Here is a 57,671-nt window from a genome sequence, read left to right on the forward strand (position 1 = left end):
GTCACGCACCGGCGAGCTGTCCTGGACGTACTGGCATAGTGACTTCAGTTGCTCAACGGTGGCGTTCGGGCTCGAGACGCGCGCCAGCGCACGGATCGCCGTGAAGCCCGGCCGCGGGCCTGCGAGCCCCAGGAACTTCCCGACATCGAGGTCCCCTTCAACCTGCATCTGCAATGAGGCGATCTCGATGCCCTGGGCCGACGCATTCGCGACATAGCCGACCGCGTAGCAAAAGCCCAGAGCCTGCAGGAGAAGCTCGACAGCATTGGGGCCCGCATTGTTTCCCAGGAGCACGGGAGGCTCATCCCCCTCCAGCGTAAAGCTCTGGCTCCGGCCGGTGTCGTGAACACCGGCGTGGGTGAATCCGTGGATCTGCCCGACGTTGTGCGTGCCTTCGCTCCAGGTGCTGGTGGCACTGAAGATGAAGCTGCCCTGTACGGGATCTGATTCGATCGCCTTGATCGTCTCCAGCAGACGGTCGACGTCGATGCCGTTGCGGACGGTAGCTGTGGTACCCATTGCACTGCGCCTCTTTCCGGTAGTACCGGGCATTCATCCCAGATAGGTCGCTCAAGCAAATGCTTGAATACTTGAATAGCACACCCGGACCCTGTATCTTGTCAAGTACCTACTTGAATTCAATCGCAGCGAGGGGAAAGCATATGGGTGACAGGGCAGCAAAGGACGCATTGTTCGACGCACTCGCCTCCGTGGCCAAGGTGCTGGGCAGCGGCCGCCGGGCCGAGATCGTGGACGTTCTCGCCCAGGGCGAACGCGCTGTGGACGAGATCGCGGAGGAGATCGGGCAAAGCGTCGCCAACACTTCGCAGCACCTCCAGCACCTGCTGCGGTCCGGGCTGGTGCTTTCGCGCCGGGACGGCACCCGGATCTACTACCGCCTCAGCGGGCCCGGGGTGGCCCAGCTCTGGGCGGCCGTCCGCCTTGTGGCTTCGGATCATGTGGCAAAGCTCAACGAGCTCGCGGCCGCGTACCTCGGAGACCGGTCGGCGCTGAGCACCCTGACCCGGACCGAGCTGAGGGACCGGATGGCCGGAGGCGACATCGTCGTGCTCGACGTCCGGCCCGAGCCTGAATTCCGGTCCGGGCATATCGCGGGCGCGGTCTCGGTCCCGGTGAAGGAGCTGGCGGAGCGGCTGCGGGAGCTTCCGGATGGCCACACCGTCGCCGCCTACTGCCGTGGCCCGTACTGCGTGTTCGCCGACGACGCCGTGAGGACGTTGCGCCGGCACGGCATCCCCGCCGTCAGGCTCGAGGACGGGTATCCCGAGTGGGAAGCGGCGGGCCTGCCGGTGGCGACACCTGCGTCAAGCACGCCTGCGGGCAAGTGATGACGTTCAGAATTCAACGGCCCGGACTGGCCTTATCCCGGAGGAGTGCCTGCACATGGCGAAGCTGGATCTGATCCCGGTTATTGATGAGGGGCTGGGCAACTCCACCTACCTTCTCGACCTAGGCGGGGGCCGGGCCTTGGCGGTGGATCCGGAGCGTGACCTGCGCGAGGTCCGTGCCGAGGCACAGCGGCTGGGCCTGCGCATCATTTATGCGGCCGAAACGCACTTGCATGCCGACTTCATTTCAGGCGTGCGGGAACTCGCCGAGACCGAAGGCGCCACGGTGCTGGCCCCCGAAGTCGGACCCCGCGGATTCGCCCTCACGGGCCTGCAGGACGGTGATGAAGTTGATCTGGGCGGGCTGTCGCTGAGGGCGCTGGCCACCCCCGGGCACTCTCCGGAGCACCTTTCCTACCTGCTCATTGACAGCGGCCAGACCGCGGGCGTTTTCACGGGCGGGTCCCTGATGGTCGGCACCGCCGGCCGCACAGACCTGCTGGGTCCGGACATGACGCTGCCGTTGGCCCGGGCCCAGTTCCACTCGCTCCAGCGCCTGATGGAACTGCCGGATGAGACGCCGGTGTGGCCCACCCACGGCGCCGGATCATTCTGCTCCGCCGCCGCCGGAGGGGAACGGACCACAACGATCGGGCGGGAACGGGCCAACAACCCGCTGCTGCAGGTGGCCGGCGAGGACGCGTTCGTTGATGCCCTCCTGGGTTCCCTGGGGACGTTTCCGGATTACTTCCTGCGGCTGGGCGAGGTCAACCGGCGCGGACCGGCGGTCATCGGAAGCACCCCGGCCCTCACAGCCCTGGACGCCGGCACTGTCCGGACGATGATGGCCCGGGGCGCCCAGGTGGTGGATGTCCGCCAGCCAGCGGACTTCGCCGCCGGACACATCCCCGGATCGCTGTCCGTCACGCTCCGGCCGGTCTTCGCGACCTGGCTGGGATGGCTGGCCGACCCGGGCCGGCCCGTCATCATCGTCCGAAGCGGTTACCAGGACACCGAAGACATAGTCTGGGCGGCCGCCAAGGTCGGCTTTGATTCCCTCGCCGGGGAGCTGGACGGCGGTATGGCGGCATGGATTGACCAGGGTGAACCCGCCGCCGCGTCCCTGATAGACGCGTCGAAGATGATTTCCGGGGCTGACATGGCGGCGTCGGTGATGGACATCCGCCAGGGCGGCGATTTCGCTGCCGGCCACGTGCCCGGCGCTCGGAACATTGAACTCGGATCCCTGGTCGCCAGGATCCCGGACCTGCCGACCGGGCCCCTGGTCGTGATGTGCGGACATGGCGAACGGGCCATGTCCGCGGCGAGCGTTCTTGAGCGTGCGGGCATCACCGACGTCAGCATCCTGGCCGGGGGTCCTGCAGACTGGTCGCGGGCAGCCCGGCGGGAACTGGAGGCAGGACAGCCGTCATCCCGGCAGGAGATCGCTGCGGCGCGGAAAACGGCCGTCGGCCGGTGAGGGCGCAGGCAACCAGCCGGAGCGACAGCAACCGCCCGCGCGAAGGCATCGAGCTGGGGCTGCGGCAAAACATCGCCCAGTTCATCCTCCTGGTCGCAGTCAACGCCCTCGTCGGCGGCACCCTCGGTCAGGAACGCACCGTGCTGCCCCTGCTGGCAGGACAGGTCTTCCATCTGGACCACTACACGTCCGCTCTGACCTACATCCTGGCTTTCGGCCTGGCCAAGGCCGCCACCAACTACTTCGCCGGAACCCTCTCGGACCGGTACGGCCGCAAACCCGTGCTGGTCGCCGGCTGGCTTATCGCCCTGCCCGTTCCGCTGCTGCTGATCTTCGGCCCGTCCTGGGGTTGGATCGTGGCGGCCAACGTCATCCTGGGCATCAGCCAGGGGTTGACCTGGTCCACCACGGTGATCATGAAGATGGACCTCGTCGGCCCGTCCCGGCGCGGCATGGCCATGGGCTTCAACGAGGCGGCCGGTTACCTCGGCGTGGCCGGCACCGCCGTCGCCACCGGTTATATTGCCGCGAACTACGGGCTCCGGCCGGGCCCGTTTCTGCTCGGAGCCGCCTACATCGGCCTCGGACTGGGGCTGTCCGTGCTGTCCGTCAAGGAAACCCGCCACCACGCCACGCTGGAAGCCGCCAACCACACCGCCGCCCATGCCGACGCGCACGCCGAGCTCAGCAGCCGGCAGGTGTTCACCCTGACCAGCTTCCGGGACAAGTCACTCTCCTCGGTCAGCCAGGCCGGCATGGTCAACAACCTCAACGACGGCCTTGCCTGGGGCCTGTTCCCCGTACTCTTCGCCGCCGGCGGCCTGACCATCGAAAAGATCGGCGTCCTCGCCGCCGTCTACCCGGCCGTCTGGGGTGCAGGGCAGCTGGCCACCGGTGCCCTGTCTGACAGATACGGCCGCAAATGGCTGATCGTGAATGGCCTGCTCGTCCAGGCTGCGGCGCTGGGCATGGTCGCCGCAGGAACCGGCTTCGGTATCTGGCTCATTGCAGCCGTCCTGCTTGGAGCCGGGACCGCGATGGTCTACCCGGCGCTGCTGGCCGCCATCGGCGATGTCGCCCACCCCGCATGGCGCGCACGCTCAGTCGGGGTATACCGCCTGTGGCGCGACGGCGGGTTCGCCGTCGGCGCCCTACTCTCCGGACTCCTGGCTGACGCCTACGGCATCCCCGCGGCTGTCGCCGTCGTCGCCGCCCTAACAGCAGCCTCAGGAATCGTCGTCGCCGCCCGGATGCGGGGAACAGACCACTAAGCCGAGCACCAAGATTAAACCGAGCACCAAGATTTGCGAAGCTTCCTGCGGACACGCGCCGGAATGATCATGAGGAGACTGCAATGGCTGTCACGCTGCTGCAGTATCCGCTCGCATGAGCTTTTTCAGAGGTCGCTCAGGCCTACGCCTTTGTCATCAAGTCGCCGGCCGAGATCGGCATGTCTGCCGCCTGGATAGTGGCGTTGCCCTGGAGGCGGTGTCCGATCCAGCGCAGCTGAAGGTCCGGGACGGCGTCAATGCCGGAGGTGGCGGCAAGGGCCGACCGGGCCCTCTCCAGAAGGTCTGGTTCGATGCCGTCCATCAGCCGCCGGCCGGCCGTCCGGACCGTTCCCCACAGCAAAATGATAATTGCTGCCGCGATCAGCAAACCCACGATCAGGTCGGCCAGCGGGAAGCAGGCCCACACCCCGAGACGGGCAAGGCGCCGCCGTTGGAGCCCCGTACAAGCCGTAGATGGTCCCAATCAGCTGCTGGTGCCGCCGGGGCCTGCCGGGGAACGGCGTTTCCGCCAGCAGGCTCCGCGTCCAGCGCCGGCGTGGAATCTTCTAGCACCGTCGGGCTTCCCTCCGAAGAACAGTCATGGATCGAGGCTATAGATTCCTGCGGGCTCCGGGAGTCAGGCCGCTCCGCTGACCGCTGCAGCGCCGCCTCGGCGGCGGCGTAGCCGCCGTTGCTGTTTTCCCATGAACAAACGTCCGGGCTGGTCGGAACTTCCCTATTCCGTTCGAGTGGGGGTCCAGGACATCACGGGCAGCCCGGTGGCCGCTGCCATTCGCCGAGCGGCGGCTTTTCGCCCGGCACCACAGACAGGACGTGGCGTTGTTCAGAGACGGCCGCAGTCTGGGGTAATGTAAATCTCGTTGTTTCGCAGGGACCACGTCCAGCACTTTGGACAGTCCCGCTGCGGCTGTAGCTCAATGGTAGAGCGCTAGCTTCCCAAGCTTGATACGCGGGTTCGATTCCCGTCAGCCGCTCCATTTTCCCGCACCGCCGGCGCCGGACCCGGCGGCCATCGCGGCCGGGCCGTTAGGTCGCTACCTGTATCGTTCGAAGTCTGGAACCTCTTCGGTTCCGCTACAGGAGCGATCATGGCTGACAAGTCCCCCCGTCAAGCAGCATCCAAGAAATCCGGCAAATCCATCAAGGAAAAGCGGGCCGACAAGAGGACCGCCGCAGCGCCGCCCAGCTCCCTGGACAAGGCCACCAGCACCAAGCCGGCGAGCCCCAAAAAGAAGTGACCGGTTCCTCGAACCGCCTCACCCTCGGAGTCCTCGCCAGCACTCGAAAGCCTGACGAGCGGCGTCTCCCGATCCACCCCCTTCACCTTGACCGCATCGCACCGGAACTCCGGCAGCAGCTGATCCTGGAGGAGGGTTATGGCGAGCGGTTCGGCGTGTCGGACGCCCACCTGGCCCCGCTGGTGGGACGCATCGTGCCGCGCGCGCAGCTGCTGGCGGAGGCCGACGTCGTCCTCCTGCCCAAGCCGCAGCCCGAAGACCTCGCCGAACTCCGTGACGGGCAGGTCCTCTGGGGCTGGCCGCACTGCGTCCAGGACCGCGCCATCACCCAGCTGGCGATCGACAAGAAGCTCACGCTGATCGCCTTCGAGGCGATGAACCACTGGGCCAGCGACGGCGGCTTCGGACTGCACGTGTTCCACAAGAACAACGAACTGGCCGGCTACTGCTCCGTGCTGCATGCCCTGGCGTTGACCGGTTGCACCGGTGACTACGGCCGCCGGCTGAGCGCCGTCGTGATCGGCTTCGGCGCCACCGCCCGCGGCGCGGTGACGGCCCTGAACGCCCACGGCATCCACGACGTCCAGGTGCTGACCAACCGCGGCGTCGCCGCGGTCGGTTCGCCCATCCACTCGGTACGGATTGCGCAGTTCGACCACGACGACAAGGCGCCGTTCCTCAGCCAGGTCATCACCGAGCGCGGACGGGTGCCGCTGGCGCCGTTCCTGGCTGAGAGCGACATCGTGGTCAACTGCACGCTGCAGGACCCCAACGCGCCGCTGACCTATCTGCGCACCGAGGACCTGGACGCTTTCCGGCCCGGCAGCCTGATCGTGGATGTGTCCTGCGACGAGGGCATGGGGTTCAGCTGGGCGAAGGCCACCACGTTCACTGAGCCCATGTTCAAGGTGGGCGAGCACATCGACTACTACGCGGTGGACCACAGCCCGTCCTACCTCTGGAACTCCTCCAGCTGGGAAATCAGCGAGGCGCTGCTGCCGTTCCTGTCCACCGTGATTTCCGGTCCCGAGGCCTGGGCCGCGAATGAGACCATCCGCCGCGCGATTGAAATCCGCGACGGCGTGATCGTCAATCCGGATGTGCTGCAGTTCCAGCAGCGGGAGCCGGAGTACCCGCACTCCCCGCTGGGCGTCTAGGCACAGAGGTTATCGAGCGGTCAGCCTCGGAGCACGAGGAGATAGCAGAGCGCCTCATCAGTGGCGACGTCGAAGGATGCATTGCTGCGCTCAAGGCCAACTGGAACAACGGCACCGTCCGTCTACTGGACGACGTGGACGCCAAAACGTCGTCCGCACGCAGCTAGCTAGAGCCATTGCAGCTCGTCCGGGCGCTCCAGCGCAGTGCCCAGCAGGTCCAGGGCGATGGCGCAGGCGCCCACTGCGACCGCGTCGCTGTCGAGCTCGGAGCGCCGGATGGCGATGGGATGGCCGCTGACGGGCGGTTCCTTCTCCAGGGCATGCAGGATGGCCGGTTCCAGCAGGTCCCAGGATTGCGTCACTCCGCCGCCAACGACAACGGTGTCCGGATCGGCCAAACCTGCGACCATCAGGATGGCCCGGCCCACCGCCATTCCGGCGTCGGTGTAGACCGCGAGCGCGTGCGGATCCCCGGCCCGTGCGGCTGCGGCAATCTGCCTCGCATCCATTGCCATGCCGCAGAGTTCCTCGTACCGCCGGGCGATGGAACGCCCGGAGGCCAGTGTCTCCAAATGCCCCCGTTGGCCGCAGGTGCACAGGGCATCGCCAAAACCTGGCACGTGGCCGATCTCCCCCGCCGCCCCGTGGGCCCCGCGGACCAGCCAGCCGTTGGAGTGCACGGCTCCGCCGACGCCGGTCCCGAGGGTAATCCCCAGGACGTTCTGCCGGCGGCTGGCCGCACCCGCGGCGACTTCTCCGGCCAGAAACGCATTCACATCGTTGTCCACGGAGACGGGGACGCCCAGTTCATCGCCCAGGATGCGGGCCACCTGGGTGCCCGCCCAGTCCACGAAGGAATCGCTGGCGACAAGGATGGTTCCGTCGAGGTGGTTGATGACCCCAGCCGCGCCGACGCCGACGGCGCACAGCGCGCCGTCGGTCCCGGCCATGAGCTCCCGGGCCATGTCGGCGGCGGTGGCAACCATCGCACCGTTGCCGGCTTTGGCAGGGGTTGGCCGGGTGACCCGGCCTAGAACCCGCAGGTTCCCGTCGCAGACCACGGCCCGGGTTTTGGTTCCCCCGATGTCTATTCCAATAACCAGATCTTTCACGGTGTAACGACCAGGCTCCTGTCTTCGTTCATGGCAGCCAACCGCTCCTCGCGCCGCCTGCGCTGCACAATGGGGTCCGGCACCGGGACGGCGGAGAGCAGATCCCGGGTGTACGCGTCGCGCGGGGCGATGAGCGTGCTTTCCGTGGGGCCGGATTCGACCACCTTGCCGGAGCGCATGACAGCCACCTGCGCGGCCATCTCCTGGACCACGGCCAGATCGTGGCTGATGAACAGGCAGGCAAAGCCAATGCGCTCCTGCAGTTCTTTGAGCACGGCCAGCACGCTGGCCTGGACGGAAACGTCCAACGCGCTGGTGGCCTCGTCCGCGATCAGCAGCCGGGGCCCGAGGATCAGCGCGCGGGCAATGCTGACGCGCTGGCGCTGGCCGCCGGAGAGTTCGTGCGGGTAGCGGCCAAAGACGGCGGAGGGCAGATGCACGGCGTCGAGCAGCTCCCCCACCCGATTCGTCCGCTCGGCGGCCGAGGACCTGCTGTGCACCAGCATCGGCTCGGCAATGCAATCGGCAACACTCATGCGCGGGTCCAGGGAGGCCACGGGATCCTGGAGCACAATGCCCAGCTGGGACTGCAGCGCCTTGCGTGCCCGGCCCCGGACCTTGCCGAGGTCCTTGCCGAACAACCGCACGGTGCCGGCGGCTGGCTTGAGCAGCCCGACGGCCGTGCGGCCCGCGGTGGACTTGCCGGAGCCGGACTCCCCTACCAGCCCCAGGGTCTCCCCCTGGGCCAGGGACAGGCTCACGCCGTCGAGCGCCTTGAAGGCACGGCGGCCGGAGCCATAGACCACATCCACATTGTCCAGTTCAAGGACAGGCGCCCCGGTGCCGGCGGTGGCCGCCCGGGGCTCTTCCCGGTCCCGGGCAATGGCCAGGCGCGGCACCGCGTCCAGCAGCCGCTGGGTGTAGGGGTGCTGGGGCCGCAGCAGAACGTCCTCGACGTCGCCGATCTCCACCCGCCCAGTGCCACCAGCGCGTTCAGCAGGCCGTAGCCGCCGGCGCCGACGTCGTACACATGGTCCGCAAATGCGGCCAGCAGCACCGGCAGGCTCATCGCGAACACGGCGACGAAGCCGGCCATGAGCCAGGGCCAGTAAATGGTGGGCTTGCTGAGCGCGTAATTCAACCCCTCCCGGAGCATGCCCTTGCGCTTGGGGACGGGAGCGCTGATGTGCAACTCGTCCTTCCGCAGGGTGAGCAGCATCGCGACCGTGGAGCAGCACGCCACGGCGTTGGCGGCGAAAGCCCAGCCGGCACCCACCGCCGTGAGCAGCAGCCCGGCGACTGCCGGGCCGATCAGGCCGCCGAGCTGGAAGGTCGTGGAGTTCACACTGATGGCGTTCCGCAGGTACAGCGGGCCCACGAGTTCATTGACAAAGACCTGCCGGGCCGGCTGGTCCAGCACCGTGACCAACCCCAAGGCCAGTGCAATCGCGTAGACGTGCCAGACTTCGATCCGCTGGGTCAGTGCCAGCACCGCGAGGATTGCCGCAAGCCCGGCGGCCGCGGACTGGCACAGCATCAGGATCCTCCGCTTCGCGAAGCGGTCCGCGATCATCCCCGCCCACGGCCCGAGGAACAGCGAGGGCAGGAACTGCAGCGCCACAGTGATGCCGACGGCGGTGACGGAGCCCGAGAGCTCCAGGACCAGCCAGTCCTGGGCGATCCGCTGCATCCAGAGGGCGATCACGGCGATGAAGTGGCCGATCGCGAAGATGCGGAAATTCCGGACCCTCAGGGAAATGAACGTGTGGCGCCACGGGAGGCGCTGGGTGACGACGGCGATCGGCTGCGTGATGGTGTCCGGTAGTGGGGTCGCGTTGGCCTGTAACGGCGGAGGGGGTGCCACGAATAGTCCTCAAGGGAGCGGGTGTGCGGGGATGCCTTAACGCTAAGCTGGCCCGGACAGATTGCGGAAGCATATTCTCCGCATAACTCGCATTACGAAACGCAATGCGGCGCCCATGTGCCGCCCGGCCAGGAGTCCGCATGTTCGAACCCGCCCAGCTCCGTTCCTTCCTGGCTGTCGCCGAAACCCTGAGCTTCACCAAGGCCGCCGAACGCCTGGGCCTCGCACAGCCGACCGTGAGCCAGCATGTCCGCAAGCTAGAGGCCGCCGCGAAGCGCGTCCTCGTGGCGCGCGACACCCGCGATGTGCGCCTGACGGACAACGGCGACGCGATGGCCGGATTTGCCCGCAGCATCCTCTCCGCGCACGACGCCGCCTCCCGCTACTTCTCCGGATCCGCCATGCGCGGACGCCTGCGGTTCGGGACCGCAGACGACCTGGCCATCACGGGGCTCCCGCGGATCCTCCGGGAGTTCCGCCAGGTCTACCCCCTGATCAACCTGGAACTGACCGTGGGCCAGAGCGACCAGCTCTACAAGCGGCTCAACGCCGGCCAGCTGGACCTCGTCTTCGTCAAGTGGGTCGCCGGCGCGAAGGACGGCACAGTGGTCCAGCAGGATTCCTTCGCCTGGGTGGGCCTGGAGCAGACCGTGCTCGATCCGGCCGAGTCGGTACCGCTGATTGCCTACCCGTCGCCGAGCCTGAGCCGGAAACTCGCCATTGACGCACTGGAGTCCTCCGGCCGGACCTGGCGGATCACCTGCACCACACGCCAGATCAGCGGAGTGCTCGCGGCAGTCCGGGCGGGAATCGGCGTCGCCGTGATGCCGTCCTCCCTGGTCCCGGATGACCTGTTGGTCATCACGCGGCGTTTCGACCTGCCGCCCGTGGGCGACGTCGACTTCACCCTGATCCGCAACCCGCTGGCCAATACCGCGGTGATTGACGCCCTCACCCAGGCGATCGTGGGGCGGGCCCTCAAGCGCTCCGCCTGAGGATCCGCCCGGCCGGTGCCGCCTGGCAGGCAGAAAAGTACGGGTACTGACGGTGTACCTACTCGGAAGGCGTACTTACCCGGACCATTGATCGCACGCAGTACGTGACCTATCCTAAGAACGTTGAATGTCAAGCAGTGGCCCATGACAACGATTCGAAAATGACAACCATTCGAAAAACGAACGCTTCCTTGCGCGTCTGCCTTTCGGCAGCGGTACCGGCGGCGTTCGGGAAGGCCGACAATGACGACAGCCATAAACCGCCCACATGCTCCCGCAGCTTCGGCTGACCGCGCACTCACGCCGGTGCGTCCGCTGACTCCGGCACGGCACCACAGCGCCGCCGGCCAGCACGCTGGCCGGGGCCGCCGCGACACACACCGAGTCTCCCCGGCGGATGCCGACTTCGTAGGTAGCCCCTACTGCGAACGCTGCGGGACCGACGAATTCATCTACCTCGAGACCTTTGTCCCGGCAACGCAGCGACGGGACAGCTCCGTCAGCCGGCTGGGTGAGGTCACTTATTTCTGCTCCGGCTGCGACGACTTCTCCGCCCACGCGGTGCCGGCTTCCTGGGTGCCGCCGGGCTGGTATTTCGGCTGAGTCCCGAACCAGCGAGCCCCAAGAACTACATGAGCCGGGCGGCCACCATTGGAGGGTGGCCGCCTGGCTCGTGCTTTTTCTGGCTGGGAGCGGGCTAGATGAGCGCGTCCGAGATGTAGTTCGGGGTGCCGAAGCGGTGCGCCGTGATGCTGATGGCCTGTTCGTGCAGGAACGGCAACAGCTCAACGCGGCCGGCCTCGGTGACCGGGTGGACGTAGATCGCCACGTCCGGACGGCCGCCGGTGGCTTCGGCCAGGGCCTGCGCATCTCCGCCGATCAGCCGGATCCGGCCACCGGACAGCTTGCCCGCCTCGGCAAGGCTGCCGGCGGTCGCCAGCCACTCGGCGTCGTTCTCCACGGTGACGGCGATGCCGAGACCGGACAGCACGGCGCCCAGCCGGTCGGGGAGTTCGACGGCGGTGGACACCGTCAGCGTGGATCCCGCCTGCACGCCGGCAGCCACAGTCCGGATCAGGTAGGCGAGCGGTTCTCCTTCGGAGAGGCGCACCGTGACCGGCAGTGCCCGGTACCGGAAGATGTTGCGTTCGGCGCTCAGGCCGGAGACGTCCTTGGCGGTGCCGAACTCCTTGGCCCAGGCCATCGCGTCGGAGGCCAGCGCGCGCTGCAGCATCTGCAGTTCCTCGGCAACCAGGAAGGACTTGGCCGCGTTTTCGATCCGGCGGACACCGGCGTGCGCCGGGGTTGCACCAGCCGTGCTGGCTTTGCTGGTCCATTCGCCGAGCCCGACGAGGTAGTTGGGCCCGCCGGCCTTGGTGCCGGCGCCGACGGCGGATTTCTTCCAGCCGCCGAAGGGCTGGCGCTGGACGATGGCACCGGTGATGCCGCGGTTGACGTAGAGGTTGCCGGCCTGGACGGTGTCCAGCCAGATCCCCAGCTCTTCGGTGTTGAGCGAGTGCAGGCCGGACGTGAGGCCGTAGTCGATCTGGTTCTGGATGGCGATGGCTTCCTCCAGGGTGTCCGCGGTCATGACGCCCAGCACGGGGCCGAAGAACTCGGTGAGGTGGAAGTAGGACCCGCGCCGGACGCCGTAACGGACGCCGGGGCTCCAGAGCTTGCCGGAAACATCGAGCTTCCGGGGCTCGACGGCCCAGCTTTCGCCCTCGCCCAGGGTGGTGAGCGCGTTGAGGAGCTTGCCGTTTGCGGGTTCGATGATCGGACCCATCTGGCTGGCGGGATCCTCGGGGTAGCCGACCTTCAGCGAGGTGACGGCGTCGATCAGCTGGTTATGGAAACGCCTCGATTTGGCAACGGAGCCGACGAGGACCACCAGCGAGGCGGCGGAGCACTTCTGGCCGGCGTGGCCGAAGGCGGAGTACGCGACGTCCTTGGCTGCGAGGTCCAGGTCCGCGCTCGGGGTGACGATGATGGCGTTCTTGCCGCTCGTCTCTGCCAGCAGGGGCAGATCCTTGCGGAAGGAGCGGAACAGCTCGGCGGTCTCGTAGCCGCCGGTCAGGATGACCCGGTCCACCGCGGGGTGGGAGATCAGCTGCTGGCCGAGCTCACGCTCGCCCAGCTGGACCATGGTGAGCACCTCGCGGGGCACCCCGGCTTCCCAGAGGGCCTCGATCATCACGGCGCCGCTGCGGCGGGCCTGCTTGGCGGGCTTGATCACGACGGCGGAGCCGGCGGCGAGGGCCGCGAGGGTGGAGCCGGCCGGGATGGCCACCGGGAAGTTCCACGGCGGGGTCACCACGGTGAGCTTCGCCGGAACGAAGGTGGCGCCGTCGACGTCGTCGAGCCTGCAGGCGGACTCGGCGTAGTAGTGCGCGAAGTCCACGGCCTCGCTGACCTCGGGGTCGCCCTGGTCGATGGTCTTGCCGGTCTCGCTGGCCATGACCTCGAGCAGGTCTTCGCGGCGGGCTTCGAGCACGTCGCCGGCGCGGTGCAGGATCGCCGCACGCTGGGCGCCGGAGAGCGCGCCCCAGGCCTTGCCGCTCTCCACCGCGGTTTCGATCACGGTGTTGAGGGTTGCGGCGTCGTTGATGGTGGCGGCGTCCACGGCGGCGTTGCCGAGTGTGGAAGTGGTGACGCGGCCCAGGATGGCGCGGCCCCAGTCGCGGTTGGCGGGCAGCGAGGGGTCGGTGTCCGGGGTGTTTTCGAAGCTACGTTGTGGCTGATCGGCGTGGGGCATCGGCGCGGCCGGGAGGCTGCGGTTCTGCCGGCGGTTGGGCGGCGGGACCTCGTCGTCGAGCTGGGCGAGCGAGGCGAGGAAGCGCTGCTTCTCACGCTCGAAGAGGGATTCGTTCTCACTGAGTTCGAAGACGGCGGACATGAAGTTGTCCTGGCTGGCGCCTTCCTCGAGCCGGCGGATCAGGTAGGCGATCGCGACGTCGAACTCGGCCGGGTGGACCACCGGGGTGTAGAGGAGCAGCGAGCCGACGTCCTTCTTGACGGCTTCGGCCTGGCCCTGGGCCATCCCGAGCAGCATCTCGAACTCGATGCCGGACTCCACACCGCGCTGCTTGGCCAGCAGCCAGGCGAAGGCGATGTCGAAGAGGTTGTGGCCGGCGACGCCGATCCTGATGTTGCGGATCCGGTCCGGGTGCAGCGCGTAGTTGATGACCCGCTTGTAGTTGGTGTCCGAGTCCTGCTTGGTGCCCCAGGTGGCGAGCGGCCAGTCGTGCAGGGAGGCTTCGACCTGCTCCATCGGCAGGTTGGCGCCCTTGACGACGCGGACCTTGATCGCGGCGCCGCCGTCGGCGCGGCGGGCGACGGCCCAGTCCTGCAGGCGGATCATGGCGGCGAGGGCGTCCGGGAGGTAGGCCTGCAGCACGATGCCGGCCTCGAGGTTCTTGAATTCCGGCTTGTCCAGGATCCGGGTGAAGACCGCAATGGTCATGTCCAGGTCCTTGTATTCCTCCATGTCCAGGTTGATGAACTTCGCTTTGGGGAAGGAGGCGGCGCGGGTGAAGAGCGGGGTGAGCTTCTCCACGACGTGCTCGACGGCCTCGTCGAAGGCCCAGGCGGAGTGCGGGGCCACGGTGGAGGAGACCTTGATGGAGACGTAGTCGACGTCGGGCCGGGACAGCAGGGTGTGCGTGCCCTCGAGCCGGCGGGAGGCCTCGTGTTCGCCGAGGACGGCCTCGCCGAGGAGGTTGACGTTCAGCTTGATGCCGTCCTTGCGGATCTTGGCGATGGCCGGACCCAGCTTGGCGTCGGTCGCGTCGACAATGAGGTGGCCGACCATGTCGCGGAGCACCCGGCGGGCGATCGGGATGACCACCTGCGGCAGGACCGGGGCCATGGTGCCGCCGAGGCGGACGGCGCTGCGCATGTACCAGGGCAGGAAAGCCGGGACCTTCGGCGCCAGGGCGGCGAGGTTGCGGGCGGCGACCTGCAGGTCTTCGGGCCGGACGACGCCGTCGACGAACCCGACCGTGAAGTCGAGGCCGTTCGGGTCCTTCAGGACGCCGGCGAGCTGCTCGGCCGAGGCATCAACGGGGACCTTGGCGGCTTCGGCGAGCCAGTGGCGGACCAGTGCGGTGGTGTCCTCGGCGAGGGCTGCGGCTTCAATGACCGGGGAGCCTTCCGAGGCGGGGGCATGCGTGGCTTCGTTGCCTGCGGCGCAGCCGTTGGTCACGCCGGACTCCGTTGAAATGTTGGTCATGGCTGGCACTCGTTCTTTCTCAAAATGTGGACCGTTCTTGAATCAGTATGCGACCGGATTTTCGTAAGATAAAGCGATGATTTCTAAGCAATACAAGTTAGAAAACTCGAACGTTTGGGCTGCTGTCCGAACCGTCGGACATCTGGCGCGAAACGGCCGTTAAACAGCTCTCGGCAGGCCCAACACCCACCGATCCCGGATGCGCTATCACGTACGGTCCCCAAGAGCTCTGGATAGGGGCCGTAGGTGATAGCGCAAGGCGGGTGAGGGGTGTTGAGCCTGCCGAAAATGGCTAGATGGCAGTGCTAGCCGATGGGGCGGTGCATCTCCACGATCTCTTCGTGCCGCGGGCTGTCCGGGTTCATCAGCGAGTGCTTGCGGCCGTAGCTGAAGTAGATCACCAGACCGATAACGAGCCATACTCCGAAGCGCAGCCAGGTCTCCCAGTGCAGCTGGAGCATCAGGAACCCGGAGGCAAGCATGCCAAAGGCGGGTACCAGCGGCATAAGCGGCAGCCGGAACGTGCGCGGGGCGTCCGGCTTCTTGTACCGGAAAATGATCACCGACAGACATACGACGACGAACGCGGCCAGGATGCCGATGTTGGTCAGGTCCGCGACGGCCTTGATCGGGAAGACGCCGGCCAGCAGGGCCGCGGCGACCCCGGCGATCCAGGTGACGCGCTGCGGGGTGCCGTGGCGGTCCGTCTTGGCGAACCAGCCGGGGAGCAGCCCGTCGCGGCTCATCGAGAACCAGACGCGGGTGACACCGAGCAGGAAGGTGAGCATCACGGTCAGGATGGACAGCACGGCAAAGACGGAGATGATGGTCGCGATGACGGGCAGGCCCACGCCGTTGAACGCGGAGGCGAACCCGGCCTTGGGGTCGATGTCCTGGTAGTTCTGCATCCCCGTGAGCACCAGGGTGGCGGCGACATACAGGAGCATGGCGACGATCAGGGAGAGGATGATGGCCTTCGGCATGTGCTTCTTGCCGTCGGTCGCTTCCTCCGCGGCGGTGCTCATGGCGTCGTAGCCGAACACGGCGAAGAACACGGTGGCGGAGCCTGCAAGGACCGGGCCGAAGCCGCTGGGCATGAACGGGTTGTAGTTATTCGTGTTGATGTAGAAGAGACCGAGGCCGATGATGAACAGGATCAGGACGACCTTAATCGCCACGGCCACGAGCTCGAACCGTCCGAAGGTCTTGGTGCCGCGGGACAGGATCCAGGTCACGATGAGGCAGACCACGATCGCCGGAACGTTCACGACGCCGCCCGTGCCCTCATCCGCCGTCGACGTCATCCAGACGGGCATGTGGAGGCCGATGCCGGAGAGGAACGCGTCGAAGTAACCGGAAATGCCGATCGCCACCACGGCCACAATGGCGATGTACTCGAGCAGCAGGTCCCAGCCGATGAACCATCCGATCACCTCGCCCAGCGCCACGTAGCCATAGGTGTAGGCGGAGCCTGCCCGCGGGATCATGCCCGCAAATTCCGCGTAGGACAGCGCGGCAGCCGCCGAGGCGAGGCCCGCGATCAGGAACGAGAACAGCACCGCCGGGCCGACGCCGGGTTCCGACGCGCTGCCGTGGGCCACGAGACCCGCCAGGGAGAAGATGCCGACGCCGATGATGCCGCCGACGCCGATGGCTGTCAGCTGCCAGAGCCCGAGGCTCTTGAACAATCCGCTGTGTTTGTTCTCTTCTTCGATGTCGTCGATGGGCTTGCGCCTCATGATCGACTGGGTCAGATCTTTTGTGCTCATCAAGGACTCCTGGTCAGATGTGGTGCCCATCAATCCGCCCTGTGATGGGGGTTACTCAGTGACAACAGTATGCAAGCACGGTTGCATTAGATAAAGTGACTTCTCCTAATCAATAACCATTAGAATTCACAAAGGATCGCGATGCTCGACGTCCGGCGTTTGCGCCTGCTGCGTGAACTGAAAATCCGGGGCACCCTGGCGAAGGTCGCCGAGGCGCTCCAATACAGCCCGTCGTCGGTCTCGCAGCAGCTGGCGCTGCTGGAAAAGGAGGCCGGGGTTGAGCTTCTCAGGAAGACCGGGCGCCGCGTCCAGTTGACGCCTCAGGCCGAAGTCCTGGTGGCGCACACGGCCCAGTTGCTGGAGACCTTGGAGCAGGCGGAGGCGGATCTGGCGGCGTCGCTCACCACGGTGACCGGGACCGTGCGGATTGCCGTCTTCCAGTCGGCGGCGTTGGCGCTGATGCCCGATGCACTGACCCGGATGTCCTCGAGTTACCCCGAGGTCCGGATCGAAATGACGCAGCGCGAACCCGAAACGGCCCTCCATGAGACGTGGGCCCGGGACTTCGACCTCGTCATCGCCGAGCAGTATCCCGGCCATGCGGCGCCCCGCTACGCCGAGCTGGACCGCATCCGGCTGACAACCGACGCGATCCGGCTCGCCGTTCCGCCGCCGTCGACCAATAGGCCCCCGATCACCTCCCTGGCGGATACCGCCGAGCTGGCCTGGGTGATGGAGCCGCGTGGCGCGGCGTCGCGTCACTGGGCCGAACAGGCCTGCCGCAGCGCGGGATTCGAACCCGACGTCCGTTTCGAGACAGCGGACCTGCAGGCGCAGATCCGGCTGATCGAATCGGGCAACGCGGTGGCCCTGATGCCGGACCTCGTCTGGACCGGAAGGGGCACGGCTGCCAAGCTGATCAGTCTCCCGGGCGATCCGCACCGCACAGTCTTCACGTCCGTGCGGCGCTCGAGTGCCACGCGGCCCGCAATTCTGGCCGCCCGCGAGATCCTTGCCGAGACCGCCGCGTCCATTTCCCGGGCAACCGGGCCGGCGTCGGACTGAGCGCTCGGCCGGCCATCCGGCGTCGGCCCGTCAACTGGGCGGCGGTGTTCGCTGGCTCACAGCGCTACTGCTGGCCCGGCGCTAGACTGGTGACGTTATGAATCGAACAATATTCAAGTCCAAGATCCACCGCGCCACGGTCACGCACGCGGACCTCCACTATGTCGGTTCCGTCACCGTGGACCTGGATCTGCTGGAGGCCGCCGATATCCTCCCCGGTGAGCTCGTGGCGATTGTCGACGTCACCAACGGCGCCCGGCTGGAGACCTACACGATCGCCGGCGAGCGCGGAACAGGGGTGATCGGGATCAACGGCGCCGCCGCCCACCTCATGCATGAGAACGACATCGTCATCCTTATCACCTATGCCCAGATGACCACGGAAGAGGCCAAGGCCTACAGCCCCAAGGTCGTCCATGTGGACAAGGACAACAAAATCGTCCAGATCGGCAATGATCCGGCGGAGGGCCACGCGCCCGGGCTGATACGGCCGCCGCACGCGCTGAACAACGCGTCGCTGAACTGACGGTGTCTCGGCCGGCTGGCCGATGCCGGCCGTGACCGGCCCCTGCCCACGGCGCAGAACGTGTTCGTCGCCGCGAGCGCCTACCAGACCGGCCTCACCGTAGCCAAGGACACCGTGCTGATCACGATTTGTAGTGGCGGTGCCGGCCATGATCGGCGTGGCCCTGCTCCTCGCCTGACACCCGCGGTAGGCTGTGACCGGCCGGGGTTCGGCCCGGACACACGCTCGTACTGGGGAGACAATTGAACAGCGTCCATTCACGCCGCGTCCAATCGCACACTGCACGGCGCGGACCGGGGGCCATCGACTGGATCGCCTGCGGCCTGGCCGGGCTGCTGCTCGTTTCCTCGACCGCGTGCGCCGGCCCCGAGGCCGCTCCTGCGGCCGCCGTCGGGAGTTCCGCCGCCAGCACGTCCCCGGCTGCCGTGGCCGCGCCGACGACGACGGCATCCGATGACGCCCCGCTGGACCCGGAGACCACCCCCGGCGTCGCCCTCGCCGGCACGAACGCCCCGCACCCGCAGCCGGCCTACGCCAGCAAGGCCCTCGAAGTGCTCGCGACGCTGCCCATCAAGGGCCGGGCACCGAAGACCGGATACTCGCGCGATCAGTTCGGCCAGGCCTGGGCCGACGTCGACCGCAACGGCTGTGACACCCGCAACGACATGCTCCGCCGAGACCTCTCCGCCGTTGCCCTCAAGCCCGGCACGCGGGACTGCGTTGTTTTGTCCGGCATCCTGAACGACCCCTATACGTCGGCCCTCATCAACTTCCTCCGCGGCAACAGCACCAGCACAGCAGTGCAGATCGACCACGTCGTCGCCCTCAGCGACGCCTGGCAGAAGGGTGCGCAGCAGCTCGGCCCGGCCCAGCGCCTGTCCTTCGCCAACGATCCCCTGAACCTGCTGGCGGTGGACGGCCCCACCAACCTCCGGAAGAGCGACGGCGACGCAGCCACCTGGCTGCCGCCGAACAAATCCTTCCGTTGCGCCTACGTGGCCCGCCAGATCTCGGTCAAGTCCAGCTATGCCTTGTGGGTGACCCAGGCCGAGCACGATGCGATGGCACGCGTCCTGGGTGACTGCCCGGGCGCCCTGGCGCCTACGAACCAGGAGGCCTCGCCGCCGGCCGCGGAAGCGCCCCGGGCAGCGCCCGCTGCCGCGGCGGTAGTTCAGGCGGCTCCGGCCGCCGTCTATTACGCAAACTGCTCCGCGGTCCGTGCGGCCGGAGCCGCCCCCATCCGGACGGGCCAGCCGGGCTACAGCAGCAAGCTGGACCGCGACGGCGACGGCGTCGCCTGCGAGTAGCGTGCCGCTTCCGCAGCCTTGTCGACGCCTAGTTCCTCGGCAGCCCGTCCAGCAAACGGGCGCAGCGGATGAAGCCCAGGTGTGAGTAGGCCTGGGGATGGTTGCCGAGGTGCGTTTCGGTTCCCGGATCGTATTCCTCCGGCAGCAGCCCGGTCGGCCCGAAAAGGTTCACGAGCTGGTCGAAGAGGTCCCAGGCCTCGTCGATCCGCCCCACAGCAACATAGGCTTCGATCAGCCAGGTGGTGCAGATGTGGAACCCGCCCTCCAGCCCCGGCAGGCCGTCGTCGTACCGGTACCGGAACACCGTGGGGCCCACCCGCAGTTCCCGCTCCACAGCGGTGACCGTGTCCAGGAATCGCTGGTCGCTCACATCGAGCAGCCCGGAGAGGCCGATGTGCAGTACGGCCGCATCCAGGTCCGGGCTGTCGTAGGCGACAGTGTAAGACGCCGCGGTCTCGTCCCAGCCCTCACACAGGACCTCCTCGCGGATGGCGGCGGCCGTCGGCTCCCAGTCCGGCAGCGGCGTCCGGCCGTGGCGGGCTGCCGCCCGCAGCGCCCGGTCCAGCGTCACCCAGCACATCACCTTGGTGTAGACGTGGTGCCGGGGCGCCCGGCGGGCCTCCCAGATGCCGTGGTCCGCCTCGCGCCAGCGGGCCAGGACGGCTGCGGCCATCTGGACCATGAGCTCCCAGTGCGCATCCGACATGGCACCGTTCCGCTTGCCCAGTGCATCGATCAGCTCCGCGATCGGCCCGAACACGTCCAGCTGCACCTGATGGTCCGCGGCGTTGCCGATCCGCACAGGGCGGGACCCCGCGTACCCGGGCAGGCTCTCGATAATGGCCTCAGTGGACAGCGGCGCCCCGGTCACAGAGTACAGCGGATGCAGCCATTCGGGCCCCGGTGCGTTGGCCAGGATCCGCCCCAGCCAGTCCAGAAAGCCCTCCGCTTCCGCCGTCGAGCCGAGGTCCACGAGGGCGTTGACGCTCATGGAACCGTCCCGGAGCCAGCAATACCGGTAGTCCCAGTTCCGTGTGCCGCCGATCCCTTCCGGCAGCGAGGTGGTGGGCGCGGCCAGTACCGCGCCGGTCGGCTCGTGGACCAGCGCGTGCAGCACCAGCGCCGAGCGCCGGACCAGGGACGGCTTCACGGACGGCAGCTCCAGCCCCTGCACCCAACGCCGCGAGCTATGTGCGACGGCGGTGCGGCGCGAGTTTTCGTCCGGCGGCTCCGCGGGCTGCGGTTCCGTGTCGCCGCAGCGCAGGTTGAGCACCACGGGGCCGTGGCGGAGCTCAACGTCGGCCGTGGCGGTGGCATGGCGGCCATCCGAGGTGATGGCAAAGCCGACGCCCGCTGCCAGCAGGATGATCGGGTCCGCGGTGCCCACGACGTGCACCTCCGCACCGCGCGCTTCCATGCTGAAGGGCGCATTGGCGTAGTCCGGCCGGGGTGCGAAGATGATCCTCGCCGTTCCGGTGCCGGAGAGCACCCGGACCAGGCTGGTGATCCCTTCCGGCGCGGGTTCCAGATAGTCGGTGACTGTGACGTCGGCCCAGCGCGTTTCGACGATCATGGTGCTGTCCACGTACCGCTGGCCCAGGACCTGCGAGGCCTTCACCGGTTCCACGGAGAAGTGCCCAGCCGCGTCCCCGCCGAGCAGATGGGCAAACAGCGACCCCGAGTCCGGCAGCGGGTGGCTCATCCAACAGATCTTGGCGTCCGGGGTAATGAGTGCCGTGGACGAACCGTTGCCGATCAGAGAAAGCCGCTCCAGGCCGACGGCGTCCTCCCCGAAAAGCCAGGCACGCCGCAGTTCAAAGAGGATGGCCAGTACCCGGGCGAAGGACTCAGGGTCCCGCAGCCGGTGCGAGGCCAGCGTCGGGCCCTCCCCCACCCGCAGGCCCATGTCCGGCCCGCGCAGGGTGGCCATCGCGAGCTCATCACTGGCAGCGTCCCCGGCGAACAGGGCCGCGCTCACACCCAGCATGGACCGGAGGTGCTCCAGTGCGGAGGCTTTGGACGGTTCCACCACGGACAGGTCCAGCACCGAGCCGTCCACGATGAAGGACAGCCCGTGCGCCCGGGCAATCTGCTCCGCCTTTGCGGCAGCCTTGGCCGCCACCTCCGGCGTGGCGCTGTTCGTGTGGACGGCCACTGCCACCGGCTTCCGTTCGAGGGTGATGCCGCGGTAGGCCCCAATGGTTTCGGCGAGAGCCTGGCTGGTTTGCTGCAGCACGGATTCGGTGGCCAGCGACAGTCCGTGGGCATAACCCATGTCGAACTCGGCGCCATGGGAGCCGACAAGATGCACCTCGGCGGGGAGCCGCGAGACGGCGGCCAGATCGCGCAGGGACCTCCCCGAGATGACGGCCACGTGCGTGTTAGGGAGGGCGGCGAGCGCACGGAACGCGATCGCGGCGCTGGCCAGCGGGAGGGTTTCGGTGGAAACGCCTTCCGCGGCGCACAGCGTTCCGCCATAGTTGCAGGCCACGAGCAACCCCGGCGTGCGGGCCAGGATCTTGAGCTCCGCAAGCAGCTTCGGTGTCAGGCCGTCGTCGGCGGCATTGGTCTGTACAAAGGCGCGGAGCAGGCCCAGCGGCAGTGATTTGGTCAGGAGGGCAGAGTCAGCGAGGGACTGGTTGAGCGGGGTGGGCATGGGCTGAGTCCTTCGGATAGTCCCCAATGCCTGCAAGAAAATCGTCCGTAAAGGACGTATCTCCAGTATCCTCCCGGCACCATTTCCCCCAGGTGTCCCCGCTGTTGCAGCTATGTAACGTCTGCAGCCGCCGCATCCCCGCTGCTAGCAGTTCGGGGAGTCGTACTCGTACGCACCCGAATCGGGAGCGCTTGTACCTACGCAGTCCCCGTTTTGCGGCAGGGATTGCCCGGAGAGGTCCAGGCCGATCGGACTGGTGCCGCCCCGGTCTATTGCGGGGCTCGTACTGGACAGGTGCAGGTCAGCAGGCGCGTCCACAAACCGCGCCGGAGCGGTGCTCGAGCTGGCGCTCGGGGAAATATTGGTGGGGCCGTTGAGTACGTTCTGCTGCTCGGTCCAGCCGGAGCCGTCCATCCACAGGGAGTTACTCGCTCCCACCAGGATGTTCGCCCTGATGACCGTCGAGGAGGGGCACGATGCATGGCAGACCACGGCCTTGGATTCCGGCCCGTCCAGCCAGACGGTGTTGTGTTCAAAGACGGTGCCGTTGGTCGGGCCAAAGGAAGAAGTTGGGCCGCGGGCGATCAGGCCGGTTGCCTGGGAACACTCGGCGCCGCAGCTCGCCCGAATGAGGTTGTAGCTGTAGACGTTATCGTCAGCGGTTCCATTAGAGCGGCCGATCTCGGAAAAGACATTGTTGTCTACTGAGACGTTGTGGTGGATTCTGTTGCGGCTGCCGTTAAAGATTTCAAAGGCGCTGCCGTCGTGGCTGAAATCGTAGGAGGCCGCGGTGGAACCTGTGATGACGTTGCCGGAAAATTCGTTGTCGTTGCCGTTGATGAGCACCCCGAATGCTCCCGAATCGTCGTTGCAGTCGACGGCGGCACGGGTTCCGCAGCCTGCCCCCGGCGTGTTCACGTTCATGATGTTGTTGTCAGTCAGGGTGTTATTCATATAGTTGCCGAAATCGGAGCCGTTGCCCACCTGGATGCCTGCCGCATTGTTTACGGCAACGACATTTTTCACGACGCCATTGTCACCGTAAATGCCGAATCCCGCGTAGCCGCATCCCTCTGCGCGCAATCCGTCCACCGTGATGAAGTTGCCATTCACCCTGACGCAGTTTCCTGACTGCCCCACCACGATCGTCGGAGGACTTCCGCTTCCATAGCTGTTCAGGGTGATTGACGCTCGAGTCGTTCCGCTTTGGTTGACAACAACACCGCCGTTCCAGGTGTCACCCCGGCGGAAGCTGACGGAGTCCCCCGGTTCCAAAACGGTGTCGTTGATCTTCGAAATCGATTTCCAGGGGGCGTCAACCGACGTCCCGACATTGCTGTCGTCGCCGGCATCGCTGAGGTAATAGTTCGTTCCGGCGACCGGTGCCGGCGACGGACCGTCGAGAGATGCCTGCGACGAGGCGCCTTGGATGAGGCCGGCCATGACTAACAGGGTCATCACAGTGGCTGCAGCGGTGGCCTTGATCTTCAAGTTTGCCCCTGGCTTTTTCTAATCTATCCCGGAATGCGGGTCTAACGACTGCGGGGTCTGACGACTGCATGGTTTAACGAATGCATGGTTTAACGAATGCTTTTTAAGCTAGCACCGGACACAGCCGACGCCCTGGTGGGCTTAACCGTAGGGTCGCCCACTCATGAAGTCAACGATTTTTCCGTCCGGCACCGGCGTTCCCGGCGGCACCTTATCCCGCACCGCCGTGCCGCGGTGCCGCGGCCTTCGCCCGTGAGGCGGTCAGGCCCTGACGAGTCCAGCGACCTCGGCCAGCAGCTCAACGGAACGCAGCCGCGTTTCGGTTCCAGTACTCTGGTGCGCAACTATCAGCTCGTCGGCGTCGGCGTGCACGGTGAATTCATCCAGGTACTCCACCACGGCGTCCTGGGTGCCGACAGCCGAGTACTTCATCATCTGGACCACGTGCTGGCCCTGCGGCGAGTCGAGGATCATGTCCGCCTCGTCGTCGGTGAACACCCGTCCGTTGCCGAAGAACAGCGAGACGCGGGCCCGCAGGGTTTCCCGGAACATCGCCTGCGCGTCCGCAGCAGAGTCCGCCGCGACGACGTTCACACCGGCAATCACGTACGGGGCGTCGAGCTGAGCGGAGGGCTTGAACTCACGGCGGTAGATGGCGACCGCGTCCTGCAGTGCGTTGGGGGCGAAATGCGAGGCGAAGGCGTACGGCAGGCCCAGCTGGGCGGCCAGATTGGCCCCGAACAGCGAAGAGCCGAGGATGTACAGCGGCACGTTGGTGCCCTTGCCCGGCGTGGCCTCCACGCCAGGAATGCGGGTGGGGCCGTTCAAGTAGGCCTGGAGTTCCAGCACGTCCTGCGGGAAGCTGTCCGAGGACATCGGATCGCGGCGCAGTGCCCGCAGGGTGTTCTGGTCGCTGCCCGGCGCCCGACCCAGGCCCAGGTCGATCCGGCCCGCGTGCAGGGTCTCGAGGGTGCCGAACTGCTCGGCGATGGTCAGCGGCGAGTGGTTGGGCAGCATGACGCCGCCGGCGCCGAGCCGGATGCTCTCGGTGTGGGCGGCGATGTGGGCAATCAGCACGCTGGTGGCCGAGGAGGCGATGGAGGACATGTTGTGGTGTTCGGCGTACCACACCCGCCGGTAGCCCAGCTTCTCGGCGAGCTGCGCCATGGCCACGCTTCCCGCGAAGCTCTCTGCCGCCGTCTGGCCCTTGCCGATGGTTGCCAGATCAAGAATGGAAAGCGGAACAGTCACAGGAAAAGCCGGCCTTTCGTAGCGGAGCAGTGATTCGGACGATGGTCCGTCAGGCGCACCCGGTTTCCGGCACACGCACACTGGGGACAACGACGGCGGACCCCGGGTTATTTCGGCACCGGCACGATTGCTGCCAGGCCACACCGGTCCGGCGTCAGGGGATCAGCGGCACGAGAAGTTGTAGTCGAGTCCGCCGGAGATGTATTGCGTCATTGCCACGCGGCTGCGGGGAGTGAGCCCGGAATTGGAGCAGAATGCCTTGGCGCCGGTCAATGAGGAGGCGCCGGCGAGCCAGCTGGGCAGCCCCGCCAGCGGGCTGGTGGCTGGAACGGAACCGGCGACCTGCCCCCACTGCATGCTGGTTGAATAGATGCCCACGCGGGCGCCAATGCCCTTGAAGTAGACAGTCATCCCCTCTAGCACGGCGGCGTTGGCAGACTTGTCGCCCTGCCAGCTGTTTTCCGTTTCCACATCGAGCCACCACAGATACGACGCCGGATTGCTCACCCCGCGGATGGCGGCGTCGTCGTACGCCTTCGCGAAGCCGTACATGTAGGAACAGGCTTTGAAGACCCTCAGGGCGCAGTTCCCGTAGGGGTTGGCCACGCGGATGCCCTTGTAGGTGTTGGACGTGGGCCACCACGAGCCCTTCAACCCGGGATTGGCGGTGTTGACGTAGAGCGACACCCGCGGCTGCGACGTCGCTGCGGGTGTCTTTGCCGTTCCGGCCCACGCCAGTTGCGCCGCCAGGCACGGGTTCGTGGTGTTGGCGAGCCCGTTGTTCACCCCGACGACGGCGAAGGCGGGCTGTTTGGGGAGGGTCTTCCCGCACTGCGGCCAGGACACGTCGATGCCCACGGGTTCAGAGGCCCGGGGCGGGGCCGCGGCGGCCGGCCCGGCCCCGAGGAGGACAAGGCCAAGGGTGACCGCAAGGGACGCAAGCTTCTTGAACAGCGAGGTGGGCATGCCCTAGGGTACTGCAGGGATCCGCCCTGCCGCCGGGAAACTTGCCGCGCAGAGCATGCCGGATGGAATACTCAGCAGGCTTAGGGGTTTGCGGCCTTATGGGCCATGACATCTCACACGCCGAGCTCGAAACCGCACGCCAATTCCCAAATAGCACCAGCCAAAGCCGGGACCGGGGCGGCCGGACCCGGCTAAGCTATCGGCATGGCCACCAAATCCACCGCAGATAAGATCGCCACCATCCAAAAGGGGTACACCCTCGAGGGCCCTACGATCGAGCTGGGCGCCGCGATCATCGACGGCGAACTGCACCGGGAGGCACCCGTCCGGCTCCCGCTGGCGATGATGAACCGGCACGGCCTCGTGGCCGGCGCAACCGGCACCGGCAAGACCGTCACCCTGCACATGATGGCGGAGCAGCTCTCGGCCGCCGGAGTGCCGGTGTTCCTCGCCGACATCAAGGGCGATCTCTCCGGGCTGGCCACCGCCGCCACCGGCACCGAGAAGCTGCTCGCCCGCACGGAGAGCATCGGCCAGCCCTGGTCCGGCAAGACCTTCCCGGTGGAATTTCTGGCCCTCGGCGGCGACGGCAACGGCATCCCGGTCCGTGCCACCGTCACTTCCTTCGGCCCCATCCTGCTCTCCCGCGTCATGGAGCTCAACGACACGCAGGAATCGAGTCTCCAGCTGGTCTTCCACTTCGCGGACAAGAACAACCTCGAGCTGATCGATCTGAAGGACCTGCGTGCCGTCATCCAGTTCCTCACCTCGGACGAGGGCAAGGACGAGCTCGAAGAACTCGGTGGACTCTCCAAGGCCACCGCCGGCGTCATCCTCCGTGAACTGATCACGCTTGAGGCGCAGGGCATGGAGAAGTTCTTCGGCGAACCGGAGTTTGACACCGCCGAGCTGATGCGAACCGCCCCGGACGGCCGCGGCGTCGTAAGCTGCCTGGAACTTCCCACGCTGCAGACCAAGCCGATGCTCTTCTCCACCTTCCTGATGTGGCTGCTCGCCGACCTGTTTGAGGAACTGCCCGAGGCCGGCGACCTGGACAAACCCAAGCTCGTGTTCTTCCTGGACGAGGCCCACCTGCTGTTCAACGGCGCCTCGAAGGCGTTCCTGGACGCCATCACCACCACGGTGCGGCTGATCCGGTCCAAGGGCGTCGGCATCTTCTTCGTCACGCAGACTCCGAAGGACGTCCCGGCCGAAGTCCTGGGGCAGCTGGCCAACCGGGTGCAGCACGCCCTCCGGGCCTACACCCCCGAGGACGCCAAGGCGCTTAAGGCGACCGTCTCCACCTTCCCGATGAGCGACTACGACCTCGAAGAGACGCTCACCTCGGCGGGCATCGGCGAGGCCGTCATCACCGTCATGAATGAGAAGGGCGCGCCGACCCCCGTGGCGCTCACCCGCCTGCGCGCACCGGAGTCCGTCATGGGCCCGAGCAGCGACGCCCTGATTTCCAGCACCGTGGCCGGCTCAGCCCTGCTCCCCAAGTACGGCACGGCGGTGGACAGGGTCTCCGCCTACGAGAAGATCACCGGTAAGGCCGGTGCAGGCACGGGCGATGCGGCTGCCCCTTCCCGCGGCGGCGGCGGCGCCGTCGACACCGACGCCGAGGCCCGGCGGATCGAGGAAGAGATCCTGGGCCGCCCGAGCAGCCGGCCGGCACAGGCCCCCGAGCGGGCGAAGGCACCCGAGCGCCAGGCAAAACGGGAGACGCCGCAGGGGGCACCGCAGGGGGCCGGCGGCGGTATGGCCGGGGATCTGGCCGGCGCGCTCGGTGGGGCGCTGGGCGGCGGTTTCAAGAGCATGGCACGCTCGCTGGGAACCCAGCTGGGCCGCGAACTCCTCCGCGGCGTCTTCGGCACTGCCCCCAAGCGCCGCCGCCGCTGACCGCAACTTCCCGCATGTCCCGGCGGCTGCGCCGACGCCCTCCCCGGCGGCTGCTGACCGTGTCCCGGCGGTGGCGCACGTCACACGGGGCGCATGTGACAAGAGCATTCCTGTGGGGTGCAGGTAACGTAAGGTACGTGCAAATGAGTCAGGCGTTGGTCAGGATCGCAGCCGGGTGGCTGTTGGGCCTGATGCTCGCCGTGGCCGGATCCGTCGTAGCGATCAACGTGGTCAACGAGTCCATCGCCAGCCCGCAACAGCCCGTCCGCGAATACCTTGACGCCTTGCAGAAGGGTGAAGGCGAAAAAGCCCTCGGCCTCCTGCGTGCCTCGGTTCCGCAAAGCAACGCCGCAATGCTGGACGGGACCGCGCTGCAGACTGCCGCCGCACGGATCAGCGACGTGAAGTTCGGCGAGGCGGAGGAGCGCGCCGGGAACCAGGTCATGGTCCCCCTTGACTACACCATTGATGGGAACCGGCTGCGCACCGAATTCCTGCTCGAAGAGTCCGGAACGGAGTGGCTGTTCTTCCACAAATGGTCCTTCATACCAGCGGCCCTCCCCGTTTTGGACGTCACGGTGGTCAACTCGAATGAAGCCACCCTCAACGGTGTGCCGGTGAACATGCCCAACGGCCGCAACTCTTTCGCTGTCTTCTATCCCGGTGAGTACGAAGCCACGCTCAGCGGTGAGTATTTCTCGGCCCCGCCCACCCGCGCCACCCTGTCCGGCCGGGATGTGCCCGCCGCTCCGCTGAACCTGCTGACGGAAGCCACGGGTGCCTTGAAGGACGCCGTAAGCGGAAAGGTCAAGGAGTTCCTGGACAGCTGCGCTGACGAGGCGGACAAGCAGCAGCAGCTGCAGCCGGACTGCCCGTTCTACCACGCAACCAACAACCGCGTCGTCCCGGGCACCATCGACTGGAGCATCACCGAGTACCCCGCAGTCAGCATTGAGCCCTTTGGCGGGCGCTGGGTGGTGGCGCCGCTGGATGGCAAGGCACGGATCAAGGCCCGCGCGGTGGACCTGTTCACCGGGGCCGTCAGCGAGATCAACGTGGTCCAAGACTTCAGTTTCACCACCCGCCTGGACATCGAGGTCGACACCGTGAAGCTGACCCCGCTCCTGAGCTACTGAGCTCCTGAGCCGCGCTGGCCCGCCGGGCGTCACGCAGGGCAGTCTTTTGCTGATGCAGCATCGGCCCAGCCCGTGAATCCGCTAAATCCGTCTCCTCCCCGGGCTGAAAACCCGACTTCAGTGACGCCTATCCGGGCAGGTCCGAGCCGGCGAGAGTCTTAAAAGCCAAAAGGCTGCTGTCCGTGACGCGTTGGTCACGGGCAGCAGCCTCGGGCACCGGCAAGGCAGCGCGCCTAGTCCATTCCGCGGAGGTCCAGCACCAGCTCGGTGTCGCCGTCGGCCTGCAGCAGCACCGGGATGCCCCAGTCCTGCTGGTACAGGTGGCAGGCGGCGTGGTCCGGGATCTCGCCGTCGGCGTCTTCCGAGCCGTCGCAGGCCGCGGCACGGGCGGTAATGTGCAGAACACCCTCGGGGACGTCGGAGGCGAGTTCCAGCGTGCGGAGCAGTCCCACCGACGTTCCGCCGCCGGACACGAGCAGCTCCGGCGGGGTCGAGGAGATCTTCAGCTGGGTCGGGTCACCCCAGCGGTCGTCCAGCTTCTGCCCGGTCGGCGCGGTGAAGCGGACGGTCAGCTCCAGCTGGCCGGGAGCCACCGGGCTCTTGGGCCGGTGGGTCTGCGCCGCACCCTCGTCCACCTGCTGGGCTTCCTTCGGGATGGGCACGTACACCAACTGGTGCTTGTTCGCCTCGACCACCACCAGAAGCGGCTCTGCGCCGGCCACCTGGGTGTGGTCCACAATCACGTCGGAGGGCTCGGACAGGCCGCGCGCCAGCGTGGAGACCGTGCCCGTCGACGGGTCGTAGCGGCGGACGGCCCCGTTATAGGTGTCCGCGATCGCCACCGACCCGTCCGGCAGCACGGTGACGCCGAGCGGGTGCTGCAGCCGCGCCTCGGACCCCTTGCCGTCGCGGAAGCCGAAGTCGAACAGTCCCTTGCCCACGGCAGACTCAACGGTGATGGCCCCGCCGTCGCCGATGATGAGTTTGCGCAGGGCCGACGTCTCGGAGTCCGCCACCCAGATGTTGCCGTCCGCGTCCTCGGCGAGACCGGAGGACTGGGCAAACCAGGCTTCCTCGGCCGGACCGTCCAGCAGGCCCTCGAGGCCGTTGCCGGCAATGATGGACACGGCTCCGGACCGCGGTTCGAAGCTGAAGATCTGGTGCACACCGGCCATCGCTACCACGACGGCGTTCAGCTTGGCGGACCAGACAACGTCCCACGGCGAGCTGAGCGAAACCTGCAACGGGTCCGCTTCCAGCCTCGAGCCGAACGCGGCGCCTTCCTCGTCGACCCGGGCCGGTCCCGTCTCAAGCAGCCGCTGCACCCCGTTGCCGGCCAGGGTGCGGACGGTGCCCTCCGTAAGGGAGAGGCCGCGCAGCCGGTGGTTGACGGTGTCGGCAATCACGACGTCGTAGCCGGCCTCGGCGGCGACGTCTTCCGGGAGCAGGACCAGGCCCTGCGGTTCGTTGAACCGGGCCGTGGCGGCGTTGCCGTCGGCGTATCCCTTTTCGCCCGAGCCATAGGTCGCCAGCACGGTCTGGAAGTCGGTGGAGAGTTCGACGAGGCGGTGATGGCCGGTGTCGGTGACGAGCCAGGACCCGGCATCAGGCGCGGTTCCGACGCCGCGCCCGGCGGGGAGGTACAGGGCCTTGCCCGGGAACCGCAGGGTGCCCGACGTCGGCTCCGGCGCCACATAGGGGCCGTCGCCGCGGTGCAGGGTGCCCTTGGCTTCATGCTCGGCGATCAGCTCGGGGATCAGCACGGCGAGGCCGTCAGCGTGGCCTTCGCCGGAGAGGTGCGCCACGATGTAGCCCTCGGGGTCGATGACCACCAGGGTGGGCCAGGCGCGGGCGGTGTAGGCCTTCCAGGTGTCCAGCTCGGGGTCGTCCAGGACTGGGTGGCGGATCTCGTAGCGTTCCACAGCCGCAGCCAGGGCCACCGGGTCAGCCTCGTGCTCGAACTTGGGCGAGTGCACACCGACCGTCACGAGGACGTCGGAGTACTCCTGCTCCAGCGGCCGGAGTTCGTCCAGGACATGCAGGCAGTTGATGCAGCAGAAGGTCCAGAAGTCGAGCAGCACGATCTTGCCGCGGAGCGATTCAAGGTCGAGGGACTTGCCGCCGGTATTGAGCCAGTTGCGGCCCACGAGTTCGGAGGCCCGGACCCGGGCGTGGGTGCGTAGGGTTTCGGTCATCAGCGTCCTTCCAGCTTTGGGTTGCGTTCGGCAAGCCTGGCATCGCGCTCGGCCAGCCTGGCAAACATATCGTTGTAAGCAGTGAGATCGGCGTCGTTATTCCTGTCGGCTGCCCGGTCGGTCCGTTTGGACTCCCGGGCGTCGGAACGGGACCACATGACGGCGACGCCGATGGCGACCAGCAAAGTGGGCACCTCGCCGATGCCCCAGGCCACGGCGCCGCCCATCTGCTGGTCCAGCAAGGCGGAGTTGCCCCAGGTGCGGCCGAGGTTGCCGAAGTAGTCGGCGGCGAGCAGGCCGGTGCCGCCCATGATCGCGACGCCGAAGAAGGCGTGGAAGCCCATCGTGGCCAGCAGGAGCAGCAGCCGCATGGGATAGGGCGCCCGACGCGGCAAGGGGTCCGTGCCGATCATGGTGAGCACAAAGATGTAGCCGGTCAGGGCGAAGTGCAGGTTCATCAGCTCGTGGCCCACATGGTCCCGCATGGCGTAGCCGAACGCGTCCGAGTAGTAGAACAGGACAATCGAGCCCGCGAAGTTGGCGGCGGCGAAGAGCGGGTGCGTCACCAGCTGGGAGAACTTCGACTGTACGAAGATCAGCAGCCACTCGCGCGGCCCGCGCGAGCTGTCCCGCCGCGCTGTCAGGGCCCGGAGCGCCAGGGTCACGGGGGCGCCCAGGACCAGGAAAATGGGGGCCACCATGGTGAGGGCCATGTGGTCCACCATGTGGGCGGAGAACATCACCCGGCCGTAGACCGACGGCGGGCCGGACGTGACATACGTCAGGACCACCAGGCCGATCACCCAGTTGACGGAGCGGAACCATAGCCAGGAGTCGCCGCGCCGCGATACCTTCCAGACGCCGAGGAAGTAAGTCACGAGGCCAAAGAGGGCGACGGCGACCCAGAGCCAGTCGAGCCGCCATTCGGTCAGCCAGCGCTCGGGCGTGAGTTCGGGCGGAAGGTCGTAGCCCGAGACGATGAAAACCGGGGAAGCATCGGGGGCGAACGTGCTGGGCTGTGGCGGCGCGGAACGGCCGAGCGCGACGGCGATTCCCGACGTCGCTCCCATGATGAGCAGCTCCACAACGACGAGCTGCCAGAGGACCCGCCGGGCGGAGAGTCCGCTGCCCTGGCTTCCCAGCTGCGGGATGACCCAGCGGCGATGCATGAGGCCGACTCCGCCGAGCACGACGGTGGCCGCGGCCTTAGCCAGAATCAGCTGCCCGTAGGCGGAGCCGAAGAGGTCGGTCCAGCTGGTGACGCGGATGCTGGCGTTGATGACGCCGGAGGCGAAGACCAGGGCGAAGGCGAACCCGGCCAAGGCGGAGAACCGGCGGAGAGTCGGCTCCGTGATGTCAGGCCGGGTGCCGGTCTTGACTGAAGCCCCGGCGGCCACGCCTCCGAGTATGCCGGAAAGGAGAGCCAGCATGATGATGCCGCCCACCCACGCCGACACACCCACCAGATGCAGGCCGAGGGAGTTGATGGCGCCTTCGTGGTCATCCGAGCTGGAGGAGTGGCCGATCAGGGCAGCGGGCACCAGGCCCACGAGGGCGAGCACCAAGGTTGCCGCCAGGCCGCCGCGGGAACGGACGCCGAAGAGCGCCGTGGTCACGACAGCGGCGATGATGACCACCGCCAGCCAGGCCCTGCCGGTCTCGATGTCCGTCATGAAGTAGACCAGGGACCGGGTGAACTCCGGGTCCCCGGAAATCCCCTGCCCCGCGACGTCCGAGTAGCTCAGTACCAGCACGGCGATCGCCGAGAGTGTCCAGATGGCCCCGGCCCCCGCGGCTAAGGTCAGCGCCCGGGTGAACGCTGGGTGCTCGGGGGCGTCCCTGTCCCTGGACCGCGAGCTTGCGAGGCTGCGCGGCAGGATGCCGACAGCGAAGATGAGCCCGCCGATTACCGTCGCGAGGGAGACATTGTGGATGGCCTTACTAAGCGGCAGCCCCCAGCGCACCAGGGCGCCGGGGTCGGAGACCTGGCGGGCCGCGGCGGCACCGGAGAAGAGCAGTGCTGCTGAAAGGCCCGCAAAGAGGGCCACAAGGCCCGCGAGCTGCCAGGCGCGGGAGATACCGCCCGGGTAGGCGTCAGGGCCTCGCGCTCTCCCGTGAGGGGTTGGCGCGGCTGCTGTGGCACGGGGATTTGCGGCGGAAGGCACATCTCCATTGTCCGCTACGCCCGGCCGGTCGCCGAATCGAAGCCGTGAACGCGCTGGGGCCGTCAGGCCGGTCGCGGCGACGAACGCCGGCCGTGAACGCAGGGTTTAACGCAAAGGAGCGGCAACCCGAAGGTTACCGCTCCTTTCAGTCCTTCGAAGAAGACTACTTCTTCTTGGCGACTGCAGCCTTCAGCTTGGAACCGGCGGTCAGCTTGACGCTGTGGCCAGCGGCAATCTGGATGGTCTCGCCGGTCTGCGGGTTGCGGCCGGTGCGAGCTGCACGGTCGGTGCGCTCAACTGCGAGCCAGCCCGGGATGGTGATCTTTTCGCCCGCGGCGACAGAGGTCTCGAAAACCTCGAACAGTGCATCCAGCACGGAGTTGACGGCTGCCTGGCTGGTGCCGGCCTTGCCTGCTACCTCTGCAACAAGTTCACTACGGTTCTTAGCCATTTATGTCCTCCTGGACGGTCATGATTTCTGGAGCCTGCACACGGCATGCGCACAAGCCACTGTTCGAAAACTTACCAGCTTGCCGCCGCCGAGGCGGCAAATTCCGCGTGTTTTCGGCGTTTTTCGGGGAAAATCACGGGAATCGCTCGCTTTCGGCGTGATATTTCGCCGACAGCGGACGCGTCCGCCAGCCGGACGTCGGACCTTGCCGCCGGGCATGCTGCCCTACTGGGGCCCGTGCGGAGTTCCTGCCGTCCGACGGCGGCCGCCGCGCCAGCCGTTGTGGTGTCTGATCCCCGTGGCGAGCCTGGCGTTCGGCGGGGTTGGGCGCAGGCCTCCTCCAGGTTCCGGGAGGGCTGGCGGGCTGGTTCTGCCGGCAGGCACTGGGTGTCGTTTTGGGGGTTAAATGCGGGAGAGCCTCCAGAGAAGTGTCTGGAGGCTCTCGACCGTGTTTAATGGTTGTCCGGCGGTGACCTACTCTCCCACACCCTCCCGGGTGCAGTACCATCGGCGCTGTGGGTCTTAGCTTCCGGGTTCGGAATGGGACCGGGCGTTTCCCCCACGCTATGACCGCCGTAACCCTTGCTCCCGACCCTCCTGGCCGTGGCCTGTGGGGGTGGGAAATCTGGTGTTACAACTGTGGTGTTGTTATTCAGTTGAAGGTTCCTGGGACAACATGCCGTGTGAACGGGTTTGTTGTCTGGGAACCACATAGTGGACGCAAGCAGTCTTGTTTCTTTGTACCCTCCCCATGGTGTGAACGTCTTTTGAATCCGTTCACGAAGAGAGTGTGTGGTGTAAGTTATCGGCCTATTAGTACCGGTCAGCTTCACGAGTCGTTAGTCCTCGCTTCCACATCCGGCCTATCAACCCAGTGGTCTGGCTGGGGGCCTCTCACACACAAGGTGTATGGAAATCTCATCTCGAAGCGAGCTTCCCGCTTAGATGCTTTCAGCGGTTATCCCATCCGAACGTAGCTAATCAGCGGTGCACTTGGCAGTACAACTGACACACCAGAGGTTCGTCCGTCCCGGTCCTCTCGTACTAAGGACAGCCCTTCTCAAATTTCCTGCGCGCGCAGCGGATAGGGACCGAACTGTCTCACGACGTTCTAAACCCAGCTCGCGTACCGCTTTAATGGGCGAACAGCCCAACCCTTGGGACCTACTCCAGCCCCAGGATGCGACGAGCCGACATCGAGGTGCCAAACCATGCCGTCGATATGGACTCTTGGGCAAGATCAGCCTGTTATCCCCGAGGTACCTTTTATCCGTTGAGCGACGGCCATTCCACAATGTACCGCCGGATCACTAGTCCCGACTTTCGTCCCTGCTCGAGATGTCTCTCTCACAGTCAAGCTCCCTTGTGCACTTACACTCGACACCTGATTGCCAACCAGGCTGAGGGAACCTTTGGGCGCCTCCGTTACTTTTTAGGAGGCAACCGCCCCAGTTAAACTACCCATCAGGCACTGTCCCTGACCCGGATTACGGGCCGAAGTTAGATGTCCAAAGTGACCAGAGTGGTATTTCAACGATGACTCCACCCGGACTGGCGTCCGGGCTTCAACGTCTCCCACCTATCCTACACAAGCCACTCCGAACACCAATACCAAACTATAGTAAAGGTCTCGGGGTCTTTCCGTCCTGCTGCGCGTAACGAGCATCTTTACTCGTACTGCAATTTCGCCGAGTTTATGGTTGAGACAGCGGGGAAGTCGTTACTCCATTCGTGCAGGTCGGAACTTACCCGACAAGGAATTTCGCTACCTTAGGATGGTTATAGTTACCACCGCCGTTTACTGGGGCTTGAATTCTCAGCTTCGCCTTGCGGCTAACCGGTCCTCTTAACCTTCCAGCACCGGGCAGGAGTCAGTCCGTATACATCGTCTTGCGACTTCGCACGGACCTGTGTTTTTAGTAAACAGTCGCTTCCCCCTGGTCTCTGCGGCCCCTGCACGCTCCGGACAGCTAGTGTCCATCACGATGGGGGCCCCCCTTCTCCCGAAGTTACGGGGGCATTTTGCCGAGTTCCTTAACCATAATTCTCTCGATCGCCTTAGTATTCTCTACCTGATCACCTGTGTCGGTTTGGGGTACGGGCGGCTGGAACCTCGCGTCGATGCTTTTCTCGGCAGCATAGGATCACCGAATCCCCCCGTGAGGGGGTCCCATCAGATCTCAGGCATCATGAACGGCGGATTTGCCTACCGTTCGCCCTACCTCCTTAGACCGGGACAACCATCGCCCGGCTCGGCTACCTTCCTGCGTCACACCTGTTAATACGCTTGCCTCCCGGGATCAGGTCCCGCGCTCCACCAAAACCCTCCCGCCCCGAAGGGCGGTCAGGCAGGTTTCGGGCGGTTAGTGTCCCCCGTTCAGCATGGGCGGTTCTTCGCCGGTACGGGAATATCAACCCGTTGTCCATCGACTACGCCTGTCGGCCTCGCCTTAGGTCCCGACTTACCCAGGGCAGATTAGCTTGACCCTGGAACCCTTGATCATTCGGCGGACGGGTTTCTCACCCGTCTTTCGCTACTCATGCCTGCATTCTCACTCGTGTAGGCTCCACCGCTGGTTTACACCGCGACTTCACTGCCCACACGACGCTCCCCTACCACTCCAGACGCCTGAACCAACCCCACGAGGGGGCGGCTTGGCTATCATCTGAAATCCACAACTTCGGCGGTGTACTTGAGCCCCGCTACATTGTCGGCGCGGAATCACTTGACCAGTGAGCTATTACGCACTCTTTTAAGGATGGCTGCTTCTAAGCCAACCTCCTGGTTGTCTTCGCAACTCCACATCCTTTCCCACTTAGCACACGCTTAGGGGCCTTAGTTGGTGGTCTGGGCTGTTTCCCTCTCGACTATGAAGCTTATCCCCCACAGTCTCACTGCTGCGCTCTCACTTACCGGCATTCGGAGTTTGGCTGACGTCAGTAACCTTGTAGGGCCCATTAGCCATCCAGTAGCTCTACCTCCGGTAAGAAACACGCAACGCTGCACCTAAATGCATTTCGGGGAGAACCAGCTATCACGAAGTTTGATTGGCCTTTCACCCCTACCCACAGCTCATCCCCTCCATTTTCAACTGAAGTGGGTTCGGTCCTCCACGACGTCTTACCGTCGCTTCAACCTGGCCATGGGTAGATCACTTCGCTTCGGGTCTAGATCACGCCACTGCAACGCCCTGTTCAGACTCGCTTTCGCTACGGCTTCCCCACACGGGTTAACCTCGCGACGTAACACTAACTCGCAGGCTCATTCTTCAAAAGGCACGCCGTCACCAGAATCAGACTGGCTCCGACGGATTGTAAGCACACGGTTTCAGGTACTGTTTCACTCCCCTCCCGGGGTACTTTTCACCTTTCCCTCACGGTACTGGTCCGCTATCGGTCATTAGGGAGTATTTAGGCTTATCAGGTGGTCCTGACAGATTCACACGGGATTTCTCGGGCCCCGTGCTACTTGGGATACTTCACCAGGCGGTACACAACATTTCGGTTACGGGGCTCACACCCTCTCTGGCCGGCCTTTCAAGACCGTTCACCTATGCCTGTACTACTCACCCCACTGTCCCGGCAGAGACAGAACGGGAAGTCCCACAACCCCGACCATGCAACGCCCGCCGGCTATCACACATGGAACGGTTTAGCCTGATCCGCGTTCGCTCGCCACTACTGACGGAATCACTATTGTTTTCTCTTCCTGCGGGTACTGAGATGTTTCACTTCCCCGCGTTCCCCCCACACACCCTATGTGTTCAGATGCGGGTCACCGGGCAGCTCGCGCCCCCGGCGGGGTTTCCCCATTCGGACACCCTGGGATCACAGTCCGGTTATCGACTCCCCCAGGCTTATCGCAGATTCCTACGTCCTTCTTCGGCTCCTAATGCCAAGGCATCCACCGTGTGCTCTTAAAAACTTGACCACAAAAGATCAAAAAACTAATTCACGAGAGAACCATGAAAACCATCACTCCACCTAAGAAAGGCAGAACAACAGATCCAGGTTCATATTCTTGGAAATTGCTTCTTATAAAAGATGCTCGCGTCCACTATGTAGTTCTCAAACAACAACCCCGTACCACACACCCCACACGAACCCCCGCAAAAGGGGCACAACCGTATGATCGGTGCAGCCAGGAAACCAGAAACAAACAAAACCCACACCACAACCAAGCCTCCCCGTAAGGAAACCCGGCCGTGCCATGGTCCTGTTGCCTCAGGACCCAACAGTGTGCCAAACACTAAACCGCATGCAACCCGCCCCCGCACCGTTCCAGGAACCCCTCAAGAGAGGATCCGTACTGGGTAAGGAGAAGAACACGCGGCCGCTATCTGCTGATATTCCACCCGTGAGCACCCGCCGCAGAACTAGCGTCTGCGCAACGGGCGTACTCCTGACAAACTCATCCGTCCCGCATACACGGGCGCTGGGTTTGTAGGTGCTCCTTAGAAAGGAGGTGATCCAGCCGCACCTTCCGGTACGGCTACCTTGTTACGACTTAGTCCCAATCGCCAGTCCCACCTTCGACAGCTCCCTCCCACAAGGGGTTAGGCCACCGGCTTCGGGTGTTACCAACTTTCGTGACTTGACGGGCGGTGTGTACAAGGCCCGGGAACGTATTCACCGCAGCGTTGCTGATCTGCGATTACTAGCGACTCCGACTTCATGGGGTCGAGTTGCAGACCCCAATCCGAACTGAGACCGGCTTTTTGGGATTAGCTCCACCTCACAGTATCGCAACCCTTTGTACCGGCCATTGTAGCATGCGTGAAGCCCAAGACATAAGGGGCATGATGATTTGACGTCGTCCCCACCTTCCTCCGAGTTGACCCCGGCAGTCTCCTATGAGTCCCCGCCATCACGCGCTGGCAACATAGAACGAGGGTTGCGCTCGTTGCGGGACTTAACCCAACATCTCACGACACGAGCTGACGACAACCATGCACCACCTGTAAACCGACCGCAAGCGGGGCACCTGTTTCCAGGCGTTTCCGGTTCATGTCAAGCCTTGGTAAGGTTCTTCGCGTTGCATCGAATTAATCCGCATGCTCCGCCGCTTGTGCGGGCCCCCGTCAATTCCTTTGAGTTTTAGCCTTGCGGCCGTACTCCCCAGGCGGGGCACTTAATGCGTTAGCTACGGCGCGGAAAACGTGGAATGTCCCCCACACCTAGTGCCCAACGTTTACGGCATGGACTACCAGGGTATCTAATCCTGTTCGCTCCCATGCTTTCGCTCCTCAGCGTCAGTTAATGCCCAGAGACCTGCCTTCGCCATCGGTGTTCCTCCTGATATCTGCGCATTTCACCGCTACACCAGGAATTCCAGTCTCCCCTACATCACTCTAGTCTGCCCGTACCCACCGCAGATCCGGAGTTGAGCCCCGGACTTTCACGGCAGACGCGACAAACCGCCTACGAGCTCTTTACGCCCAATAATTCCGGATAACGCTTGCGCCCTACGTATTACCGCGGCTGCTGGCACGTAGTTAGCCGGCGCTTCTTCTGCAGGTACCGTCACTTTCGCTTCTTCCCTACTGAAAGAGGTTTACAACCCGAAGGCCGTCATCCCTCACGCGGCGTCGCTGCATCAGGCTTGCGCCCATTGTGCAATATTCCCCACTGCTGCCTCCCGTAGGAGTCTGGGCCGTGTCTCAGTCCCAGTGTGGCCGGTCACCCTCTCAGGCCGGCTACCCGTCGTCGCCTTGGTGAGCCATTACCTCACCAACAAGCTGATAGGCCGCGAGTCCATCCAAAACCACAATAAAGCTTTCCACCCCCACCATGCGATGAGGAGTCATATCCGGTATTAGACCCAGTTTCCCAGGCTTATCCCAGAGTTAAAGGGCAGGTTACTCACGTGTTACTCACCCGTTCGCCACTAATCACCGGTGCAAGCACCGGGTCATCGTTCGACTTGCATGTGTTAAGCACGCCGCCAGCGTTCATCCTGAGCCAGGATCAAACTCTCCGTTGAAGTAAAACAAAAACAGACACAACCAACACCCCCGGGAAAACGGGACGCGAAGGCTGCACAAAATTTGAAACCAGCCAAAAACACCAGACCACACCACGGGGTGGCGGGATCCGGCAAATTCAACCAATCCATATAAACAAATTGGTATCAACAAACTTGGCACACTATTGAGTTCTCAAACAACAGACACACCCGGCACCACCACGACTTATCCAGTCGAGGATCGCTCCGGAGCAACTTTTCAAACTTACCCGGTTCCAGCCCCCGACGCAAATCCCGCTTCCAGGACCACACCAGCAACCAAACCGACCCCACCCGAACCCGCAGCGCACAAAACGCCAACCAGATCCTGGCTTGAAAATTTTAGGGGATTGGCCGCCTCCGGTTCCCAGCATTTCCGCTGGTCTCCCTCGTGGCGACTTAGAAAACAATACACCCATCCAACCCCTACCGCAACTCCACCCTGCAGGGGCCCGCTGGCCCCTCAAGCCCCGCCGGCACTGGCCAGAACGGCCCACGAGACCTCCAAACTGCGGTTCATCCCAACAAGCGCAATCTGTGCAGTACGTCACCCGCACCAGCTCTGCCGACCGGTGGGGTAGTGGTGTGATTGCACCCGTGGTCTGTCCGGAGCCAGGCCTGCCTCCCGGTAGACCGTGGTGTTCAAGTCGAATCCCGGCCGCCACAAAATTGCCGGCGGAGGTGCTGACGCTGTTCCTGTTGGTGCTGGGCAACGGCAAGACCCTTTCGGTCTCGCGTCCGTCCGGACCAGGCCCACCGCGGACGCCGGCGTGCTCGCGGGCCAAGGCGCGGAAGGGAACGGAGCAACTTCGCCGGCGGATCAGACCCGTGGATATGGCTTTGGAATCCGGAGGCCTGGTCATGGGCCACCACGCCCATGGCCGCCGACCTGCCGTTTGCCTGTACCCGGATGGACCTCGAGGACTTCCCGCGGCGGCGACGGGGAACCCGCTCCCGGATTCTGAGGGGCATCTAAGAGGGGCCGGCTGGCGGTGCGGCTGGGCATGGGTAGGGTCATTGAACTGCACCCCCGGAAGGGATTCGACTAGACGATTGTGCAGGATCCCAAGCCGCACGCTGAGCGGGCGTTTGAGGCTATGAACGGCGACGCGTCGCTGAGCCGGAGGATCACAGCCTAGTTTCGCCGCAAGCGAGTCTCTTCCATTTCTTGTCGCAGCCGTCCTTGGACGCGCTGGGGATCAGTTGTTGGGGCAGGGTCCAACACGTCATTGGCATCGTCACCGATCAGCCAAACAAGGCCGCGTTCTCCCTGCTCGTTTGAGGAAACCAGTGCAATTGAATACATGCGATCGCCAGCCTCATCATCCGCCCACCTATTGGCTTCCGAGAACGTCGCATGAGTTATATCGAATGTGGTGACCGAATATCCGGGCCCAGGCTCCTTGAAAAAATACACGCGAAAAATGTTCTGATGTTGCTCCCAACGGCTATCACCTTCGTACGACGTTTCGACGCGCATGAAGGAGATCCTACGCCCCGGAAGATACGACCAGTCGTGGCACATTCGCAGCGAGGAGATCCTGTTAACGCCAACCGAAAATAGGGCCAGGAACGCCAACTGAAAATAGGGCCACCGACCATTATGGAAGGTGATCAATTTGGATGATTGGGCGGAGATACGCCACCTGTTTTCGACGGGCAAGCACTCGAAGCGTGAGATCGGCAGGATCGTGGGCGTTTCCCGCGGAACGGTGGACCGGGCGCTGGAGTCGGACCGGGCGCCGAAGTATCAGCGGGCGGCCGGAGTGTCGAGTTTTGATGCGTTTGCTCTCAGGGTGCGGGAGTTGTTGGTGAAGACGCCGACGATGCCGGCCGCGACGCTGGCGGAGCGGGTGGGTTGGTCTGGTTCCGCGTCGCTGTTCCGGGCGAAGGTCGCCGTGATCCGGCCTGAATACGCGCCGCCTGACCCGGCCGACCGGCTGGTCCATGAGCCGGGGTTCCAGGTCCAGTGCGATCTCTGGTTCCCGCACGAGCCGCTGCCCGTCGGTGAGGGCCAGAACGACACGCCACCGGTGCAGGGGAATCCCTCGGCGTTCTCGGGCTTCATCCAGGCACGGATGCTGCCGTCCCGGACGACACCGGACCTTCTGGGCGGAATGTGGACTCTGCTGCAGGACGCTCAGGCGGTCCCGTCCAGGCTGCTGTGGGACAACGAGTCCGGCATCGGCCGGCGCCGGCCCACGGAGCCGGTGGCCGCGTTCGCCGGGTCCCTGGGACTGGAGATCAAGCTGCTTCCGCCGCGGGATCCCGAGTCCAAGGGCATGGTCGAACGGATGAACAGGTTCTTCCGTCAACGCTTCATGCCGGGCCGGGACTTCCGCTCACCGGCGGATTTCAACGGCCAGCTGGAGGACTGGCTGCCCAAGGCCAATCACCGGTACTCGCGGTCCCGCCACGGCCGCCCTGACGAGCTGATCGTCCTGGACCGGGAGAGGATGCGGGAACTGCCGCCGGTGACCCCGGAGGCGGTGTTCCGCAACGCGGTGCGGCTCCCGCGGGATTACTACGTGCGGGTGTTCTCCAACGACTATTCCGTGGACCCTTCGTTCATTGGGCGGATCGTGGATGTCACTGCTGATCTGGACACCGTCTGGGTCACTCATGACGGTGTCATCATCGCCACCCATGTCCGGGCATGGGCCCGGCACCTGGTCCTGACCGATCCGGCCCATGTGGCCCGCGCGGCGGTGATGCGCCGGGACTTCCGGACCCAGCGGGTGCACCGCCCCGAACCCGAGGAAGCGGTGCAGGTGCGGGATCTTGCCGCCTACGACGAGATCTTCGGCATCGACCTCGGCCAGCAGCCGAACCTGGTCCTGGAGGTGGCCTCATGAGCGGGACACCGTCACAGATCGAGTACTACGCCCGGGCCCTGCGCGCACCGCGGATCAGCGATGGGTTCCGCCGGCTCGGGGACCAGGCCCGGGACTCCGGCTGGTCCCATGAGGAGTACCTGGCCGCGGTCCTCTCCCGGGAAGTCTCCGAACGCGAAGCCTCCGGAGCGGCGACACGGATCAAGGCCGCACGGTTCCCGGCCCACAAGGACCTGGACGAGTTCAACTTCGACCATCAGCCCTCCGCGGACCGGAACCTCATCGCGCACCTGGGCACCGGGGTGTTCCTCTCCGAAGCCAAAAACGTGGTCCTCCTCGGGCCGCCCGGCACCGGCAAAACGCACCTCGCGGTCGGCATCGGCATCAAGGCAGCCAAGGCCGGGCAGCGGGTCCTCTTCGACTCCGCTACCGGCTGGGTCGCCCGCCTGCAGGAAGCTCACTCGCGCGGGAAACTCGCCCAGGAACTGGTCAAACTACGCCGCTACGGGCTCCTCATAATTGACCTATGCCGAGCCCGCGACTATGCCGAGGCTGCCGCCGGCCCGGGCTGGTGTGCGGGGACCCTGCGACTTGCGGCTCGGCATAGTTACAGGCTCTCGAGGAACGCGAGGATCTTGTCTGTTGGGTGGTATCGGCCAGGGCTCGCGGATGTTGGGGCGGTGAGAGCGAGGGCTTTCTCCTTAATGGTGATGTCGGCATGGACGTACGCGTCGGTGGACCGGACTCCGGCGTGGCCGAGCCAGAGGGCGATCACCGACGTGTCGACCCCGGCTTGAAGCAAGGTCATCGCGCAGCTGTGACGAAACACGTGAGGGTGGATTTTCTTGCCCGATAGCGATGGACATGTTCGGGCAGCGGTCGCCGCGTGTGCTGACCCGCAGCGCGACGGCATCGCGGGAGAGCCGCCGCCCGGTCCGGGTCGGGAACACTGGTTCGTGTGGTTTTCCGGCTCGTTCTGCCAGCCAGGAACGCAGCAGTCCCTCGACGGGAGTGGCGAGTGGAACTGCGCGTTGTTTGCGTCCTTTGCCTTCGCAGCGGACGTTCGCGCCGGTGCCCAGCATGACATCGGCGCAGTTCAGACCCGTGAGCTCGGAAACCCGCAGCCCGGTCTGGATGGCGAGGAGTATCAGGGCCCTGTCGCGCCGGCCCTCCCATCTGGACTGATCCGGGGCCGCGACGATGGCGTCGATCTCGGGCGGGGTCAGGAACGTCACGATGCGCTTGTCGAACCGTTTCGGCGGGATGGCGAGAACACGCTGGATCAGCAGCGCATGCTCCGGATGACGCAACGCGGCGTAGGCGAACAGTGAGCGGATTGCTGTCAGACGAACATTGCGGGTCCTGATGCTGTTGTTTCGCGTGGTCTCCAGATGATTGAGGAATCCAGAGATCACGGTCGCGTCCAGGTCGTCCCAATCCAGCTTTGAAGGCAACTTGCCGGTCCGAGCGTGGATGAACTCCAGGAGCAGCTTCAGGGCGTCCCGGTAGGCGGCGATGGTCCGCGGGCTGGCTTGGCGCTGTTGGGCGAGCCGGTCGGTGAAGAACATCTGCAGGGTCGGTGCGATCAGCGTCATGAGCGCACCGCCGTCCAACCGGCATTCTGGCGTGCCGCGGCCAGGGCCAGCAATTCCGGCGCAGCCGAAAGATACCAGTAGGTGGATGCCGGTTCACGGTGGCCCAGGTAGGTCGATAGCCATGGAAGCTTCGCCTGCACGTCCTCGCCGGTGCGATACCAGCTGAGCAGGGTGCGGACCGCGAAAGTGTGCCGCAGATCGTGCAGCCTCGGGGCCGAGGGTGCCCCGACCCCGACCCCGGCGGCATCGACCAGTTGCCGGAATGTCTGGCATACGACCGCGTAGCAGAGGCGTCTGTGCGTCTGGGAAACGAAGAAGCTTGGCTCCTCCGGTCGGGGTTCGAGCTCGTCGCGGAGTTGGGCGTATGTGCTCAGTGCCTGCATGGCCGTGCTGTGAAGTGGAACCAGCCGGGATTTGCCGAATTTGGATTCGCGGATCAGCAGCAGGCTCTCGGACCAGTCGATGTCGCGGCGGTCAAGCTTGATTGCCTCGCCGATCCGCAGACCACCCGCTGCCAGGAGGCCAACCAGAGTCTCGTAGGTCGCGGCCCGCAGCGGCGATCGGATCAAGATGCGGGCCCTGCCCATCAGAGCTTCGATGTCGGCTGTGGAGTAGATGAACGGTCGGCGCCATCGCTGCCGGTGCGGCATCAGACCCAACGGCGGGATCTCCGTGCCGGGGTAAATGCCTGCCAGGTAGCGGGCGAACCCCCTGGCTGCCGTCATCCGCCGCGGCCCCACGGTCGTCGGCTGCCCTGTCGGCGATTGCTGCGCCCATTCCAGCGCCGCTTCTATGGTCACCGTGGACGCTCCGCGAGTGTCCAGATAAGCCACGAAGCCTGGCAGCAGCCACCGGGCCTCGGCCATTTCGTGTCCGAGCGAACGACGCAGTTGCAGGTAATCCGCGAGGTCCTGCTCCAACGCACTCACCGCACGACCCCCGGCCACGGCTGGGCAACCTGGCGCAGCGCGACCAGATCAACCTTGGCATAGAGGGCGGCCGTGGCCAGATCCTGATGGCGCAGGACCTGGCTGATCGCCACCAGGCCGGCGCCCCTGCGGAGGAGTTCCCCGGCCAGCGCGCGCCTCAGCCCGTGCGGTCCGACGTTGGGCAGGTCTGCACGTTTGCAGGCCCGCTCGACAACATCGCCGACCAGGTCGGCGCGGATCGGTCCGCGAGGTGCCCGGCAGGTCAGGAACACATGGACGGCATCCGCAGGATTCCGGCCGGAGGAGAGGTAGGTTACCAGCGCTTCGCCGACCTCTGACGGCAACGGCAACCGGTCTTGCCGGCGCGCTTTGCCGCGGACCATGAGTTCGCCGGACCGCCAGTCCACGTCTCGCAGTTCCATGCGTGCGACCTCGATGGACCGTAACCCCAGCCGCGACACCAGCATCACTATCGCGAAGTCCCTGACGCCGACCAGCGTGCTGCGGTCAAAGCTGTCGAGCAGAAGCTGAACGTCTACCGCGGACAACCCAGCAGAGGGAAGAGTCGCGAAGCGCCATCCACCCACCGCAGGAACCGACGCACCCAGACTCAACCCGGTGAGGCCCTGCAGATAGAGGAAACGCAGGACCGAACGCAGCTCGGCCACCCGGCCCTTCGCCGACCCGGCCGACACCCGGGCGAATTCCCGCAGCAGGAACGCATTGATGTCCTCCCCGGTCAGAGCCTCCGGGGCGAACACGCCACCGACAGAAGACTCCTGAAGGAAGCGCCGGGCAGTGTTCTGGTAACGAAGCACAGTGGTCAGCGCCAAGCCACGGTCCTGGACCATCCACGATCGGTACGACGCCAGAAGCGCACCCAACGGTGTCACCAAAGGCGCTCTTTCGGGGACGGCGCCCGCCTCCCGCAGGTAGCTCATCAGGGGAACCAAAGCGCGGGGACCTGGGCTCCTGCTCCGGCCAACCCTTCGCCGGGCAGATTGGAACGCGGCCACGCGTTCCTCGTTCAGATCCTCGATCCTCAGCCCCTCGGCAGAAAGCCAGAGACCGACCTGGCCTAAATCCTTCAGCATGTTCCCGACGGTGCCCGGTGTGTAGCCGCGCTGCGTCAGCCACGCCCGAAAACCCTCGACGTGCGGCCACAGTCGGCCGGCTTTCCTTCTCGTTCCCGACACTGCACTTCGCCTCCTTCATGGGAGCACGATTGCTCCCATGATCAGGCTCCTCCCCGAGTAACTATGCCGATACGCCGGAGTTCATGTCTTCGAGGAAACCAAGCGCCACTGGCCGCATTCACAGGCAGCACCGGTTGCCTCGGCATAGTCGCGGGCTCGGCATAGGTCGATCTATGCGGACATCCGCATAGATCGACGAAGTAGGCTACATCCCGTTCGATCAGGACGCCGCGAACCTGTTCTTCCAGCTCGTCTCGAGCCGCTACGAACACGCGTCCATGATCCTGACGTCCAACCTCCCGTTTGCCCGCTGGGGCGACGTATTCGGAGACCTGACCATCGCCTCGGCCATGATCGACCGGATCGTCTACCACGCCGAGGTCATCAGCCTCAAAGGCAACAGCTACCGGCTCAAAAAACACCAACCCGCCGCCAGTACGGCACAATAGAACCACAACCCCGTGGCCCCGTTTTCAATTGGCACTAATGGCCCTATTTTCGGTTGGCGTTAACAGATCCCCACGCGCTGCCGCGGCTGGCTGTCAGTCTAGTCAGCCGGAGCTGCGTCCGGTACAGCACCGGACTGAGGCCGTTCAGTTTTTCCTTGATCCGGACGTGGTTATACCAGTGGATGTAGGTGTCCAGTTCGTCCGTGAAGTCGGTGACTGCGGCGAAGCGTCGGCTTCCGGCGGTAGGGATGGTTCCAGTAATGCCAGCCGTGGACCGAAGGCAACACACGGGCCGCTCTTTCGGACCGGGACGGGTGACCGCGCTGAAGCAAGCATTCAATTTCTTAAGCGCCGCGTTATCCATCTGGAAGCGCTGGACGCTCTCTTCCAGGGCTTCCTCGACAGCTTGGGTGGACGGTGCACCTTAATGGCGGTATCGAACCGCACCTCCGAAAACCGGTCTCCCAATTCAAGTCCAACCATCGTGTCGCTGCTTAGTGAAAACTGACCCCATAGCGCCGTTTGAATCTTGACCCCTCCGGGGTTGGATTGAGGATGATCATCATGGAAGATTGGGCAGAGATCCGGCGGCTGCACCGCAGCGAGCATCTGGGGATCAAGACCATCGCGCGTCGGCTGGGTTTGGCGAGGAACACGGTCCGGGCGGCGTTGGCGGCCGCTACGCCTCCACGCTATGAACGGCCGGGCAGGGGTTCCCTGACGGACGCGGCGGAACCGCGGATCAGGGCGTTGCTCAAGGACGTGCCGACGATGCCGGCGACGGTGATCGCTGAACGCTGAACGCTGAACGCATCGGATGGGAACATTCATCAGCGATTCTGCGCGCGAAGGTCGCGTTGCTTAGGCCGGAGTACCGTGGTGTCGATCCGACTGACCGGACCGAGTACGTGGCCGGGGAACGGGTGCAGTGTGATCTGTGGTTCCCGCCGGCAGTGATTCCCCTTGGTGCGGGGCAGACAGGAACGCCACCGGTACTGGTGATGGTGCTCGGGTTCTCCCGGATGCTCGCGGCGATGATGATCCCGTCCCGGCAGACCGTTGATCTGCTCTGCGGAATGTGGGCACTGTTGAGTGTTTTCGGCGGCGTGCCCAAGGAACTTGTATGGGACAGCGAGAGCGGTATCGGACGGAGGAACAAACTCACCGAACCGGCCCGGTCCTTCGCCGGGATCCTGGGGACCAGGATCTACCAGGTCGCCGTGCGGGAGCCCGAACATAAAGGCATCGTTGAGCGCGGCAACAACTTTTACGAGACCTCGTTCATGCCCGGGCGTGCCTTTGCCTCCCCGGCGGACTTCAACACCCAGCTCGGTGCCTGGCTACCCGGGGCCAATTCCCGGCTGGTGCGCCGGACAGGGCCAGGCCCGTTGACCGGCTGCCCGCGGACCGGTTGGCCATGGCCGTCCTGCCTCCGGTTGCACCTCATCTGGGGTTTGCCGACCGCGTGCGGCTGCCGCGGGATTACTACGTCCGGGTCCACGCCAACGATTACTCCGTTGACCCGGTGGCGGTCGGACGGATGGTCGATGTCGCCGGGACGCTGGAGCGGATCCAGGTCCGCCTCGAGGGCCGGCTGGTGGCGGATCATCCGCGGTCCTGGGCGGTGCATCAGACCATCACGGACCCGGCCCATAAGGAATCGGCGGGCAGGCTGCGCACCGAGTACTGGAAGGCGAACCACGCCCGTCCTGCCCCGCCGCCCACCGATGTCAGCGCCCGGGCACTGCCGGACTACGACGCGCTCTACGGGATAGATTTCAGCCACCGCACCGGCGCCGCTTCGAGCGTTCCGGCGCTGTCATGACGACCACTGCCGAACTGTCCGCCCCGGCGGCCGGACAGCCGGGCCCAGGAACTGCGGGAGCCGTCAAGCCATCGGCGCAGTTGGCGTACCTGGCCAGGGCGCTGCGGGCGCCGGTGGTCGCGGAGGTCTATGAACGTCTCGCCGAACGTGCCAGGGCGGAAGGCTGGGCCTACGAGGAGTACCTGGCCGCCGTGCTGGACCGCCAGGTCAGTGCCCGGGCGGCCAACGGCACCCAGCTGCGGATCAACGCCGCGCATTTCCCCGCACGGAAGTCCCTGGAGGAGTATGACTACACCCACAACGTTGGACTGGCCAGGCAGACGATAGCCCATCTGGGCACCACGTCCTTCATCGATGCGGCGGAGAACGTGATCTTGCTAGGGCCGCCGGGAACCGGGAAAACACACCTGGCCATCGGGCTCGGCATCAAGGCCGCCCACGCCGGGCACCGGGTGCTTTTCGATACGGCCGCAGGCTGGATCAGCCGACTGCAGCAGGCTCACGCCAAGGGTGAACTCCCGACCGAACTGGCCAGGCTCGCCCGCTACCCGCTACCCGCTACTCATAATCGACCTATGCCGAGCCCGCGACTATGCCGAGGCAACCGGTGCTGCCTGTGAATGCGGCCAGTGGCGCTTGGTTTCCTCGAAGACATGAACTCCGGCGTATCGGCATAGTTACTCGGGGAGGAGCCTGATCATGGGAGCAATCGTGCTCCCATGAAGGAGGCGAAGTGCAGTGTCGGGAACGAGAAGGAAAGCCGGCCGACTGTGGCCGCACGTCGAGGGTTTTCGGGCGTGGCTGACGCAGCGCGGCTACACACCGGGCACCGTCGGGAACATGCTGAAGGATTTAGGCCAGGTCGGTCTCTGGCTTTCTGCCGAGGGGCTGAGGATCGAGGATCTGAACGAGGAACGCGTGGCCGCGTTCCAATCTGCCCGGCGAAGGGTTGGCCGGAGCAGGAGCCCAGGTCCCCGCGCTTTGGTTCCCCTGATGAGCTACCTGCGGGAGGCGGGCGCCGTCCCCGAAAGAGCGCCTTTGGTGACACCGTTGGGTGCGCTTCTGGCGTCGTACCGATCGTGGATGGTCCAGGACCGTGGCTTGGCGCTGACCACTGTGCTTCGTTACCAGAACACTGCCCGGCGCTTCCTTCAGGAGTCTTCTGTCGGTGGCGTGTTCGCCCCGGAGGCTCTGACCGGGGAGGACATCAATGCGTTCCTGCTGCGGGAATTCGCCCGGGTGTCGGCCGGGTCGGCGAAGGGCCGGGTGGCCGAGCTGCGTTCGGTCCTGCGTTTCCTCTATCTGCAGGGCCTCACCGGGTTGAGTCTGGGTGCGTCGGTTCCTGCGGTGGGTGGATGGCGCTTCGCGACTCTTCCCTCTGCTGGGTTGTCCGCGGTAGACGTTCAGCTTCTGCTCGACAGCTTTGACCGCAGCACGCTGGTCGGCGTCAGGGACTTCGCGATAGTGATGCTGGTGTCGCGGCTGGGGTTACGGTCCATCGAGGTCGCACGCATGGAACTGCGAGACGTGGACTGGCGGTCCGGCGAACTCATGGTCCGCGGCAAAGCGCGCCGGCAAGACCGGTTGCCGTTGCCGTCAGAGGTCGGCGAAGCGCTGGTAACCTACCTCTCCTCCGGCCGGAATCCTGCGGATGCCGTCCATGTGTTCCTGACCTGCCGGGCACCTCGCGGACCGATCCGCGCCGACCTGGTCGGCGATGTTGTCGAGCGGGCCTGCAAACGTGCAGACCTGCCCAACGTCGGACCGCACGGGCTGAGGCGCGCGCTGGCCGGGGAACTCCTCCGCAGGGGCGCCGGCCTGGTGGCGATCAGCCAGGTCCTGCGCCATCAGGATCTGGCCACGGCCGCCCTCTATGCCAAGGTTGATCTGGTCGCGCTGCGCCAGGTTGCCCAGCCGTGGCCGGGGGTCGTGCGGTGAGTGCGTTGGAGCAGGACCTCGCGGATTACCTGCAACTGCGTCGTTCGCTCGGACACGAAATGGCCGAGGCCCGGTGGCTGCTGCCAGGCTTCGTGGCTTATCTGGACACTCGCGGAGCGTCCACGGTGACCATAGAAGCGGCGCTGGAATGGGCGCAGCAATCGCCGACAGGGCAGCCGACGACCGTGGGGCCGCGGCGGATGACGGCAGCCAGGGGGTTCGCCCGCTACCTGGCAGGCATTTACCCCGGCACGGAGATCCCGCCGTTGGGTCTGATGCCGCACCGGCAGCGATGGCGCCGACCGTTCATCTACTCCACAGCCGACATCGAAGCTCTGATGGGCAGGGCCCGCATCTTGATCCGATCGCCGCTGCGGGCCGCGACCTACGAGACTCTGGTTGGCCTCCTGGCAGCGGGTGGTCTGCGGATCGGCGAGGCAATCAAGCTTGACCGCCGCGACATCGACTGGTCCGAGAGCCTGCTGCTGATCCGCGAATCCAAATTCGGCAAATCCCGGCTGGTTCCACTTCACAGCACGGCCATGCAGGCACTGAGCACATACGCCCAACTCCGCGACGAGCTCGAACCCCGACCGGAGGAGCCAAGCTTCTTCGTTTCCCAGACGCACAGACGCCTCTGCTACGCGGTCGTATGCCAGACATTCCGGCAACTGGTCGATGCCGCCGGGGTCGGGGTCGGGGCACCCTCGGCCCCGAGGCTGCACGATCTGCGGCACACTTTCGCGGTCCGCACCCTGCTCAGCTGGTATCGCACCGGCGAGGACGTGCAGGCGAAGCTTCCATGGCTATCGACCTACCTGGGCCACCGTGAACCGGCATCCACCTACTGGTATCTTTCGGCTGCGCCGGAATTGCTGGCCCTGGCCGCGGCACGCCAGAATGCCGGTTGGACGGCGGTGCGCTCATGACGCTGATCGCACCGACCCTGCAGATGTTCTCACCGACCGGCTCGCCCAACAGCGCCAAGCCAGCCCGCGGACCATCGCCGCCTACCGGGACGCCCTGAAGCTGCTCCTGGAGTTCATCCACGCTCGGACCGGCAAGTTGCCTTCAAAGCTGGATTGGGACGACCTGGACGCGACCGTGATCTCTGGATTCCTCAATCATCTGGAGACCACGCGAAACAACAGCATCAGGACCCGCAATGTTCGTCTGACAGCAATCCGCTCACTGTTCGCCTACGCCGCGTTGCGTCATCCGGAGCATGCGCTGCTGATCCAGCGTGTTCTCGCCATCCCGCCGAAACGGTTCGACAAGCGCATCGTGACGTTCCTGACCCCGCCCGAGATCGACGCCATCGTCGCGGCCCCGGATCAGTCCAGATGGGAGGGCCGGCGCGACAGGGCCCTGATACTCCTCGCCATCCAGACCGGGCTGCGGGTTTCCGAGCTCACGGGTCTGAACTGCGCCGATGTCATGCTGGGCACCGGCGCGAACGTCCGCTGCGAAGGCAAAGGACGCAAACAACGCGCAGTTCCACTCGCCACTCCCGTCGAGGGACTGCTGCGTTCCTGGCTGGCAGAACGAGCCGGAAAACCACACGAACCAGTGTTCCCGACCCGGACCGGGCGGCGGCTCTCCCGCGATGCCGTCGCGCTGCGGGTCAGCACACACGCGGCGACCGCTGCCCGAACATGTCCATCGCTATCGGGCAAGAAAATCCACCCTCACGTGTTTCGTCACAGCTGCGCGATGACCTTGCTTCAAGCCGGGGTCGACACGTCGGTGATCGCCCTCTGGCTCGGCCACGCCGGAGTCCGGTCCACCGACGCGTACGTCCATGCCGACATCACCATTAAGGAGAAAGCCCTCGCTCTCACCGCCCCAACATCCGCGAGCCCTGGCCGATACCACCCAACAGACAAGATCCTCGCGTTCCTCGAGAGCCTGTAACTATGCCGAGCCGCAAGTCGCAGGGTCCCCGCACACCAGCCCGGGCCGGCGGCAGCCTCGGCATAGTCGCGGGCTCGGCATAGGTCAATCTATGCGGATGTCCGCATAGATCGACGAAGTAGGTTACATCCCGTTCGACGCCGATGCCGCGAATCTGTTCTTCCAGCTTGTCTCTTCCCGCTATGAGCATGCGTCCCTGATTCTGACCGCGAATATGACGTTTTCCCGGTGGGGAGAGGTTTTCAATGACGACATCATCGCCGCCGCGATGATTGACCGCCTTGTCCATCACGCCGAGGTCGTGCCCCTGAAAGGGGACTCCTACCGGACTAAGAACCGGCGCGATCAGCTCGCCAGTACAACCATCAAGGACTAACAAAACTACAGACCCTGGCCCCGTCAAGGGGTCAATTTTAGAACAGCAAAAAGGGGTCAATTTTAGCCAAGCATTGACACATCGGGTGCAGTCCACATGGGGATGGCCCCTGCCGATCGGTCGTTGCAAGTTGCCCTTCGTCTGGACCGGCTGGCCCGACTTCTGGCCGGAACAGGGCTGAGGACAGCCCTGCCACGCACATGATCAATCGAGCTGCGGGCCCGTTACGTAGCCGGACGTTCCTGCTGGCCTGACGAAGCCGGCAGGCACTGGGTGTCGTTTTGGGGGTTAAATGCGGGAGAGCCTCCAGAGAAGTGTCTGGAGGCTCTCGACCGTGTTTAATGGTTGTCCGGCGGTGACCTACTCTCCCACACCCTCCCGGGTGCAGTACCATCGGCGCTGTGGGTCTTAGCTTCCGGGTTCGGAATGGGACCGGGCGTTTCCCCCACGCTATGACCGCCGTAACCCTTGCTCCGCACCGTCCACGCCTGGGCGTGGGGGTGGGAAATCTGGTGTTACAACTGTGGTGTTGTTATTCAGTTGTCGGTTCCTGGGACAACATGCCGTGTGAACGGGTTTGTTGTCTGGGAACCACATAGTGGACGCAAGCAGTCTTGTTTCTTTGTACCCTCCCCATGGTGTGAACGTCTTTTGAATCCGTTCACGAAGAGAGTGTGTGGTGTAAGTTATCGGCCTATTAGTACCGGTCAGCTTCACGAGTCGTTAGTCCTCGCTTCCACATCCGGCCTATCAACCCAGTGGTCTGGCTGGGGGCCTCTCACACACAAGGTGTATGGAAATCTCATCTCGAAGCGAGCTTCCCGCTTAGATGCTTTCAGCGGTTATCCCATCCGAACGTAGCTAATCAGCGGTGCACTTGGCAGTACAACTGACACACCAGAGGTTCGTCCGTCCCGGTCCTCTCGTACTAAGGACAGCCCTTCTCAAATTTCCTGCGCGCGCAGCGGATAGGGACCGAACTGTCTCACGACGTTCTAAACCCAGCTCGCGTACCGCTTTAATGGGCGAACAGCCCAACCCTTGGGACCTACTCCAGCCCCAGGATGCGACGAGCCGACATCGAGGTGCCAAACCATGCCGTCGATATGGACTCTTGGGCAAGATCAGCCTGTTATCCCCGAGGTACCTTTTATCCGTTGAGCGACGGCCATTCCACAATGTACCGCCGGATCACTAGTCCCGACTTTCGTCCCTGCTCGAGATGTCTCTCTCACAGTCAAGCTCCCTTGTGCACTTACACTCGACACCTGATTGCCAACCAGGCTGAGGGAACCTTTGGGCGCCTCCGTTACTTTTTAGGAGGCAACCGCCCCAGTTAAACTACCCATCAGGCACTGTCCCTGACCCGGATTACGGGCCGAAGTTAGATGTCCAAAGTGACCAGAGTGGTATTTCAACGATGACTCCACCCGGACTGGCGTCCGGGCTTCAACGTCTCCCACCTATCCTACACAAGCCACTCCGAACACCAATACCAAACTATAGTAAAGGTCTCGGGGTCTTTCCGTCCTGCTGCGCGTAACGAGCATCTTTACTCGTACTGCAATTTCGCCGAGTTTATGGTTGAGACAGCGGGGAAGTCGTTACTCCATTCGTGCAGGTCGGAACTTACCCGACAAGGAATTTCGCTACCTTAGGATGGTTATAGTTACCACCGCCGTTTACTGGGGCTTGAATTCTCAGCTTCGCCTTGCGGCTAACCGGTCCTCTTAACCTTCCAGCACCGGGCAGGAGTCAGTCCGTATACATCGTCTTGCGACTTCGCACGGACCTGTGTTTTTAGTAAACAGTCGCTTCCCCCTGGTCTCTGCGGCCCCTGCACGCTCCGGACAGCTTGTGTCCATCACGATGGGGGCCCCCCTTCTCCCGAAGTTACGGGGGCATTTTGCCGAGTTCCTTAACCATAATTCTCTCGATCGCCTTAGTATTCTCTACCTGATCACCTGTGTCGGTTTGGGGTACGGGCGGCTGGAACCTCGCGTCGATGCTTTTCTCGGCAGCATAGGATCACCGAATCCCCCCGTGAGGGGGTCCCATCAGATCTCAGGCATCATGAACGGCGGATTTGCCTACCGTTCGCCCTACCTCCTTAGACCGGGACAACCATCGCCCGGCTCGGCTACCTTCCTGCGTCACACCTGTTAATACGCTTGCCTCCCGGGATCAGGTCCCGCGCTCCACCAAAACCCTCCCGCCCCGAAGGGCGGTCAGGCAGGTTTCGGGCGGTTAGTATCCCCCGTTCAGCATGGGCGGTTCTTCACCGGTACGGGAATATCAACCCGTTGTCCATCGACTACGCCTGTCGGCCTCGCCTTAGGTCCCGACTTACCCAGGGCAGATTAGCTTGACCCTGGAACCCTTGATCATTCGGCGGACGGGTTTCTCACCCGTCTTTCGCTACTCATGCCTGCATTCTCACTCGTGTAGGCTCCACCGCTGGTTTACACCGCGACTTCACTGCCCACACGACGCTCCCCTACCACTCCAGACGCCTGAACCAACCCCACAAAGGAGGCGGCTTGGCTATCATCTGAAATCCACAACTTCGGCGGTGTACTTGAGCCCCGCTACATTGTCGGCGCGGAATCACTTGACCAGTGAGCTATTACGCACTCTTTTAAGGATGGCTGCTTCTAAGCCAACCTCCTGGTTGTCTTCGCAACTCCACATCCTTTCCCACTTAGCACACGCTTAGGGGCCTTAGTTGGTGGTCTGGGCTGTTTCCCTCTCGACTATGAAGCTTATCCCCCACAGTCTCACTGCTGCGCTCTCACTTACCGGCATTCGGAGTTTGGCTGACGTCAGTAACCTTGTAGGGCCCATTAGCCATCCAGTAGCTCTACCTCCGGTAAGAAACACGCAACGCTGCACCTAAATGCATTTCGGGGAGAACCAGCTATCACGAAGTTTGATTGGCCTTTCACCCCTACCCACAGCTCATCCCCTCCATTTTCAACTGAAGTGGGTTCGGTCCTCCACGACGTCTTACCGTCGCTTCAACCTGGCCATGGGTAGATCACTTCGCTTCGGGTCTAGATCACGCCACTGCAACGCCCTGTTCAGACTCGCTTTCGCTACGGCTTCCCCACACGGGTTAACCTCGCGACGTAACACTAACTCGCAGGCTCATTCTTCAAAAGGCACGCCGTCACCAGAATCAGACTGGCTCCGACGGATTGTAAGCACACGGTTTCAGGTACTGTTTCACTCCCCTCCCGGGGTACTTTTCACCTTTCCCTCACGGTACTGGTCCGCTATCGGTCATTAGGGAGTATTTAGGCTTATCAGGTGGTCCTGACAGATTCACACGGGATTTCTCGGGCCCCGTGCTACTTGGGATACTTCACCAGGCGGTACACAACATTTCGGTTACGGGGCTCACACCCTCTCTGGCCGGCCTTTCAAGACCGTTCACCTATGCCTGTACTACTCACCCCACTGTCCCGGCAGAGACAGAACGGGAAGTCCCACAACCCCGACCATGCAACGCCCGCCGGCTATCACACATGGAACGGTTTAGCCTGATCCGCGTTCGCTCGCCACTACTGACGGAATCACTATTGTTTTCTCTTCCTGCGGGTACTGAGATGTTTCACTTCCCCGCGTTCCCCCCACACACCCTATGTGTTCAGATGCGGGTCACCGGGCAGCTCGCGCCCCCGGCGGGGTTTCCCCATTCGGACACCCTGGGATCACAGTCCGGTTATCGACTCCCCCAGGCTTATCGCAGATTCCTACGTCCTTCTTCGGCTCCTAATGCCAAGGCATCCACCGTGTGCTCTTAAAAACTTGACCACAAAAGATCAAAAAACTAATTCACGAGAGAACCATGAAAACCATCACTCCACCTAAGAAAGGCAGAACAACAGATCCAGGTTCATATTCTTGGAAATTGCTTCTTATAAAAGATGCTCGCGTCCACTATGTAGTTCTCAAACAACAACCCCGTACCACACACCCCACACGAACCCCCGCAAAAGGGGCACAACCGTATGATCGGTGCAGCCAGGAAACCAGAAACAAACAAAACCCACACCACAACCAAGCCTCCCCGTAAGGAAACCCGGCCGTGCCATGGTCCTGTTGCCTCAGGACCCAACAGTGTGCCAAACACTAAACCGCATGCAACCCGCCCCCGCACCGTTCCAGGAACCCCTCAAGAGAGGATCCGTACTGGGTAAGGAGAAGAACACGCGGCCGCTATCTGCTGATATTCCACCCGTGAGCACCCGCCGCAGAACTAGCGTCTGCGCAACGGGCGTACTCCTGACAAACTCATCCGTCCCGCATACACGGGCGCTGGGTTTGTAGGTGCTCCTTAGAAAGGAGGTGATCCAGCCGCACCTTCCGGTACGGCTACCTTGTTACGACTTAGTCCCAATCGCCAGTCCCACCTTCGACAGCTCCCTCCCACAAGGGGTTAGGCCACCGGCTTCGGGTGTTACCAACTTTCGTGACTTGACGGGCGGTGTGTACAAGGCCCGGGAACGTATTCACCGCAGCGTTGCTGATCTGCGATTACTAGCGACTCCGACTTCATGGGGTCGAGTTGCAGACCCCAATCCGAACTGAGACCGGCTTTTTGGGATTAGCTCCACCTCACAGTATCGCAACCCTTTGTACCGGCCATTGTAGCATGCGTGAAGCCCAAGACATAAGGGGCATGATGATTTGACGTCGTCCCCACCTTCCTCCGAGTTGACCCCGGCAGTCTCCTATGAGTCCCCGCCATCACGCGCTGGCAACATAGAACGAGGGTTGCGCTCGTTGCGGGACTTAACCCAACATCTCACGACACGAGCTGACGACAACCATGCACCACCTGTAAACCGACCGCAAGCGGGGCACCTGTTTCCAGGCGTTTCCGGTTCATGTCAAGCCTTGGTAAGGTTCTTCGCGTTGCATCGAATTAATCCGCATGCTCCGCCGCTTGTGCGGGCCCCCGTCAATTCCTTTGAGTTTTAGCCTTGCGGCCGTACTCCCCAGGCGGGG

Annotated in this window: 33 protein-coding genes, 1 tRNA gene, 6 rRNA genes and 10 pseudogenes (2 of these 50 running past the window's edge); 23 read left to right on the top strand and 27 right to left on the bottom strand. The window is 64.6% G+C overall.

What is annotated here, in order from left to right; translation table 11 throughout:
* On the bottom strand, positions 1–519 hold the 5' portion of the coding sequence (locus tag ACQCSU_RS09930; protein ID WP_426979563.1) for an OsmC family protein. Its footprint begins 48 nt before the window's first position; only the first 519 of its 567 coding nucleotides appear in the window; its start codon is at positions 517–519; its stop codon lies off the left edge, out of view.
* Between the two features lie 143 nt (positions 520–662).
* On the opposite strand from ACQCSU_RS09930, the gene ACQCSU_RS09935 reads away from it, so the two are divergent.
* The 3 genes from ACQCSU_RS09935 (at position 663) to ACQCSU_RS09945 (ending at position 4,100) form a co-directional block, all read left to right on the top strand.
* Entirely contained in the window at positions 663–1,349 is a 687-nt protein-coding gene (locus tag ACQCSU_RS09935; protein ID WP_426979564.1) for an ArsR/SmtB family transcription factor, read from the top strand.
* A 55-nt stretch (positions 1,350–1,404) separates the two neighbouring features.
* On the top strand, positions 1,405–2,829 hold the full coding sequence (locus tag ACQCSU_RS09940) for an MBL fold metallo-hydrolase (protein ID WP_426979565.1): 1,425 nt from the start codon (positions 1,405–1,407) through the stop codon (positions 2,827–2,829).
* An 83-nt stretch (positions 2,830–2,912) separates the two neighbouring features.
* The gene (locus ACQCSU_RS09945; RefSeq protein WP_426979756.1) at positions 2,913–4,100 is read left to right on the top strand and encodes an MFS transporter; all 1,188 of its coding nucleotides are present in this window, start codon (positions 2,913–2,915) and stop codon (positions 4,098–4,100) included.
* Positions 4,101–4,242: 142 nt separating this feature from the next.
* On the opposite strand, the gene ACQCSU_RS09950 is transcribed toward ACQCSU_RS09945, so the two are convergent.
* On the bottom strand, positions 4,243–4,584 hold the full coding sequence (locus ACQCSU_RS09950; RefSeq protein ID WP_426979566.1) for a hypothetical protein: 342 nt from the start codon (positions 4,582–4,584) through the stop codon (positions 4,243–4,245).
* 440 nt (positions 4,585–5,024) lie between these two features.
* On the opposite strand from ACQCSU_RS09950, the gene ACQCSU_RS09955 reads away from it, so the two are divergent.
* The 3 genes from ACQCSU_RS09955 (at position 5,025) to ACQCSU_RS09965 (ending at position 6,516) form a co-directional block, all read left to right on the top strand.
* Positions 5,025–5,098, top strand: a tRNA-Gly gene (locus ACQCSU_RS09955).
* 111 nt (positions 5,099–5,209) lie between these two features.
* Positions 5,210–5,359: a hypothetical protein gene (locus ACQCSU_RS09960; RefSeq protein ID WP_426979567.1), complete on the top strand. Its 150-nt coding sequence runs from the start codon at positions 5,210–5,212 to the stop codon at positions 5,357–5,359.
* The gene (locus ACQCSU_RS09965; RefSeq protein ID WP_426979568.1) at positions 5,356–6,516 is read left to right on the top strand and encodes a N(5)-(carboxyethyl)ornithine synthase; all 1,161 of its coding nucleotides are present in this window, start codon (positions 5,356–5,358) and stop codon (positions 6,514–6,516) included. The genes ACQCSU_RS09960 and ACQCSU_RS09965 overlap by 4 nt, the downstream gene beginning before the upstream one ends.
* A gap of 167 nt (positions 6,517–6,683) precedes the next feature.
* Here ACQCSU_RS09965 and ACQCSU_RS09970 read toward each other — a convergent pair whose 3' ends face one another.
* The 4 genes and pseudogenes from ACQCSU_RS09970 to ACQCSU_RS09985 form a co-directional block, all read right to left on the bottom strand.
* Entirely contained in the window at positions 6,684–7,628 is a 945-nt protein-coding gene (locus tag ACQCSU_RS09970; protein WP_426979569.1) for an ROK family protein, read from the bottom strand.
* Entirely contained in the window at positions 7,625–8,434 is an 810-nt protein-coding gene (locus ACQCSU_RS09975) for an ABC transporter ATP-binding protein (protein ID WP_426979757.1), read from the bottom strand. Before ACQCSU_RS09975 ends, ACQCSU_RS09970 begins: the two co-directional genes overlap by 4 nt.
* Before the next feature lie 111 nt (positions 8,435–8,545).
* Positions 8,546–8,599 (bottom strand): annotated as a pseudogene (locus ACQCSU_RS09980) (hypothetical protein); the annotation flags it as partial.
* Positions 8,575–9,492 (bottom strand): annotated as a pseudogene (locus tag ACQCSU_RS09985) (MFS transporter); the annotation flags it as partial. The pseudogenes ACQCSU_RS09980 and ACQCSU_RS09985, both read right to left, overlap by 25 nt.
* 140 nt (positions 9,493–9,632) lie before the next feature.
* Between ACQCSU_RS09985 and ACQCSU_RS09990 the strand changes: the two are divergent.
* A complete protein-coding gene (locus ACQCSU_RS09990) occupies positions 9,633–10,487 on the top strand; it encodes a LysR substrate-binding domain-containing protein (RefSeq protein WP_426979570.1) in 855 nt (284 codons plus the stop codon).
* Positions 10,488–10,730: 243 nt separating this feature from the next.
* Positions 10,731–11,090 (top strand): hypothetical protein, encoded by a 360-nt coding sequence (locus tag ACQCSU_RS09995; RefSeq protein WP_426979571.1) that lies wholly within the window; start codon positions 10,731–10,733, stop codon positions 11,088–11,090.
* 94 nt (positions 11,091–11,184) lie between these two features.
* Here ACQCSU_RS09995 and ACQCSU_RS10000 read toward each other — a convergent pair whose 3' ends face one another.
* Positions 11,185–14,718 carry a proline dehydrogenase family protein gene (locus tag ACQCSU_RS10000; protein WP_426979572.1) on the bottom strand — a complete coding sequence of 1,178 codons (3,534 nt, stop codon included), beginning with the start codon at positions 14,716–14,718 and terminating at the stop codon, positions 11,185–11,187.
* 305 nt (positions 14,719–15,023) lie between these two features.
* Positions 15,024–16,487 carry an amino acid permease gene (locus ACQCSU_RS10005; RefSeq protein WP_426979573.1) on the bottom strand — a complete coding sequence of 488 codons (1,464 nt, stop codon included), beginning with the start codon at positions 16,485–16,487 and terminating at the stop codon, positions 15,024–15,026.
* A gap of 141 nt (positions 16,488–16,628) precedes the next feature.
* Here ACQCSU_RS10005 and ACQCSU_RS10010 point away from each other — a divergent pair, with 141 nt between their 5' ends.
* The 4 genes and pseudogenes from ACQCSU_RS10010 (at position 16,629) to ACQCSU_RS10025 (ending at position 19,385) form a co-directional block, all read left to right on the top strand.
* Positions 16,629–17,552 (top strand): LysR family transcriptional regulator, encoded by a 924-nt coding sequence (locus ACQCSU_RS10010; protein WP_426979574.1) that lies wholly within the window; start codon positions 16,629–16,631, stop codon positions 17,550–17,552.
* Between the two features lie 97 nt (positions 17,553–17,649).
* Positions 17,650–18,078 (top strand): aspartate 1-decarboxylase, encoded by a 429-nt coding sequence (panD, locus tag ACQCSU_RS10015; protein ID WP_426979575.1) that lies wholly within the window; start codon positions 17,650–17,652, stop codon positions 18,076–18,078.
* Positions 18,079–18,120: 42 nt separating this feature from the next.
* Positions 18,121–18,256, top strand: a pseudogene (locus ACQCSU_RS10020) (AEC family transporter); the annotation flags it as partial.
* Between the two features lie 64 nt (positions 18,257–18,320).
* On the top strand, positions 18,321–19,385 hold the full coding sequence (locus ACQCSU_RS10025) for a GmrSD restriction endonuclease domain-containing protein (protein ID WP_426979576.1): 1,065 nt from the start codon (positions 18,321–18,323) through the stop codon (positions 19,383–19,385).
* Positions 19,386–19,413: 28 nt separating this feature from the next.
* Here ACQCSU_RS10025 and ACQCSU_RS10030 read toward each other — a convergent pair whose 3' ends face one another.
* The 4 genes from ACQCSU_RS10030 to ACQCSU_RS10045 form a co-directional block, all read right to left on the bottom strand.
* Positions 19,414–22,041, bottom strand: coding sequence for a trehalase-like domain-containing protein (locus tag ACQCSU_RS10030; protein ID WP_426979577.1), 2,628 nt, complete (start codon positions 22,039–22,041; stop codon positions 19,414–19,416).
* Between the two features lie 144 nt (positions 22,042–22,185).
* A complete protein-coding gene (locus tag ACQCSU_RS10035) occupies positions 22,186–23,532 on the bottom strand; it encodes a hypothetical protein (protein WP_426979578.1) in 1,347 nt (448 codons plus the stop codon).
* 261 nt (positions 23,533–23,793) lie between these two features.
* Positions 23,794–24,783: an LLM class flavin-dependent oxidoreductase gene (locus ACQCSU_RS10040; RefSeq protein ID WP_426979580.1), complete on the bottom strand. Its 990-nt coding sequence runs from the start codon at positions 24,781–24,783 to the stop codon at positions 23,794–23,796.
* Between the two features lie 162 nt (positions 24,784–24,945).
* A complete protein-coding gene (locus ACQCSU_RS10045) occupies positions 24,946–25,749 on the bottom strand; it encodes a hypothetical protein (protein WP_426979581.1) in 804 nt (267 codons plus the stop codon).
* 204 nt (positions 25,750–25,953) lie between these two features.
* On the opposite strand from ACQCSU_RS10045, the gene ACQCSU_RS10050 reads away from it, so the two are divergent.
* Together ACQCSU_RS10050 and ACQCSU_RS10055 are read left to right on the top strand one after the other, a co-directional pair.
* Entirely contained in the window at positions 25,954–27,651 is a 1,698-nt protein-coding gene (locus ACQCSU_RS10050) for a helicase HerA-like domain-containing protein (RefSeq protein ID WP_426979582.1), read from the top strand.
* A 143-nt stretch (positions 27,652–27,794) separates the two neighbouring features.
* Positions 27,795–28,787, top strand: a complete 993-nt coding sequence (locus tag ACQCSU_RS10055; RefSeq protein ID WP_426979583.1) for a hypothetical protein — start codon at positions 27,795–27,797, stop codon at positions 28,785–28,787.
* A gap of 233 nt (positions 28,788–29,020) precedes the next feature.
* On the opposite strand, the gene ACQCSU_RS10060 is transcribed toward ACQCSU_RS10055, so the two are convergent.
* From ACQCSU_RS10060 to ACQCSU_RS10090, 7 genes are all read right to left on the bottom strand, one after another.
* Positions 29,021–30,982: an NHL domain-containing thioredoxin family protein gene (locus ACQCSU_RS10060; protein WP_426979584.1), complete on the bottom strand. Its 1,962-nt coding sequence runs from the start codon at positions 30,980–30,982 to the stop codon at positions 29,021–29,023.
* Complete coding sequence (locus ACQCSU_RS10065) at positions 30,982–33,147, bottom strand: cytochrome c oxidase assembly protein (RefSeq protein WP_426979585.1); 2,166 nt, start codon at positions 33,145–33,147, stop codon at positions 30,982–30,984. The genes ACQCSU_RS10060 and ACQCSU_RS10065 overlap by 1 nt, the downstream gene beginning before the upstream one ends.
* A gap of 163 nt (positions 33,148–33,310) precedes the next feature.
* Positions 33,311–33,598, bottom strand: a complete 288-nt coding sequence (locus tag ACQCSU_RS10070) for an HU family DNA-binding protein (protein WP_011776355.1) — start codon at positions 33,596–33,598, stop codon at positions 33,311–33,313.
* Positions 33,599–34,059: 461 nt separating this feature from the next.
* A 5S ribosomal RNA gene (rrf, locus tag ACQCSU_RS10075) occupies positions 34,060–34,176 on the bottom strand.
* A 214-nt stretch (positions 34,177–34,390) separates the two neighbouring features.
* Positions 34,391–37,529: ribosomal RNA gene (locus ACQCSU_RS10080) — 23S ribosomal RNA — on the bottom strand.
* A gap of 527 nt (positions 37,530–38,056) precedes the next feature.
* Positions 38,057–39,581 (bottom strand): 16S ribosomal RNA (locus tag ACQCSU_RS10085).
* Together the 16S, 23S and 5S rRNA genes form the textbook arrangement of a ribosomal RNA operon.
* A gap of 1,156 nt (positions 39,582–40,737) precedes the next feature.
* Positions 40,738–41,082, bottom strand: a complete 345-nt coding sequence (locus ACQCSU_RS10090) for a hypothetical protein (RefSeq protein WP_426979586.1) — start codon at positions 41,080–41,082, stop codon at positions 40,738–40,740.
* A 130-nt stretch (positions 41,083–41,212) separates the two neighbouring features.
* On the opposite strand from ACQCSU_RS10090, the gene ACQCSU_RS10095 reads away from it, so the two are divergent.
* Together ACQCSU_RS10095 and ACQCSU_RS10100 are read left to right on the top strand one after the other, a co-directional pair.
* A complete protein-coding gene (locus ACQCSU_RS10095; protein WP_426979587.1) occupies positions 41,213–42,457 on the top strand; it encodes an IS21/IS408/IS1162 family transposase in 1,245 nt (414 codons plus the stop codon).
* Positions 42,454–43,233: an ATP-binding protein gene (locus ACQCSU_RS10100; RefSeq protein ID WP_426979588.1), complete on the top strand. Its 780-nt coding sequence runs from the start codon at positions 42,454–42,456 to the stop codon at positions 43,231–43,233. The genes ACQCSU_RS10095 and ACQCSU_RS10100 overlap by 4 nt, the downstream gene beginning before the upstream one ends.
* On the opposite strand, the pseudogene ACQCSU_RS10105 reads toward ACQCSU_RS10100, so the two are convergent.
* The 4 genes and pseudogenes from ACQCSU_RS10105 to ACQCSU_RS10120 all read right to left on the bottom strand — a co-directional run.
* Positions 43,209–43,349: pseudogene (locus ACQCSU_RS10105) on the bottom strand (hypothetical protein); the annotation flags it as partial. The gene ACQCSU_RS10100 and the pseudogene ACQCSU_RS10105 overlap by 25 nt on opposite strands.
* A 34-nt stretch (positions 43,350–43,383) precedes the next feature.
* Positions 43,384–44,031, bottom strand: a pseudogene (locus ACQCSU_RS10110) (tyrosine-type recombinase/integrase); the annotation flags it as partial.
* Positions 44,028–44,960, bottom strand: a complete 933-nt coding sequence (locus tag ACQCSU_RS10115) for a tyrosine-type recombinase/integrase (protein WP_426979589.1) — start codon at positions 44,958–44,960, stop codon at positions 44,028–44,030. The gene ACQCSU_RS10115 and the pseudogene ACQCSU_RS10110, both read right to left, overlap by 4 nt.
* Positions 44,957–46,156 carry a tyrosine-type recombinase/integrase gene (locus ACQCSU_RS10120; protein ID WP_426979590.1) on the bottom strand — a complete coding sequence of 400 codons (1,200 nt, stop codon included), beginning with the start codon at positions 46,154–46,156 and terminating at the stop codon, positions 44,957–44,959. Before ACQCSU_RS10120 ends, ACQCSU_RS10115 begins: the two co-directional genes overlap by 4 nt.
* Before the next feature lie 191 nt (positions 46,157–46,347).
* Here ACQCSU_RS10120 and ACQCSU_RS10125 point away from each other — a divergent pair.
* Positions 46,348–46,605, top strand: a pseudogene (locus ACQCSU_RS10125) (ATP-binding protein); the annotation flags it as partial.
* Between the two features lie 43 nt (positions 46,606–46,648).
* Here ACQCSU_RS10125 and ACQCSU_RS10130 read toward each other — a convergent pair.
* Positions 46,649–46,807 (bottom strand): annotated as a pseudogene (locus ACQCSU_RS10130) (IS3 family transposase); the annotation flags it as partial.
* Positions 46,808–47,160: 353 nt separating this feature from the next.
* On the opposite strand from ACQCSU_RS10130, the pseudogene istA reads away from it, so the two are divergent.
* The 6 genes and pseudogenes from istA to ACQCSU_RS10160 form a co-directional block, all read left to right on the top strand.
* Positions 47,161–48,430 (top strand): annotated as a pseudogene (gene istA / locus ACQCSU_RS10135) (IS21 family transposase).
* An 80-nt stretch (positions 48,431–48,510) separates the two neighbouring features.
* A pseudogene (locus ACQCSU_RS10140) lies at positions 48,511–48,984 on the top strand (ATP-binding protein); the annotation flags it as partial.
* A gap of 184 nt (positions 48,985–49,168) precedes the next feature.
* Positions 49,169–50,368 (top strand): tyrosine-type recombinase/integrase, encoded by a 1,200-nt coding sequence (locus tag ACQCSU_RS10145; RefSeq protein ID WP_426979590.1) that lies wholly within the window; start codon positions 49,169–49,171, stop codon positions 50,366–50,368.
* Complete coding sequence (locus ACQCSU_RS10150) at positions 50,365–51,297, top strand: tyrosine-type recombinase/integrase (protein WP_426979589.1); 933 nt, start codon at positions 50,365–50,367, stop codon at positions 51,295–51,297. Before ACQCSU_RS10145 ends, ACQCSU_RS10150 begins: the two co-directional genes overlap by 4 nt.
* Positions 51,269–52,282: a tyrosine-type recombinase/integrase gene (locus tag ACQCSU_RS10155; RefSeq protein ID WP_426979591.1), complete on the top strand. Its 1,014-nt coding sequence runs from the start codon at positions 51,269–51,271 to the stop codon at positions 52,280–52,282. The genes ACQCSU_RS10150 and ACQCSU_RS10155 overlap by 29 nt, the downstream gene beginning before the upstream one ends.
* Before the next feature lie 109 nt (positions 52,283–52,391).
* Positions 52,392–52,658 (top strand): annotated as a pseudogene (locus ACQCSU_RS10160) (ATP-binding protein); the annotation flags it as partial.
* Between the two features lie 347 nt (positions 52,659–53,005).
* Here ACQCSU_RS10160 and rrf (ACQCSU_RS10165) read toward each other — a convergent pair.
* From rrf (ACQCSU_RS10165) to ACQCSU_RS10175, 3 genes are all read right to left on the bottom strand, one after another.
* A 5S ribosomal RNA gene (rrf, locus tag ACQCSU_RS10165) occupies positions 53,006–53,122 on the bottom strand.
* A gap of 212 nt (positions 53,123–53,334) precedes the next feature.
* A 23S ribosomal RNA gene (locus tag ACQCSU_RS10170) occupies positions 53,335–56,474 on the bottom strand.
* 527 nt (positions 56,475–57,001) lie between these two features.
* A 16S ribosomal RNA gene (locus ACQCSU_RS10175) occupies positions 57,002–57,671 on the bottom strand (it continues 856 nt past the right edge of the window).

The sequence above is a fragment of the Pseudarthrobacter sp. O4 genome, from assembly GCF_050157025.1.
Classification (GTDB): Bacteria; Actinomycetota; Actinomycetes; order Actinomycetales; family Micrococcaceae; genus Arthrobacter.

Coding starts and splice junctions, on each gene's coding strand:
- ACQCSU_RS10155 (WP_426979591.1), top strand. CDS start 51,269: ATGCCGGTTGGACGGCGGTGCGCTCATGACGCTGATCGCACCGACCCT.
- ACQCSU_RS10060 (WP_426979584.1), bottom strand. CDS start 30,982: ATGACCGAAACCCTACGCACCCACGCCCGGGTCCGGGCCTCCGAACTC.
- ACQCSU_RS09940 (WP_426979565.1), top strand. CDS start 1,405: ATGGCGAAGCTGGATCTGATCCCGGTTATTGATGAGGGGCTGGGCAAC.
- panD (WP_426979575.1), top strand. CDS start 17,650: ATGAATCGAACAATATTCAAGTCCAAGATCCACCGCGCCACGGTCACG.
- ACQCSU_RS10100 (WP_426979588.1), top strand. CDS start 42,454: ATGAGCGGGACACCGTCACAGATCGAGTACTACGCCCGGGCCCTGCGC.
- ACQCSU_RS09935 (WP_426979564.1), top strand. CDS start 663: ATGGGTGACAGGGCAGCAAAGGACGCATTGTTCGACGCACTCGCCTCC.
- ACQCSU_RS10045 (WP_426979581.1), bottom strand. CDS start 25,749: ATGCCCACCTCGCTGTTCAAGAAGCTTGCGTCCCTTGCGGTCACCCTT.
- ACQCSU_RS09960 (WP_426979567.1), top strand. CDS start 5,210: ATGGCTGACAAGTCCCCCCGTCAAGCAGCATCCAAGAAATCCGGCAAA.
- ACQCSU_RS10030 (WP_426979577.1), bottom strand. CDS start 22,041: ATGCCCACCCCGCTCAACCAGTCCCTCGCTGACTCTGCCCTCCTGACC.
- ACQCSU_RS10010 (WP_426979574.1), top strand. CDS start 16,629: ATGCTCGACGTCCGGCGTTTGCGCCTGCTGCGTGAACTGAAAATCCGG.
- ACQCSU_RS09990 (WP_426979570.1), top strand. CDS start 9,633: ATGTTCGAACCCGCCCAGCTCCGTTCCTTCCTGGCTGTCGCCGAAACC.
- ACQCSU_RS09995 (WP_426979571.1), top strand. CDS start 10,731: ATGACGACAGCCATAAACCGCCCACATGCTCCCGCAGCTTCGGCTGAC.
- ACQCSU_RS10070 (WP_011776355.1), bottom strand. CDS start 33,598: ATGGCTAAGAACCGTAGTGAACTTGTTGCAGAGGTAGCAGGCAAGGCC.
- ACQCSU_RS10090 (WP_426979586.1), bottom strand. CDS start 41,082: ATGCGCGTCGAAACGTCGTACGAAGGTGATAGCCGTTGGGAGCAACAT.
- ACQCSU_RS10005 (WP_426979573.1), bottom strand. CDS start 16,487: ATGAGCACAAAAGATCTGACCCAGTCGATCATGAGGCGCAAGCCCATC.
- ACQCSU_RS10050 (WP_426979582.1), top strand. CDS start 25,954: ATGGCCACCAAATCCACCGCAGATAAGATCGCCACCATCCAAAAGGGG.
- ACQCSU_RS10055 (WP_426979583.1), top strand. CDS start 27,795: ATGAGTCAGGCGTTGGTCAGGATCGCAGCCGGGTGGCTGTTGGGCCTG.
- ACQCSU_RS10000 (WP_426979572.1), bottom strand. CDS start 14,718: ATGACCAACATTTCAACGGAGTCCGGCGTGACCAACGGCTGCGCCGCA.